This window comes from Bacillus cereus group sp. MYBKT14-1 (assembly GCF_051915185.1).
Taxonomy (GTDB): Bacteria; Bacillota; Bacilli; order Bacillales; family Bacillaceae_G; genus Bacillus_A; species Bacillus_A cereus.
In genome coordinates this window covers 1-56,528 of sequence record NZ_JBQAEF010000022.1, presented here as the reverse complement: position 1 = coordinate 56,528, position 56,528 = coordinate 1, and the positions used below count along the sequence as shown (strand labels likewise).

Sequence of the window (56,528 nt, the reverse complement as noted above, 5' to 3'; positions counted from 1 at the left end):
TGTCCCACTCCAAAACAAAACCAATAATAACTGTGCTAATCCCACCAAGAAACAACGTCGTTAAAAATAGTCGTACCCACTTGCGGCTATTCACAACACATCCCCCATTATCCTTATATTTCTAATTAAATTGTATCAATGACAATTTCAAAAAGCTAGCCATGTTCATGTATAAATTCCTTAAAGATATTTATATTAAAAAGAGAGAACTGTGCTGAAAGGAGTTCCAACTTATGAAACGGATGCTATTCATTTTCGTTTCTTCTTTTCTACTTATCGCACTTGCAGCATGCGCACAAGGAAAAGAAACGAAATCCGAACTAGATTACGATCAAACAAAGAAAATGATTGTTGATATTTTAAAAACAGATCAAGGTAAGAAAGCTATTCAAGATGTATTAACTGATGAAAAAATGAAACAAGCACTCATACTAGATGAAACAGTAGTAAAGAAAACGATTGAAGATGCCATGGTATCCGATAAAGGGCAACAATTCTGGGAAAAGCTCTTTAAAGATCCTGAGTTCTCATCAAAATTTGCTAAAAGTATGGGGAAAGAACAAACTCAATTAATGAAAACCTTATTAAAAGACCCTGAATACCAAGCAGGCGTTATAGAAATTATGAAAAATCCTGAAGTAGAAAAAATGATGTTACAAACAATGAAGAGTAAAGAATACCGTCAATATCTACAACAAGTACTAACAGAAACTGCTGAAAGTCCACTCTTCCAAGCCAAGATGATTGATATCATTAGTAAAGGTGTGCAAAAAGCTGAAAAAGGCGGATCTGGTAAGAAAGAAGCAGGCGGTGACGGTGGTTCTCAAGGCGAGAAGAAGGAAGAACAGTAAAAAATAATAACTATAATAACGAGTGGACAATTTATATATTGTTCACTCGTTATTACTTTATCTTGCTATTAACAGACAAAATGGACCCCTCTAATTAAGCGAAAGGTTTACTAGCAACAAAAGCCTTATTGTTGTCAGTAACAGGTGAACCCCACTGATTAAAGTTTCACTTTATTTTTGTGTAACAGCTGTTTTATCAATTACTGTTTCAGCTATTTTACTATAAATAATGCCAGTTGTATGTGTATCTTCATATACTGAAGGAGCAAAGTCTTCTTTATTCCAATCGGGTTGTTGCAGTGGAATACGACCAAGAACATTCGTTTGTAATTCGGTAGCTAACTTATCTCCCCCGCCTTTTCCAAATACATATTCTTTCTCACCAGTTACCTTACTTTCAAAATATGCCATATTCTCAACAACACCAAGAATACTATGTTCAGTGCGCAATGCCATCGCTCCAGCACGCGCTGCTACAAACGCAGCTGTTGGATGAGGCGTCGTTACAATAATCTCTTTGCAAGATGGCAACATTGAGTGCACATCTAACGCAACATCACCTGTGCCTGGTGGCAAATCTAGTACTAAATAATCTAAATCGCCCCATTCTACTTCTGTGAAGAAGTGGTTTAACATTTTCCCAAGCATAGGTCCTCTCCAAATAACTGGTGCATTATCCTCTACAAAGAAGCCCATTGAGATTACCTTTACACCTAAACGTTCCACCGGAATTATCTTGTCACCTCTTACGATAGGACGTTTTTCTATCCCCATCATGTCTGGCACACTAAAACCGTAAATGTCCGCATCAATAATACCAACTTTTTTTCCTAAACGAGCTAAAGCAACTGCAAGGTTAACGGAAACAGTTGATTTTCCCACGCCACCTTTTCCACTCGCTACTGCTAAGAATGTTGTTTTTGAATTAGGTGACAATAAAGATTCACTTTGCTCTTCTTCTTGTTCCGGTGCAAACTGAGCTAATTCCTCTTCTGTAAATTCTGCAAAACGAAGTCCAACTGTTGCTGCCCCAAGTTCTTTTACTAACTTTACAATTCCAGACTGCAACTGCATTTGTTCCGCTGTACCGGTTTTTACGATTGCAATTTTAACACTCACATGTTCCTTCTCTGGCTTGACTGTTACTTCTTTAATTGCACTTGTTTCTTTTAATGTTTTATGTAAAAACGGATCTACAATCCCTTCTAACGCTTCAACCACTTGCTCTTTCGTTACCATAATTAGCCCAGCCCCCTGTATGAAAAATAACGTAATGTTAATTGAATTTATCTCTGCGTATTCTTGAAATAAATGCGTTTACATTTCCAGTATAACATATTTTCCGAAAACTTCGTTAACGAGAGAAGCTCAAAAAAATCCTCCTTATTCTGGAGGATTTCCTTTTTCCGTGAAATAACGTAATATACCACGGTATATTGCAGCTGCTACCTTTTGCTGATATTTCTCCGAATTTAACATATACCTTTCGTTCACATTTGATAAAAAGCCGGCTTCAATTAAAGCACCTGGTGTTTTAGAATACTTTAATAAATACACATGCGAAATTGTCTTAGCAGAACGATTCGTGTTCTCTAAACTTGTTCTCAATTCAGCCTGTATAAATTTTGCAGCACGTTCATTTTCAATCGAAGAGCGGTAATAGAACGTTTGTGCGCCTTTCGATCCACTACTAGTTAAAGCATTTAAATGAATACTTGCAAAAAAGTCTACATCAGGTTTATTGATGATTTCTACACGTTTTTTTAAATCCTCTGCTTTACGTCTACTATATGACTTTGTATCTTTGTTAGCTAAATCATAATCTCCCTCACGCGTTAAAATAACTAGTGCACCTTGTTCTTGTAAATAGTCTTGTACCTTTTTTGTAATTTCAAGCGTAATATCCTTTTCTATAATATCCTTTCCACCAACAGCCCCTCCATCTGGTCCACCATGCCCAGCATCTAATACAATTACTTTCCCTGATAAGGGTAAATTCCAAGCTCGCCACGATTTTGTAATTTGAAATTCTTGCTTGACTAAAAAAAACAATACAACCGCAGCGAGTGCAAAAGAGATAATTCGAATTCTCTTCATACCTTTCCTCCTCCAGCTAGTCCCTCTAATTACTTATATGGGACAAGAGGAAAGTTTATGCTTGTCTTAATGAAGCTTTAATCGATATCTTCTTTCACCTTTTTCATACCCTTCTTGCCACCACAATCCTATAAACTGCTGACAAGATTCAAAAAGTAACTCCTCATCTTTCAACTTTATTTCTCGCATAGTCATACTCGTTAAAAATTGAAATAGCGTTTCAGTTAATTGTTGTTCTTCTTCTAAAGCTCTATATTTCACATCAAAAAACGATTCACCATAATAACCAAATTTACTGTATCTCGCTCCTAATAAATAAGATTCTATCCCTAATTCAATACAGTAATCTTCATACTGACGATGAAGCTCTTGCATTTGAAAGGCATCACGAATATTTGAACGCAATGTTTTTAATGATAATTCCCGCAACATCTTCCGCTCGTATTTTAACTGCTTTTCTTTTTGTTTTTCTTGTAAGCTGACAATGACATTCATAGTACATATAAACCTCCCTAATACGTATTAGTCTAAACTTCTAAAGAAGAAGCATACGCGCGGCGGTAGCACTAAAATATTCCAAGCTATAAAAATTGCAAAAGAAGAATGAAACATAAAAAAACCCCAACCAAAATGGTTGGGGTTTGTAGTTCGCAAAAATTAACGTTTTGAGAACTGAGGTGCACGACGTGCGCCTTTAAGACCGTATTTTTTACGCTCTTTCATACGTGCGTCACGAGTTAATAGACCTGCACGTTTTAATGTTAGACGGTATTCTGGATCAGCTTTTAATAAAGCGCGAGAAATACCGTGACGAATAGCACCAGCTTGACCAGTGTATCCACCACCATTTACGTTTACAAGTACATCGTAGTTACCTAAAGTTTCTGTTGCAACTAGAGGTTGTTTCACTACTTCACGTAATGCAGCAAATGGGATATAGTTTTCAAAATCACGACCGTTAATGATAACGCGTCCTTCGCCTGGAACTAGGCGTACGCGCGCTACTGAACTCTTACGACGTCCAGTGCCATAGTATTGAACCTGTGCCAAAGTAAGCCCTCCTTTAATTAATTATCCGCGAAGTTCGTAAACTTCTGGTTTTTGTGCTTGGTGTGGATGCTCTGCTCCAGCATACACGTTAAGTTTCTTAGAAACTTGACGGCCTAAGCGTCCTTTTGGAAGCATGCCTTTAATTGCAAGCTCTAACATTTGTACAGGGTAGTTTGTACGCATTTCAAGAGCTGTTCTTTGCTTAAGTCCACCTGGGTGGTTAGTGTGACGGTAGTAAATTTTATCGTTTAATTTATTACCTGTTAAATGAATTTTCTCAGCGTTAATAATAATTACATGATCACCCGTGTCAACGTGTGGTGTAAATGTAGGTTTGTTTTTACCACGTAAAATGGATGCTACTTCACTAGCAAGGCGACCTAAAGTTTGACCTTCAGCATCAACCACATACCATTTACGCTCAACTTCGTTAGCTTTTGCCATAAAAGTCGTACGCATGTGTTTCCCTCCTCGTTATCTTTTCCATAGAAAAAATCTATTGTTTATCTTAAACACGATTTCCTTCCGGGGCTAATCGTGGTTTTAGAAACAATACCATATGTTATGATATACTTTTGAGTTTCTAATGTCAAGCAAATGTTACACCAGGATTAGTTGTTATAGTTTACCTCCCATAAGTAAAGCCCATGACCTGGAGCCATCTTTCCAGCAAACTGACGATTTTGTTTCGCTAAAATCTCTGGAATGCTATCAGGATCAAGCTTTCCTTGCCCTACGCTAAGTAACGTACCAACAATAATTCTGACCATATTATATAAAAATCCATTACCTACAAAACGAAAAATTATTTCATCATCTTGTTCAATTAACTCGATTTCATAAATTGTTCGCACTTTATCTTTTTTGTCAGTTTTTGCCGAACAAAAAGAAGTAAAATCATGCGTTCCAATAAAATAAGGAATTGCTTTTCTTATAGAGTTGATTTCGAGCGGGTATGGATATTGATATACGTAATTTCTACGGAATACATCCGCAGTCTTTGATAATAATACACGATAACGATATTCTTTTTTCTCAACACCGTAACGTGCATGAAATTCTTCTGTTTTTTTCTCTACTTGCCTAATAACAATATCATCTGGCAACATTGTATTTAAAGCATTACTCCATTGCCACTCTTCAAGAGACAAAGGAGTATCAAAGTGTATTACTTGTCCTTTTGCATGAACTGTAGAATCTGTTCTACCAGATGCCTGAACACGAACAAGTTCTCCCTTATGCAATTTCTGCAATGCTTTTTCTATCTCCTGTTGAACAGTACGATGGTTCGGCTGAATTTGATAACCACAAAAATGCATGCCATCATATGCAACCGTACATTTTATTCTATCCATTTCTCTATTCTCCATTACGATCGCACCCATGCCAAAATACAAGCTAAACAAAATAAGCTGACAATCGTTACTGTATCGCTTGTTTTCCAGCGTAGTTGCCTAAATTTAGTACGTCCTTCACCACTTTGATATCCACGAGCTTCCATCGCAATGGCTAAGTCCTCTGCACGCTTAAAAGCACTGATAAACAGAGGAACGAGCAGTGAAATAATAGCTTTCATTCTATCTTTTATCGGTCCCCCGGCAAAATCAATACCACGTGACGCTTGTGCTTTCATTATTTTACTCGTTTCATCCATTAATGTCGGGATAAAACGAAGAGAAATTGACATCATTAATGCGATTTCATGAACAGGAACCTTTATACGCTTCAACGGCTTTAATAACGTCTCCAAACCATCTGTAATTTCAATAGGTGTCGTCGTTAACGTTAATAATGTCGTCATTAAAATAATAACGAAGAATCGTACAGAAATGTATATCCCTTGCTCTAATCCTTTTTCATATATCGAAAACCAACCAAGCTGGAATAGTACATCCCCCTCTTTATTTGTAAAAATATGCAGGAAAAATGTAAAAAGAAAAATCCATAAAATTGGTTTTAAGCCCGAAAGTACATAACGAATCGGCACTTTTGCAAAAAATAAAGCAATGAGTGCATATAAAAATAAAAATCCATATGAAATCGCATTATTTGCTAAGAAAACAACAAATACATATAAAAAGACAATCAGCAGCTTCGTACGTGGATCAAGTTGATGAATAAGTGAATTCCCCGGGATATATCTCCCAATAATCAACTGCTGCATGATTCATGACCACCTTTTCGTAACACCTGCACAACTTCATGAGTAAGATCCTCTAAAGATAAGGTAGCCTTTGGAATTGAAATACCAAACTTCTCTTCAATTGCACGTTTATACTTTAATGACATAGGAAGATCCACACCAATTTTCTCTAGTTCATCAGCATGTGAAAATACTTCCTCTGCACTTCCTTGCAAAAAGACCGTTCCTTTATGCATAACTACAATCTGCTCCGCATACTGAGCAGCATCCTCCATATTATGCGTTACAAGGATGACTGTAAGACCCTTCTCCTTGTGCAGCTTATAAAACATCTCCATAAGTTCGTTCTGCCCTTTTGGATCTAGTCCTGCTGTAGGTTCATCTAATACAAGCACTTCAGGTTCCATTGCCAGTACACCCGCTATAGCAACACGTCTCATTTGTCCACCACTTAATTCGAACGGAGAACGTGTTAACAGTTCTGGTTCTAGCCCTACAAGTTCAATTGCCTTTCTAGCCTTTTTCCTTGCTTCGTCTACAGATACTCCAAAATTAGTAGGGCCGAAACAAATATCTTTCTCCACAGTCTCTTCAAACAACTGATGTTCTGGAAATTGAAAGACAACCCCTACTTTTTTACGTAGTGGCTTTAGCTTTTTTTCTTTCTTTCCTGCCGAAATCAAATGTTCACCAATTTGAACTGTACCATTTGTCGGCTGCAATAAACCATTTAAATGTTGAATCATCGTCGACTTTCCTGAACCAGTATGACCGATAATGGCATAATAGCCCCCACTTGGAAACGACACGTCTACATCATAAAGTGCGCGTCTTTCAAATGGAGTTTTATATTGATAACGATGTTCTACTTTTTGGAATGTAATCTCCAAAGTTCGTTCACCAAGCTTTCCATTGTAAGATGCGTATTTTGCAAGAGAATTTCATTTCTTTTTAATAATTCTGCTATTTTCACCGAAAACGGTACATCTAAGCCAATTTCTTGGAGCATATGAGAGGATTTGAAAATTTTTTCTGGAGTCCCTTCCTCTAATATTTCTCCCTTATTTAAAATAATGACACGATCTGACTGTGCCGCTTCTTCTAAATCGTGCGTAATTGATAACACGGTAATACCTTTTTGAGTAACAAGTTGTCTAACCGTTTCTACTACTTCACGTCTCCCTTGAGGGTCTAACATTGACGTTGCTTCATCTAATATTAAAATAGATGGTTGAAGTGCTAAAACGCCTGCTATTGCCACTCGCTGCTTTTGCCCACCAGATAAGGAATGAGGCTCATCATTAAGAAAATCTTCCATACGGACAAGTTGCAAGGCCTGTTCTAATCTTTCAATCATTTGTTCTCTTGGCATTCCGATATTCTCCAAGCCAAATACAACATCATCTTGCACTGTCGTTCCAACAAATTGATTATCTGGATTTTGAAATACCATTCCAAGTTGTTTTCGAACATCCCATACCGTTTCCTCTGATAAAACCATTGTATCATTTACTGTAATAGTCCCTGCTTCTGGCAAAAACAAACCATTCAATAATTTTGCAAGTGTAGACTTTCCTGAACCGTTTTGTCCAATAATAGATACCCATTCTCCCTCATATAAGGAAAATGAAACATCTTTTAATGCATAAGTGGCTGCCCCAGGATATTGAAATGATATATTTTCTATCCGAAGTTTCTCTTTTTTCAATAGAAGGCACCCTTTCCTTCGCCAAGTTAGCCTATTTTTATATTTAAAAAAAAGGGCCATGACCAGTTTCTTGAAAAGAACTGTCCTGCCCTTTTAATTATCATTATACTAACTCGATAATTACCATTGGTGCTGCGTCTCCGCGACGTGGACCAATTTTTGCAATACGAGTGTATCCGCCTTGGCGCTCAGCATAGCGTGGAGCTACATCAGCGAATAGTTTTTGAAGTGCATCTTGACCAGTCTCAGCGTTAGCTACTTCATTGCGAATGAAAGCTGCTGCTTGACGACGAGCATGAAGATCTCCGCGTTTACCTAAAGTGATCATTTTTTCCACTACAGAACGAAGTTCTTTTGCACGAGTTTCTGTCGTTTGGATGCGCTCGTTGATAATTAAATCAGTAGCTAAATCACGTAACATAGCTTTACGTTGCGCACTTGTACGGCCTAATTTTCTGTATGCCATTCGTAGTTCCCTCCTTTGTTGATGGGTTTAAATCCTCAGTCGTCTTTACGTAAACCTAAACCTAATTCCTCAAGTTTATGTTTAACTTCTTCTAAGGATTTACGTCCTAAGTTACGAACTTTCATCATATCTTCTTCTGTTTTGTTCGCAAGCTCTTGTACAGTATTAATTCCTGCACGTTTTAGGCAATTATAAGAACGAACAGAAAGGTCTAGTTCTTCGATAGTCATCTCAAGAACTTTCTCTTTTTGATCTTCTTCCTTCTCGACCATAATCTCAGCATTTTGTGCTTCATCAGTTAAACCAACAAAGATATTTAAATGCTCAGTTAAGATTTTGGCACCTAAAGAGATAGCTTCTTTTGGCCCGATGCTTCCATCCGTCCATACATCAAGCGTAAGCTTATCATAATTAGCCACTTGTCCGACACGTGTCTTTTCCACTTGGTAAGTCACACGTGATACTGGAGTATAAATAGAATCAATAGGAATTACTCCTATTGGTTGATCTTCGCTTTTATTTGCATCAGCTGGCGTATACCCACGGCCACGCTTTGCAGTTAAACGCACGCGGAAATGCGCATCTTTTGCTAACGTTGCAATGTGTAAATCTGGATTTAAGATTTCTACATCACTATCGTGAGTAATATCAGCAGCTGTGACAATACCTTCGCCCTGTACATCAATTTCCAACGTCTTCTCTTCTTCAGAGTAGATTTTAAGAGCTAACTTTTTCAAGTTTAAGATGATCGTCGTAACGTCTTCTACTACGCCCTCAACTGTTGAAAATTCATGTAATACGCCATCGATTTGGATAGCAGTAACAGCGGCACCAGGGAGTGAGGATAAAAGAATACGACGTAAGGAGTTACCCAAAGTAGTACCATATCCACGCTCAAGCGGTTCAATTACGAATTTACCATATTTAGCATCTTCGTTAAGTTCAACCGTTTCGATTTTCGGCTTTTCGATTTCAATCATTAACTAAACCCTCCTTCAAAACGTCGAAACCCCGGTTAAACAAAGGTATAACCCCTGTCTAACCGAAAGTCCCCCTTAGGCAGTTCCCGATTGTGCACAACAAGCGATGTTTCTGTACGAAATTTCTCGATAATGCATCATATCCATTATAGACAAAAGGGAAAATTCTATACAGAAAAATTACACACGACGACGTTTTGGTGGACGACATCCATTATGAGGAACTGGAGTAACATCTCTAATTGCTGTTACTTCTAGACCTGCAGCTTGAAGAGCACGAATTGCAGCTTCACGACCAGCACCAGGACCTTTAACAGTAACCTCTAAAGTTTTTAAACCGTGTTCCATTGCAGCTTTAGCAGCAGTTTCAGCAGCCATTTGCGCAGCGAATGGAGTAGATTTACGAGATCCACGGAAACCAAGTGCACCAGCACTAGACCAAGAAAGTGCGTTACCGTGAGTATCTGTAAGTGTTACGATTGTGTTGTTGAAAGTAGAACGAATATGAGCTATACCAGCTTCAATATTCTTTTTCACACGTTTTTTACGAGTGTTTGTTTTACGTGCCATTGTTAGTTCAACCTCCTTTACTTATTATTTCTTTTTATTTGCTACTGTACGACGTGGACCTTTACGTGTACGAGCATTGTTTTTAGAGTTTTGACCACGAACTGGTAAACCACGACGGTGACGAAGACCACGGTAAGAACCGATCTCCATTAGACGTTTGATGTTAAGAGATACTTCACGACGAAGGTCTCCCTCAACTTTAATACGATCGATGATATCACGGATACGTCCTAATTCGTCTTCCGTTAAATCACGAACTCGTGTTTCTTCAGAAATACCTGCTTCAGCAAGAATTTTTTCAGCAGTTGTGCGACCAATGCCGAATACGTAAGTTAAAGAAATAACAACGCGTTTGTCTCGAGGAATATCTACACCTGCGATACGTGCCATTACGAATGCACCTCCTTCTGATTAACCTTGTTTTTGTTTATGTTTAGGGTTTTCACAAATAACCATTACTTTTCCACGTCTACGAATAACTTTACATTTTTCGCAGATTGGTTTAACTGACGGTCTTACTTTCATGTCTCGAACCTCCTTAAAGATTACGGAGTGCTATATTATTTAAAACGGTACGTAATACGACCACGATTTAAATCGTACGGAGATAATTCTACCGTAACTTTGTCTCCTGGTAAAATACGAATGAAGTTCATACGGATTTTACCAGAAACGTGAGCCAATACGACATGCCCATTCTCTAATTCTACTTTGAACATAGCATTTGGCAACGTTTCAAGAACGGTACCTTCGACTTCAATTACATCATCTTTAGCCATTCAATAGTTCTCCCTTCTTCAAATCAGTAACATTTTACACTGCTCTGAAATCCCGGAGAGCCAGCTACTTATAAAGTGGTAAGGATTTCGTATCCTGCTTCTGTAAGAGCAATCGTGTGCTCAAAATGGGCACACCATTTACCATCTACCGTTACCACTGTCCAGTCATCAGATAGTGTTTTTACATATCGTCTTCCTTGATTCACCATCGGCTCAACACAGATGACCATTCCCGGCTTTAATCTAGGGCCTCTATTTGGTGGACCATAGTGCGGGATTTGTGGGTCCTCATGTAAGTCTTGCCCGATTCCGTGACCAACATACTCCCTAACGATCGAGAATCCATTCTCTTCAGCATGGGTTTGAACCGCATGTGAGATATTTGATAATCTCTCGCCTGGTTTTACTTGTTCTAGACCAAGATACAACGATTTTTCTGTGACATCAAGTAGCTTTTGAACAGATTCAGAAATGTTTCCAACTGGATACGTCCATGCAGAATCTCCATGGTACCCATTGTATTTCGCACCAATATCGATACTGATGATATCGCCCTCTTTGAGCTTGCGCTTCCCTGGAATTCCGTGTACAAGCTCTTCATTTACAGAAGCACATATGCTCCCCGGAAATCCGTTGTATCCTTTAAAAGATGGCGTAGCACCATATTTTTGAATCGTCTTTTCCGCTATTTGATCGAGCTCTTTCGTTGTAATTCCTGGAGTAATGTGCTGTTTCAACTCTTGATGAGTCAAAGCAACGATCCTGCCAGCTTCTCGCATGATTTCTATCTCGCGAGGAGTTTTGCAGATTATCATTACGCTAAGCCTCCGATGAGAACATCGATATCAGCAAATACTTTATTGATATCTTGCTCACCATTAATGCTTTGTAAGTAACCAAGCTCTTCGTAGAAATCAAGCAAAGGTTTTGTTTGCTTAATATTTACATCTAAACGATTTGCTACAGTTTCTTCATTGTCATCAGAGCGTTGATATAATTCGCCACCACATTTATCGCACACATCAGCTTTTGCTGGTGGATTGAATTCTAAGTGGTAAGTCGCACCGCACTCTTTACAAATGCGACGGCCTGTAAGGCGTTTTAATAACAACCCTGAATCCACATTAATGTTTAAAACATAGTCGATTTTTTTGCCAAGATCTTTCATAATTTCTTCAAGAGCTGATGCTTGTGCAACAGTTCGTGGGAAACCGTCTAGTAAGAAACCTCTTACGCAGTCGTCTTGACTTAAACGTTCACGAACGATTCCGATTGTAACTTCATCTGGAACAAGTGCACCTTTATCAATAAAAGATTTTGCTTGTAGACCCATTTCAGTTTCAGCCTTCATAGCTGCACGGAACATGTCTCCTGTTGAAATGTGAGGGATGTTATACTTGGCAACAATCTGTTCGGCTTGTGTACCTTTACCAGCACCAGGAAGCCCCATTAAAATTAAGTTCATCCTTGTTCCCCCTCAGAGTACATGAGCATGTAGGGAAGACAATTCTTCCCACTTACTCACTGCTTGATAAACCCTTTGTAATGGCGTTTTACCAGTTGGCTTTCTAGCTGCTTCATTGTTTCTAAAGCAACGCCGACAACGATTAACATACTCGTTCCACCGATCTGTGCAGATGGAGGAAGATTTCCCAATTTCGTAAAGATAACTGGTAAGATTGCAATCGCTGCTAGGAAAATTGATCCTACAAAGGTCAAACGATACAAGATTTTTGTTAGATATTGTTCCGTATTCTTACCCGGACGAATACCTGGAACATATCCACCTTGCTTGTTTAGATTCTCTGACATTTGCTCTGGATTAACCTGAACAAATGCATAGAAATATGTGAAGGCTACAATGAGCGCAACATATATGATCATTCCCACTGGGTGAGAATAGTTAAAGTTTGCAATAATCCACTGCGATACATCATGTTTCGGGAAGAACTGTGCAATAGTCGGAGGCGTAATTAAGAATGAAACAGCAAAAATTACTGGAATAACACCAGCACTATTTACCTTAAGCGGTAAATGTGTGTTTTGTGCTCCAGCATAACCACCATTTCCTCCTGTTACACGCTTCGCATATTGAATTGGGATCTTTCTAACAGCCTGTTGAATGAAAATAACACCCACAATAACTGCTAGCACAGCTAGTAAAATCAATGCAACTTTAACGATACTCATGAACAATTGATCTCCGATATTTTGAAACTGTTGCTGATACACTTGAGATATAACACTTGGGATCGCTGCGGCAATACCGCCAAAGATAAGGATGGAAATACCATTACCTACACCTTTAGCTGTAATCTGTTCACCTAACCACATTAAAAATGCAGTACCAGCAGTCAGTACCGTAGCAATGTATAAATAAGTGCTCCAACCTGGATTCAAAATTAATTGTCCACCTACCATACCGTTAAAACCGATTGACATACCAAACCCCTGAATAAACGCAAGAACAATTGTAAAGTAACGCGTGAATTGCGTTAATTTACGACGGCCCATTTCACCTTGCTTCGACCATTCCGAAAATTTAGGAACAACATCCATCTGCAATAATTGCACGATGATGGATGCTGTAATATACGGCATGATTCCCATCGCAAAGATGGAGAAGTTTTTCAAGGCTCCACCGCCAAATGTATTTAGAATACCTAAAGCATTTAATTGATCTTGTGCCTTCAGTACGTCTCCATTTGTAAATGGCACGGGGATAAACGTGCCAATCCTGAATACGATTAACATCGCTAAAGTGAATAATATTTTACGTCTTATCTCAGCAACGCGCATAAAGTTGGAGATTGTACGAAACATTAGATCACCTCAACTGATCCGCCAGCTGCTTCAATTGCTTCTTTAGCACTTGAAGAGAACTTGTGCGCTTTAACAGTTAGTTTTTTCTCTACTGCTCCGCTTGCAAGAACTTTAACACCGTCGTTTAACTTGCTGATAACGCCAGTTTCCAGCAATAATTCAGGTGTTACTTCTGTACCATCTTCAAAACGATTTAACGTTGATAAGTTTACAATAGCAAACTCTTTACGGTTAATGTTTGTGAAGCCGCGTTTTGGTAAACGACGGAATAATGGAGTTTGACCACCTTCGAAGCCAAGACGAACACCGCCGCCAGAACGTGCGTTTTGTCCTTTATGACCTTTACCAGCAGTTTTACCGTTACCAGAACCGATACCACGACCGACACGGTTACGTACTTTACGAGAACCTTCTGCAGGTTTTAATTCATGAAGTTTCATTCCCAGGCACCTCCTTATATTAATGAGTTATCCTTAAGCTTCTTTTACAGTTACAAGGTGAGAAACTTTGTTGATCATACCAAGAATAGCAGGAGTTTCTTCCTTAACTACAGTTGAATTCAACTTTTTAAGACCTAAAGCTTCTACCGTCGCACGTTGATCTTGTGGACGACCAATTACACTACGAGTGAGGGTAATTTCTAACTTTTTCGCCATTTGTTTTCCCTCCTTAACCTAGTAGCTCTTCTACAGATTTACCGCGTAATTTTGCAACATCTTCAGCGCGCTTAAGTTCGCTTAATCCGTTCACAGTAGCGCGAATCATGTTGATTGGTGTGTTAGAACCAAGAGATTTCGAAAGAATATCTTGTACACCAGCTAATTCAAGGACCGCACGAACAGGTCCACCAGCAATAACACCAGTACCCTCAGCAGCAGGTTTTAAGAATACTTCACCAGCGCCAAAATGACCGTTGATTGTGTGTGGAATTGTTGTACCAACTAATGGTACAGCGATTAAGTTTTTCTTAGCGTCTTCGATAGCTTTACGGATTGCGTCTGGTACCTCTTGTGCTTTACCAGTACCGAATCCAACATGACCGTTTTTATCGCCAACTACAACTAGTGCAGCAAAGCGGAAACGACGACCACCCTTAACAACTTTCGCGACACGATTTATCGTAACTACACGTTCTTCAAGTTCTAATTTACTTGGGTCAATGCGATGCATCAATTTTCCCTCCTTTGACCATTAAAATTGTAATCCAGCCTCACGAGCAGCTTCAGCTAGAGCTTTAACACGGCCATGGTATAAGTAACCACCGCGATCAAATACTACTTCTTTAACGCCTTTCTCTACAGCACGCTTAGCAACTGATTCTCCAACTTTCGTAGCAGCTTCAATATTGCTAGTACCGTTAAGAGCAAGGTCTTTATCAAGAGTAGATGCACTTACTAACGTTACACCATTCACATCATCAATAACTTGAGCGTAAATATGTTGGTTAGAACGGAACACGTTTAAACGTGGACGCTCTGCAGTACCAGTAAGTTTAGCACGTACACGTGCATGTCTTTTCTTACGAGTCGCATTTTTATCAGCTTTAGTGATCATTCTTGTCACTCCTTTCTCTCACCTAACGGGTTTACTTAGCAGTTTTACCTTCTTTACGACGAACAACTTCGCCTTCGTAACGAATACCTTTACCTTTGTAAGGCTCAGGAGCACGTACAGCACGGATGTTAGCAGCGAATTCGCCAACACGTTGCTTGTCGATACCTTTAATTACGATCTTAGTTGGTGCAGGTACTTCAACTTCAAGACCTGCTTCCGGAGTCATTTCTACTGGATGAGAATAACCTACGCTTAATACAAGTTTATCACCTTGTTTTTGAGCACGGTAACCAACACCGACTAATTCAAGTCCGCGTGCGAAACCTTCAGTTACACCTTCAACCATGTTTCCGATTAAAGCACGAGTTGTACCGTGTAATGCACGGTGTTCCTTCTGTTCAGATGGACGCTCAACTGTTAATGTATTCTCTTCAATTTTGATAAGCATATCAGCATTGAAAGTACGAGTTAATTCACCTTTAGGGCCTTTTACTGTTACAGTATTGTCTTCTGCAACTGTAATAGTAACACCTGCAGGGATTTCAAGAATCTTTTTACCAATACGAGACATGTGGTCACACCTCCGTTCGTTTTAAATATATATTACCAAACGTATGCTACTACTTCTCCACCAGTTTGTAATTGACGAGCGTCTTTGTCTGTCATTACTCCCTTAGATGTAGAAACAAGAGCGATACCTAATCCGTTAAGTACACGTGGTACTTCGTCAGCTTTAGCGTAAACGCGTAAGCCAGGTTTACTGATACGTTTTAATCCAGTGATTACACGTTCATTGTTTGCACCATATTTCAGGAAAATACGAAGGATACCTTGTTTGTTATCCTCGATGTATTCTACATCACGAATGAAACCTTCACGTTTTAAAAGTTCAGCGATCTCTTTTTTGATTTTAGAAGCAGGAACCTCTAATTTCTCATGACGTACCATGTTCGCATTACGGATGCGAGTAAGCATGTCTGCAATTGGATCTGTCATCACCATGTGTTTTACCTCCTTCCCATTTGTGGGTTTTACCAACTAGCTTTTTTAACACCAGGAATTTGACCTTTATATGCAAGTTCACGGAAACAAATACGGCAAAGTTTAAATTTGCGGTATACAGAATGCGGACGACCGCAGCGTTCGCAACGTGTATACTCTTGTACTTTAAACTTAGGAGTACGCTTTTGTTTCGCTATCATAGATTTTTTAGCCACGTTTTCGCCTCCTCTACTTAGCGTTGGCTTCCATTATTTTTGGAATGGCATACCGAATTGTGTTAAAAGTTCACGAGCTTCTTCATCAGTTTTCGCTGTAGTAACGATTACGATGTCCATACCGCGGACTTTGCTTACTTTATCATAATCAATCTCAGGGAAAATAAGTTGCTCTTTAACACCTAATGTATAGTTTCCACGACCATCGAATGATTTCTTAGAAACACCACGGAAATCACGTACACGTGGTAAAGAAACTGATACTAATTTGTCGAAGAACTCATACATTTGCTCGCCGCGTAAAGTTACTTTCGCACCGATTGGCATACCTTCACGAAGACGGAAACCAGCGATTGATTTTTTAGCACGAGTTACAACAGGTTTTTGACCTGTGATTTGTGTTAATTCTTCTACTGCGTTGTCTAACGCTTTTGAGTTAGATACCGCGTCACCAACACCAGTGTTGATTACGATCTTTTCGATTTTTGGTACCTGCATTACAGATTTATAGTTAAACTTGCTCACTAGAGCAGGAGTAATTTCCTTTTGGAACTTCTCTTTAAGGCGATTCAATGAAGTGACCTCCTTTCTTAAGAAAATTATTTATCTAATAATTCACCAGATTTTTTTGCAATACGAACTTTTTTACCATCTTCTACTTTGAAGCCTACGCGAGTAGGTTCACCTGTTTTCGGATCTAAAATCATAACGTTAGAAACGTGAATAGGTGCTTCTTTAGTAATAATTCCACCTTGTGGATTTAATTGAGATGGCTTAGAGTGCTTCTTAACGATATTGACACCCTCAACGATAACACGGTTTTGCTTTGGGAAAGCCACAAGGATAACGCCTTGTTTTCCTTTGTCTTTACCAGTGATTACCTGTACTTTATCACCTTTTTTTACATGCATCTTAATTCTGCACCTCCTTAGCAAGGCAATACCTTAAATTATAGAACTTCTGGAGCTAAAGAAACGATCTTCATGAAGTTGCTATCACGTAATTCACGAGCTACTGGTCCGAAGATACGAGTACCACGTGGGCTCTTATCGTCTTTAATGATAACCGCTGCGTTTTCATCAAATTTGATGTAAGAACCGTCCGGACGACGAGCTCCGCTCTTCGTACGTACTACTACTGCTTTAACAACGTCACCTTTTTTAACAACGCCACCTGGTGTTGCTTGTTTTACCGTAGCAACGATAATGTCACCAATGTTAGCATATTTACGACCAGAGCCGCCTAATACTTTAATTGTTAAAAGTTCACGTGCACCAGAGTTGTCAGCAACTTTCAAACGAGATTCTTGTTGGATCATGTTATGAAACCTCCCTTCGGACTAAAAATTCCGATTCGTCTATTTAGATAATAACCGCTTCTTCAACGATTTCAACTAAACGGAAACGCTTAGTAGCAGAAAGCGGGCGAGTTTCCATGATTTTAACGATATCGCCAAGTTTCGCTTGGTTTTGCTCATCATGGGCTTTGTACTTCTTAGAATACTTAACACGTTTTCCGTACAAGGAATGAGTTTTGTAAGTTTCAACTAAAACTGTAATCGTTTTGTCCATTTTGTCAGACACTACACGACCAGTATAAACTTTGCGTTGGTTACGTTCGCTCACTATGCAAACCTCCCCTCAATTTATCGATTAATTCCGATCTCTCTTTCACGAACTACAGTTTTCATACGAGCAATTGCTTTACGCACTTCACGAATGCGAGTTGGATTCTCTAATTGTCCTGTAGCAAGTTGGAAGCGAAGATTAAACAACTCTTCCTTTAAAGCTTTAACTTTTGTTTCGATTTCGGCAGTGGTTAATTCACGAATATCATTAGTTTTCATTAGATTCACCACCATTTTCTTCACGTTTTACGAATTTACATTTCACAGGTAACTTGTGAGCTGCAAGACGTAATGCTTCGCGTGCTACCTCTTCAGATACACCCGCGATTTCGAACATAATTTTCCCAGGTTTTACTACTGCTACCCAGCCTTCTGGTGCCCCTTTACCGGAACCCATACGTACTTCTAGAGGTTTTGCAGTGTAAGGTTTAGAAGGGAAAATTTTAATCCATACTTTACCGCCACGTTTCATGTAACGAGTCATTGCACGACGAGCAGCTTCGATTTGACGGTTTGTAATCCATGAAGCAGCTTGTGCTTGTAAACCGAATTCACCGAAAGCAATTTCAGTTCCACCTTTAGCACGACCACGCATTTTACCACGATGCTCTCTACGATATTTTACGCGTTTTGGCATTAACATATTATTTTCCTCCTTCCTCAGAAGCTTTCTTTTTTGTAGGAAGGACTTCTCCACGGTAGATCCATACTTTTACGCCTAATTTACCGTATGTTGTATCAGCTTCAACTGCTGCATAGTCAATATCAGCGCGAAGTGTATGAAGTGGAACAGTTCCTTCACTGTAAGATTCTGCACGAGCGATATCAGCTCCGCCAAGACGACCAGAAACCTGTGTTTTAATACCTTTAGCACCTGCACGCATAGCACGTTGAATAACTTGCTTTTGTGCACGACGGAATGATACACGGTTTTCTAATTGACGAGCGATGTTTTCGCCTACTAATTTAGCGTTAAGATCAGCTCTCTTAACTTCTAAAATGTTGATGTGTACACGCTTGCCTGTTAATTGGTTAAGAGCTTTACGAAGTGCTTCAACTTCAGTACCACCTTTACCAATTACCATACCAGGTTTTGCAGTGTGAATTGTAACATTTACACGATTTGCTGCACGTTCGATTTCTACTTTAGCAACAGCAGAATCTTTTAAGCGTACATTAATGTACTCACGGATTTTGATGTCTTCATGTAATAATGTAGCGTAATCTTTCTCAGCGAACCAACGAGATTCCCAGTCACGGATAACGCCGACACGAAGACCAATTGGATTAACCTTTTGACCCATCGATTATCCCTCCTTCTTTTCTGATACCACAACTGTGATGTGGCTTGTGCGTTTGTTAATTTGGCTTGCACGACCCATTGCACGTGGACGGAAACGTTTTAACGTTGGACCTTCGTCAACGAAAACTTTTTCTACAACTAGGTTGTTAATGTCCATCTCATAATTGTGCTCTGCATTTGCGATTGCAGATTTTAAAACTTTTTCTACAACTGGAGAAGCAGTTTTTGGTGTGTGGTTAAGGATAGCAATCGCTTCACCCACTTGCTTACCTCGGATTAAGTCTACTACTAAACGAACTTTACGAGGAGCAATACGAACTGTTCTCGCTACTGCTTTAGCTTGCATTGAAGTGCCTCCTCTCATTATCTTCTAGTTTTCTTATCGTCAGCAAGGTGACCTTTGTACGTACGAGTTGGTGCGAATTCACCTAACTTATGGCCAACCATATCCTCAGTGATGTACACAGGTACGTGTTTACGACCATCATATACAGCGATTGTGTGTCCGATGAACTGAGGGAAGATTGTTGAACGGCGAGACCAAGTTTTAACAACTTGTTTTTGCTCAGATGCAACTAATTTTTCCATTTTGCTCATTAAGTGATCATCGACAAATGGTCCTTTTTTTAAGCTACGAGCCATTTTGGTGCCTCCCTTCGTGATTGGCGTACGGTTCTAGAAATGAACCGTACTACAATCCCATTATTTTTTACGACGACGAACGATAAATTTGTCAGACGCTTTGTTTTTCTTACGAGTCTTGAATCCAAGAGTTGGTTTACCCCATGGAGACATTGGAGACTTACGTCCGATTGGAGAACGTCCTTCACCACCACCGTGTGGGTGATCAACAGGGTTCATTACAGAACCACGAACTGTTGGGCGTTTACCTAACCAGCGAGAGCGACCTGCTTTACCGATTTTGATAAGTTCGTGTTGTTCGTTACCTACTTGACCGATTGAAGCGCGACAAGCAGATAATACAAGACGTACTTCACCAGAAGTTAAACGTACAAGTACGTATTTACCTTCTTTACCAAGTACTTGAGCAGATGTACCAGCAGAACGAACTAATTGTCCGCCACGACCAGGCTTAAGCTCGATGTTATGAACAACAGTACCTACTGGAATGTTGATTAATGGTAATGCGTTACCGATTTTAATGTCAGCTTCTGGGCCAGACATAACTTCCATACCTACTTCTAAAGATTTAGGAGCAAGAATGTAACGTTTTTCACCGTCAACGTAGTTAATTAATGCGATATTCGCAGAGCGGTTTGGATCGTATTCGATCGTAGCAACGCGTCCTGGAATTCCATCTTTGTTACGCTTAAAGTCGATGATACGGTATTGACGCTTATGTCCGCCACCTTGATGACGTACAGTGATTTTACCTTGGTTATTACGACCAGCCTTCTTGCTTAAAGGAGCAAGTAATGACTTTTCGGGTCTATCAGTCGTGATTTCAGCGAAATCATTCGTAGTCATATTACGACGACCGTTAGTAGTTGGATTATACTTTTTGATTCCCATCTCAATTTCCCTCCTTCTTTAGTAAGAATTAAACGCCTTGGAAGATTTCGATTTCTTTGCTGTCAGCAGTTAGCTTAACGATTGCTTTACGACGACGGCTAGTAAAACCAGCGTGACGACCAACGCGTTTTGCTTTCGGCTTGTAGTTCATGATGTTCACTTTTTCTACTTTAACACCAAAGATCGCTTCAAGAGCATCTTTAACTTCTGTTTTATTAGATTTAACGTCCACATCGAACGTGTATTTTTTTTCAGCCATCATTTCCATAGAACGTTCAGTGATAACTGGGCGCTTAATGATATCACGAGGATCTCTCATTATGCAAGCACCTCCTCTACTTTTTCCACTGCCGCTTTTGTCATGATTAGCTTATCATGATGAAGCACGTCTAAAACGTTTACGCCATCAGCAGTGATTACTGTTACTCCAGGGATATTGCGAGCAGATAACTCTACAGATTCGTTTGCATCAGCAGTTACGATAAGAGCTTTCTTCTCAACAGTTAATCCTTTAAGTACTGCTAGCATGTCTTTTGTTTTTGGTGCATTTAACACTAGGTCTTCAAGAACTACAATGTTGTTCTCAACTACTTTAGTAGCTAATGCAGATTTGATTGCTAAACGACGAACTTTCTTAGGAAGTTTGTACGCATAGCTTCTTGGTGTAGGTCCGAATACCGTACCACCACCACGCCATTGAGGAGAGCGGATAGACCCTTGACGAGCACGTCCAGTTCCTTTTTGACGCCATGGTTTACGACCACCACCGCGAACTTCAGAGCGAGTTTTTACTTTGTGTGTACCTTGACGTAAAGATGCACGTTGCATCATTACAGCTTCGAAAAGTACAGCTTCATTTGGTTCGATACCGAAAATAGCTTCAGCTAATTCGATTTCACCAACCTGTGAACCAGTTTGGTTATATACAGTAACTTTTGGCATTGGAATTCCTCCTTCCTATTGTGAATTATTTGCTAACCTTCACAGCGCCTTGAACAACTACAAGAGATTTCTTAGCACCTGGAACGTTACCTTTTACTAGTAATAAGTTGCGCTCAGTGTCAACTTGAACGATTTCTAAGTTTTGGATAGTAACTTGGTCTCCACCCATACGTCCAGCAAGTTTTTTGCCTTTGAATACACGGTTCGGAGCAACTGGGCCCATTGAACCTGGACGACGGTGATAGCGAGAACCATGAGACATAGGTCCGCGAGATTGTCCGTGGCGTTTGATAACACCTTGGAAACCTTTACCTTTAGAAATTCCTGTTACATCAACGATTTCACCTGTAGCGAATACGTCAACTTTTACCTCTTGACCAACCTCTAATCCGTCCACGTCTGCATCGCGGATTTCGCGAATGAAGCGCTTAGGAGTTGTAGATGCTTTAGCAGTGTGGCCTTGTTCAGGTTTGTTAGTTAACTTTTCACGTTTATCTTCAAATCCTAACTGGATTGCATTGTAGCCATCAGTTTCAGTTGTTTTCTTTTGAAGAACAACGTTTGGATTAGCAGCGATAACTGTTACTGGGATTAACTCACCGTTCTCAGCAAATACTTGAGTCATACCGATCTTTCTTCCTAAGATTCCTTTGGTCATGAGTTACACCTCCTACATTTTTAAGTTATATAAATTATAGTTTGATTTCGATATCTACACCAGATGGTAAGTCTAAACGCATTAATGAATCTACTGTTTGTGGAGTAGGACTCACGATGTCGATTAGACGTTTGTGCGTGCGCATTTCGAATTGCTCACGAGAATCTTTGTACTTATGAACAGCACGAAGAATTGTGTAAACAGTTTTTTCAGTTGGTAATGGGATCGGACCAGAAACTGTTGCCCCAGAACGCTTAGCTGTTTCTACAATTTTCTCAGCTGACTGATCAAGAATACGGTGATCGTAAGCTTTTAAACGGATACGAATTTTTTCTTTTGCCATTATTTTCCCTCCTTCGTTCGCCTATTTCTAAAATAGACCTTCTCCATGGAAATTTCCCCACACCATGCCATGGCAAAGCGGCCGGGTGTGTCAGCAACCTTCCACTTCATCGCAGTCAAAGACCAACATTGTCTATTATACAATGTTATTCGTCTAGATGCAAGCATCTTTTTGTTTGCATCTGCTTTTCTCTACTTTTGCTATTATACATGGCACTTTAAAGAATTTCAAGTTTTCATCTAACAGAATTCATTTTACAGTTTCTGGATTATCTTTTGTCGTTTTTATAATACTATAGAAGAAACTCGTCAAAACAAAAAACACCCTCTGCTTCCTTATATAAACGCAAACAAAAAACCTAAGGGAAAATCCCTTAGGTTTTTTTATATCAGTTAAGATTACTCAACGATAGTAGCAACTACACCGTAACCTACTGTACGTCCACCTTCACGAATAGAGAATTTAGTTCCCTCTTCGATAGCGATTGGAGCGATAAGTTCGATAGTCATTTCGATGTTGTCACCAGGCATTACCATTTCAGTACCTTCTGGTAATTGGATGATACCAGTTACGTCAGTTGTACGGAAGTAGAACTGAGGACGGTAGTTAGCGAAGAATGGAGTGTGACGTCCACCTTCTTCTTTAGATAATACGAAAACTTCAGCTTTGAATTTAGCGTGAGCTTTTACAGAACCGCTTTTTGCAAGTACTTGTCCACGTTGGATGTCTTCACGAGCAACCCCACGAAGTAAAGCACCGATGTTGTCTCCAGCTTGAGCTTGGTCAAGAAGTTTACGGAACATCTCTACACCAGTTACAGTTGTAGAAGCATTTTCTTCAGCAAGACCGATGATTTCTACTACGTCACCAACTTTAACGATACCGCGCTCAACACGACCAGTAGCAACTGTACCACGACCTGTGATAGAGAATACGTCCTCTACAGGCATTAAGAATGGTTTGTCAGTTTCACGTTCTGGAGTTGGGATGTAAGCATCAACTTCAGCCATTAATTCAATGATTTTTGCTTCCCAATCAGCTTCTCCTTGAAGAGCTTTAAGAGCAGAACCTTTGATTACAGGAATGTCGTCGCCTGGGAATCCGTATTCAGATAATAGGTCGCGAACTTCCATTTCTACTAATTCTAATAATTCTTCGTCATCTACCATGTCGCATTTGTTTAAGAATACAACGATGTAAGGAACACCTACTTGACGAGAAAGAAGGATGTGCTCACGTGTTTGAGGCATTGGGCCATCAGCAGCAGATACTACTAAGATACCGCCGTCCATTTGAGCAGCACCAGTGATCATGTTTTTAACATAGTCAGCGTGACCTGGGCAGTCAACGTGTGCATAGTGACGAGTTTCAGTTTCGTACTCAACGTGTGCAGTTGAGATTGTGATACCGCGCTCTCTTTCTTCTGGAGCAGCATCGATTTGATCGTATCCGCGTGCTTCAGCACCACCAGCTTTTGCAAGAACTGTAGTGATCGCAGCAGTTAATGTAGTTTTACCATGGTCAACGTGGCCGATTGTACCGATGTTAACATGGGGTTTAGAACGTTCGAATTTAGCTTTAGCCATTCTAAATTCCTCCTTAGTTTATATAGGTTATTTTATATTTAGACTAGAAAGTGAAACTTACGTCCCACTTTCTAAGCTTACATAAGTAGTTATACTTGAACAATCGATAAAAATCAATTATTCACCTTTATTTTTTTTGATAATTTCTTCAGAAACAGACTTTGGTACTTCTTCATAGTGGTCAAACACCATAGAGAATGTTCCGCGTCCTTGAGTGTTAGAACGTAATGACGTTGCATAACCGAACATTTCAGAAAGTGGAACCATAGCGCGAACAACTTGTGCGTTACCGCGAGCTTCCATACCTTCTACACGTCCACGACGAGATGTTACGTCACCCATAATGTCACCCATGTACTCTTCAGGAATTACAACTTCAACTTTCATCATTGGCTCAAGAATTACTGGGTTACATTTAGAAACCGCAGCTTTAAGTGCCATAGATGCAGCGATTTTGAACGCCATCTCAGATGAATCGACATCATGGTAAGATCCGTCAACTAATGCAGCTTTAATGTCAACTAGTGGATAACCAGCTAGTACACCATTTTTAAGTGCATCTTCAAGACCTGCTCCAACAGCTGGGATGTATTCACGAGGAACTACACCACCGACGATCTTGTTTTCGAATTCGAATCCTTTACCTTCTTCGTTAGGTTCAAACTCAATCCAAACGTGACCGAATTGTCCACGACCACCAGATTGACGAGCGAACTTACCTTCAACTTTCGCAGCAGCGCGGAAAGTCTCACGGTATGCTACCTGAGGAGCACCAACGTTTGCTTCCACTTTGAATTCACGGCGCATACGGTCAACGATGATATCAAGGTGAAGTTCACCCATACCAGCGATGATAGTTTGGCCAGTTTCTTGGTCAGTGTGAGCACGGAATGTTGGATCTTCTTCAGAAAGCTTAGATAATGCTGTACCCATTTTATCTTGGTCAGCTTTAGATTTTGGTTCGATAGCTACAGAGATAACTGGCTCTGGGAATTCCATAGACTCAAGGATAACAAGGCTCTTCTCGTCACAAAGAGTATCACCAGTAGTAGTATCTTTTAAACCTACAGCAGCAGCGATATCACCAGCGTAAACTGTTGAAATCTCTTCACGGCTGTTAGCGTGCATTTGTAGGATACGACCTACACGCTCACGCTTACCTTTAGTTGAGTTTTTCACGTATGATCCAGAGTTTAACACACCAGAGTACACACGGAAGAACGTTAACTTACCAACATAAGGGTCAGTCATGATTTTGAATGCTAAAGCTGCGAATGGTTCTTCATCGCTAGACTTACGTTCTACTTCTTCATCTGTATCCGGTAGAGTACCTTTAATAGCAGGTACATCTAGTGGAGATGGAAGGTAGTCGATAACTGCGTCTAACAGAATTTGAACACCTTTGTTTTTGAATGCAGAACCACAGATTACTGGGAAGAATTCTACAGAAGTTGTAGCCTTACGGATACCAGCTTTAAGCTCTTCTACAGTGATTTCTTCACCTTCTAGGTACTTCATCATCATTTCTTCATCAAGCTCAGCTACCGCTTCAATAAGTTTTCCACGGTATTCTTCAGCTAATTCTTTGTGCTCTTCAGGAATTTCAACACGTTGAATGTCTGTTCCTAAATCGTTACCGTACATGTAAGCACACTCTTCAACAAGGTCAATGATACCATTGAACTCATCTTCAGCACCGATTGGTAACTGAATTGGATGTGCGTTTGCTTGTAAACGATCGTGGATTGTTCCTACAGAGTATAAGAAATCTGCACCGATCTTATCCATTTTGTTAACGAATACGATACGAGGTACGCCGTAAGTAGTAGCCTGACGCCAAACAGTTTCTGTTTGTGGTTCTACACCAGATTGCGCATCAAGTACTGCTACAGCGCCATCAAGTACGCGTAAAGAACGTTCTACTTCTACTGTGAAATCTACGTGTCCTGGAGTATCAATGATGTTTACACGATGACCTTTCCATTGTGCTGTAGTTGCAGCAGAAGTAATTGTGATACCACGCTCTTGCTCTTGCTCCATCCAGTCCATCTGAGATGCACCTTCGTGAGTTTCACCGATTTTATGAATACGTCCTGTGTAGTACAGAATACGCTCAGTTGCTGTTGTTTTACCAGCATCGATGTGAGCCATGATACCAATATTACGAGTGTTTTCTAAAGAGAACTCTCTTGCCATTTGGTGTCTTGCTCCTTCCATATATGGATTGGATTTTTTTATTTTAAGTAGCAAAAAAGCCACTTTATATTGTTACACATGTCAGTATGTCCAGTACTCTCATTATGTAAAACGAGCGCCCGATGAAAGGGAGAGGCATTCTCCCTCTCCACACTTCCATAAGCGACAAATAAAGCGGTTTATGCTTACATTTATTTTACGTTGAATCCTACCAACGGTAATGAGCAAATGCTTTGTTAGCTTCTGCCATTTTATGAGTGTCTTCACGTTTCTTAACAGATGCACCAGCGTTGTTAGCTGCATCTAAGATTTCGTTAGCAAGACGCTCTTCCATAGTTTTTTCACCACGAAGACGAGCGTAGTTTACTAACCAACGAAGACCTAAAGTTGTACGGCGTTCTGGACGAACCTCAACTGGAACTTGGTAGTTAGCACCACCAACACGACGAGCGCGTACTTCAAGAACAGGCATGATGTTCTTAAGAGCTTGCTCGAATACTTCCATTGGCTCTTTACCAGTACGTTCGTTTACGATATCGAACGCATTATAAAGAATTGTTTGAGATTTACCTTTTTTACCGTCAACCATCATTTTGTTGATAAGGCGTGTTACTAGCTTCGAATTGTACATTGGATCTGGTAACACGTCACGTTTCGCAACAGGTCCTTTACGAGGCATATTGAGTTCCTCCTTTCATTTTAAAGTTATTATTTTTTAGCAGGTTTTGGTCTCTTAGTACCATATTTAGAACGTCCTTGCATACGTTTGTCAACACCAGCTGTGTCAAGCGCACCACGAACGATGTGGTAACGTACCCCCGGTAAATCCTTTACACGACCACCGCGAATTAATACTACGCTATGCTCTTGTAGGTTATGACCGATACCTGGGATGTAAGCTGTAACCTCGATACCGTTTGTTAAACGTACACGAGCGTATTTACGTAACGCTGAGTTAGGTTTCTTTGGAGTCATTGTACCAACACGAGTACATACACCACGTTTTTGAGGTGCAGAGATATCAGTTGATTTTTTCTTTAAAGAGTTAAAACCTTTGTTTAACGCAGGTGATTTAGATTTCCATACTTTATCAGTACGACCATTTCTCACTAATTGGTTAATAGTAGGCATTTGATTATCCTCCCTTCGCATGTTTGTATGACCACATATCCAGGTGGTTCATTATTAGTTGAAAACAAAGTTTTTGCAAGGAAGAGCAAATGCTCTCTCCTCACAAAAACAGTTTTAACTTATTATTCCTATTGCTGAAGCTCCCACTTGAATCCCCGAAGCTTTACCAAGCTTACGAACTGATTCAACTTTTGTTATGGGCACGTTATATTGCATTGCAACACGAATGATAGCATGGGTTAACCGCATGTCAGCATCCTCTGCGATGACAACTTCTTTAACTGTACCATTTTTGATTGCCTCCAATGTGCGTTTATGACCAACGACTACATTTTCAGCAGTTGATACTTTTTGATAAGACATATAAATATCCTCCAAAGCATCGTTCAGGAGCAACCTTGATTATAGTAACATTTTGACTCATACAATGTCAACTAAGATTAATTGTTTTTATACAAAATTTATGCCGGAAAATTTTACTGTTCCACATAAACCTCATCGTTTTCTACATTCATGTCATCTTGTGTTGTTTTTACAAGATCCACTTTGCGATAACGATTCATACCTGTTCCAGCAGGAACAAGTTTACCGATAATAACATTTTCTTTTAATCCTAGAAGTTCATCGCGTTTACCCTTAATTGCTGCATCAGTTAAGACACGAGTTGTTTCTTGGAACGATGCTGCAGATAAGAATGAATCTGTTTCAAGTGAAGCTTTTGTAATACCAAGTAGAACAGGTCTAGCTGTTGCTGGTTGCTTACCTTGCAGTAAGACCTTAGCATTCGCATCAGTGAACTGATGGATATCTAGTAATGTTCCTGGTAATACATCTGTTTCACCTGCATCACTTACACGAACTTTACGTAACATTTGACGTACCATTACTTCTACGTGTTTGTCACCAATTTCTACCCCTTGCATACGGTATACTTTTTGAACTTCACGTAATAAGTATTCTTGAACCGCCGTAATGTCCGTTACTTTTAGTAATTCTTTCGGATCAATAGAACCTTCTGTTAACTCTTTACCGTGGCTAATTGGCTGTCCTGGAGTTACTTTCAGACGAGCACCGTAAGGAATAGCATACGTACGAGCTTCAACTTCACCCTGTACAACTACTTCTTGGCGATCTTTAACGTCGTTGATCGCTGCGATAACACCGTCGATTTCACTGATAACTGCCTGACCTTTCGGATTACGAGCTTCGAAGATCTCTTGGATACGAGGTAAACCTTGAGTAATATCATCTCCGGCAACCCCACCTGTATGGAATGTACGCATCGTTAACTGTGTACCTGGCTCACCGATAGATTGAGCTGCGATAATACCTACCGCTTCTCCTACTTCTACGTCTGTTCCAGTTGCTAAGTTACGACCGTAACACTTCTTACATACACCGTGGCGAGTGTTACACGTAAACGCTGAACGAATGTTTACAGTTTCAACACCCGAATTTTCAACGATATGAGCGATATCTTCAGTAATTAATTGATTTTCAGCAACTAATACTTCACCTGTTTCAGGATGTTTTACAGTTTTTCTTGCAAAACGTCCAACAAGACGATCATATAATGACTCGATAACTTCATTACCCTCTTTAATCGCACCAATTAATAAACCGCGATCTGTTCCACAATCATCTTCACGAACGATTACATCTTGTGCAACGTCAACAAGACGACGTGTTAAGTAACCAGAATCGGCAGTTTTAAGTGCTGTATCGGCAAGACCTTTACGCGCACCATGCGTAGAGATGAAGTACTCAAGTACTGTTAAACCTTCACGGAAACTCGATTTGATTGGAAGTTCGATGATACGACCAGATGGATTGGCCATAAGACCACGCATACCAGCAAGCTGAGTAAAGTTAGATGCGTTACCACGGGCACCTGAGTCACTCATCATGAAGATTGGGTTGCGTTTATTCAAGGATTTCATCAGTTTTCCTTGGATAACATCTTTTGCATTACTCCAAATAGAGATAACGCGATCGTAACGTTCTTCTTCCGTGATTAAACCGCGACGGAATTGTTTAATTACATTATCTACTTTTGCTTGTGCTTCGTGGAGAATTTCATCTTTTTCGCCTAATACAAGAATGTCAGATACCCCAACTGTAATACCAGCTTTTGTAGAGTACTTGAATCCTAAGTTTTTCATACGGTCAAGCATGCGAGACGTTTCTGTAATTTGGAAACGTTTGAACACTTCCGCAATGATGTTACCAAGGATCTTCTTGCTAAATGGCGCCACTTCTTCGCGACTAGCAATAATTTCTTTAATGTTCGCACCTTTTTCAACGAAATATTTCGCTGGTGTTTCTTTTTCAAGGTTTGAATTTGTTGGTTCATTAATATAAGGGAACGACTCTGGTAAGATTTCGTTAAATATTAATTTACCAACTGTTGTTAATAGAAGCATACTCTTTTGCTCTTCAGTAAATGTTGCGTTGTTTACTGCACTTGCAGCTACTGCAACACGTGTATGAAGATGAACATATCCATTTTGATATGCAAGCAATGCTTCATTTGCATCTTTGAAGACCATACCTTCACCGATTGCACCTTCACGCTCAAGTGTTAAGTAATAGTTACCTAATACCATATCCTGAGATGGAGTAACAACTGGTTTACCGTCTTTCGGGTTCAAGATGTTTTGTGCCGCTAACATAAGAAGACGAGCTTCAGCTTGAGCTTCTGATGATAAAGGTACGTGAACGGCCATTTGGTCACCGTCAAAGTCCGCGTTGTATGCAGTACATACAAGTGGGTGAAGACGGATTGCGCGACCTTCTACTAATGTAGGTTCAAACGCCTGGATACCAAGACGGTGAAGTGTTGGTGCGCGGTTTAGAAGTACTGGATGTTCTTTAATCACAGATTCTAAAACGTCCCAAACTTCAGGTTGTACACGCTCGATTTTACGTTTCGCACTCTTAATGTTATGTGCTAATCCTTTTTCAACTAACTCTTTCATTACGAAAGGTTTGAACAGTTCAAGCGCCATTTCTTTTGGTAATCCACATTGATACATCTTTAAGTTCGGTCCTACAACGATTACAGAACGACCAGAGTAGTCAACACGTTTACCTAATAAGTTTTGACGGAAACGTCCTTGTTTACCTTTAAGCATGTGAGATAGTGATTTTAATGGACGGTTACCTGGCCCAGTAACTGGACGGCCACGACGACCATTATCGATTAATGCGTCTACAGCTTCTTGTAACATACGTTTTTCGTTTTGAACGATGATGCTTGGTGCACCTAAGTCCAATAGACGTTTTAAACGGTTGTTACGGTTAATTACACGACGGTATAAGTCGTTTAAGTCAGAAGTAGCAAAACGTCCACCGTCTAACTGTACCATTGGGCGTAGTTCTGGTGGGATTACTGGTAGAACATCTAAGATCATCCAAGACGGTTCATTTCCAGAGTTACGGAATGCTTCTAATACTTCTAGACGTTTAATAGCACGAGTACGGCGTTGTCCTTGTGCTGTTTTTAATTCTTCTTTTAAGAAGTCTACTTCTTTATCTAAATCGATGTCTTGTAGTAGCTTTTTAATTGCTTCTGCACCCATAGCAGCTTGGAATGTGCTACCATATCGATCACGATATGCACGGTATTCTTTTTCAGAAAGTAATTGCTTCTTATCAAGTGGTGTATCTCCACTTTCTGTTACAACATAAGAAGCGAAATAAATTACTTCTTCAAGCGCGCGAGGGGACATGTCTAAGACAAGTCCCATGCGGCTCGGGATACCTTTGAAATACCAAATATGAGATACAGGAGCAGCTAATTCGATATGACCCATACGTTCACGACGTACTTTTGCACGCGTTACTTCAACGCCACATCGATCACAAACTACACCTTTATAACGTACACGTTTGTATTTTCCGCAATGACATTCCCAGTCCTTTTGTGGTCCGAAAATACGCTCACAGAACAAGCCATCTTTTTCAGGCTTTAACGTACGATAGTTAATAGTTTCTGGTTTCTTAACTTCACCGTATGACCAAGAACGAATCTTGTCAGGTGAAGCAAGTCCAATCTTCATATATTCAAAGTTATTTACATCTATCAAGGGGCCTACCTCCCTTTTAGTCTACAGGTTATCCCAATTATTCCTTAGTTGTCTCAACTTCGACATTCAATTTATCTGCTGATTGATGATCATCGTCATCTTCTGTATCACGCATTTCAATTTCTGTATCGTCGCTAGACATCATTTTAACGTCCATACCTAAACTTTGCAGCTCTTTAATCAATACTTTGAATGATTCAGGAACGCCTGGTTCTGGAACATTTTCGCCTTTAACAATTGCTTCATAAGTCTTAACACGTCCAACAACATCATCAGACTTCACTGTTAAGATTTCTTGAAGAGTATAAGCAGCACCGTAAGCTTCAAGTGCCCAAACCTCCATCTCACCGAAACGCTGTCCACCGAACTGAGCTTTACCTCCAAGAGGTTGCTGCGTTACAAGTGAGTATGGTCCAGTAGAACGAGCATGAAGTTTATCGTCAACCATGTGCGCAAGTTTGATCATATACATGACACCAACAGATACGCGGTTATCGAATGGTTCACCAGTACGTCCGTCATACAGGATTGTTTTCGCGTCATTTGCCATACCAGCTTCTTCAATTGTGCCCCAAACATCTTCCTCACGAGCACCATCGAATACTGGTGTTGCAATGTGAATGCCAAGGTATCTTGCTGCCATACCAAGATGAAGCTCTAATACCTGACCGATATTCATACGAGATGGTACCCCTAATGGGTTTAACATGATATCGATTGGCGTACCGTCTGGTAGGTAAGGCATATCTTCTTCTGGTAAAATACGAGAAATAACACCTTTGTTACCGTGACGTCCGGCCATCTTGTCACCTTCAGAAATTTTACGTTTTTGAACGATATATGCACGTACAAGTTGATTCACGCCTGGTGGCAATTCATCGCCATCTTCACGGTTGAATACTTTTACGTCTAAGATAATACCGCCACCACCGTGTGGTACACGTAGTGATGTATCACGTACTTCACGCGCTTTTTCTCCAAAGATAGCATGTAATAGACGTTCTTCAGCTGTTAATTCTGTTACACCTTTAGGTGTTACTTTACCAACAAGTAAATCTCCATCTTTTACTTCAGCACCAACGCGAATGATACCGCGCTCGTCAAGGTTACGTAATGCGTCTTCCCCAACGTTTGGAATGTCACGTGTAATTTCTTCTGGTCCAAGCTTCGTATCACGAGCTTCTGATTCATATTCTTCAATATGAATAGAAGTGTACACATCATCTTTTACAAGGCGCTCACTCATGATGATCGCATCCTCGTAGTTATAACCGTCCCAAGTCATGAAGCCAACAAGCACGTTACGTCCAAGTGCTAGTTCACCTAATTCCATAGAAGGACCATCCGCAAGGATTTCACCTTTTACAACTTCATTTCCAACACTTACGATTGGACGTTGGTTGTAACAAGTTCCTTGGTTAGAACGAATGAATTTTTGCATTTTGTAGCGATCTAAGTCGCCTTTTACTGTTTGACCGTCAACTTCTACATAGCGACGTACCCAAACTTCACGTGCTTCTACGCGCTCAACAATACCAGGATGTTTACAGATTACTGCAGCACCTGAGTCTTTTGCTGATACGTACTCCATACCTGTACCTACAATCGGAGATTCCGGATTCATTAACGGAACCGCCTGACGTTGCATGTTCGCTCCCATAAGTGCGCGGTTAGAGTCATCGTTTTCTAAGAACGGAATACAAGCTGTCGCTGCCGACACTACTTGTTTTGGAGATACATCCATGTAGTCGATGCGTTCTCTATTTGTGACAATGTTTTCACCACGGAAACGAGCTACGATATCTTCACTTAGGAATTCACCTTCGTCAGATAATTTCATATTCGCTTGGGCTACAACATAGTTATCTTCTTCATCTGCCGTTAAGTAATCAACATGCCCTGTTACAAGACCAGTTTCTGGGTCAACACGACGGTATGGTGTTTCAATGAAACCAAACTCATTTACTTTCGCGAACGAAGATAATGAGTTAATCAAACCGATGTTTGGTCCCTCTGGTGTTTCAATCGGACACATACGACCGTAGTGAGAGTAATGAACGTCACGCACTTCAAAGCCTGCGCGCTCACGCGTTAAACCACCAGGTCCTAATGCAGATAGTCTTCGTTTGTGAGTTAACTCTGCTAATGGGTTTGTTTGGTCCATAAACTGAGATAACTGAGAACTTCCGAAGAACTCTTTAATAGATGCAATAACAGGACGAATATTAATTAGTGCCTGCGGTGTAATTGCATTTGTATCTTGGATCGACATTCTCTCACGAACAACACGTTCCATACGAGAAAGACCGATACGGAATTGATTTTGTAACAGTTCTCCAACAGAACGCAGACGACGGTTTCCTAAATGGTCAATATCATCTGTATCCCCTACTTTGTATAGTAGGTTGAAGAAGTGACTGATAGAAGCAAGGATATCACCTGGTGTGATGTGTTTCACATCACGAGTAATGTTTGCATTACCAATTACATTAATTACGCGTTCGCCTTCCGACTCAGGAGCATAAATCTTAATAGATTGCAGCTCAACATCGCCTTCTACCACTCCACCCATTGGTTTCGCTGTTTTGAATCCAATGTTTTTCTCTAAGTAAGGTAAAATGCGATCAAGTGTACGACGATCTAAGATTGTTCCTTCTGCCGCTAAAATTTCACCAGTTTCTGGATCCACTAATGTTTCAGCTAAACGTTGATTAAACAATCTGTTTTTAATGTGTAACTTCTTGTTGATCTTATAGCGACCTACATTTGCTAAATCGTAGCGCTTTGGATCAAAGAAACGAGACACAAGTAAGCTCTTAGCGTTTTCTACTGTTGGTGGTTCACCAGGACGTAGACGCTCATAAATTTCAAGCAATGCTTTTTCTGTGCTATCTGTGTTGTCTTTTTCTAATGTGTTGCTTAAGTATTCGTTATCACCTAAAAGCTCGGTGATTTCTTGATCAGAGCCAAACCCTAATGCGCGTAACAAAACAGTTACAGGAAGTTTACGCGTACGGTCAATACGCACATATACAACATCCTTAGCATCTGTCTCATACTCTAACCAAGCTCCGCGGTTTGGAATTACAGTAGCAGTAAAACCACGTTTTCCGTTTTTATCCACTTTGCCACTATAGTATACGCTTGGAGAGCGAACTAACTGGGAAACGATAACACGTTCTGCACCGTTAATTACGAATGTTCCAGTCTCTGTCATGAGTGGGAAATCTCCCATGAACACATCTTGTTCTTTTACTTCACCAGTTTCCTTGTTGATTAGACGCACTTTTACACGAAGTGGTGCTGCATACGTCACATCACGCTCTTTGCATTCGTCTACAGAGTATTTAGGTTCACCTAAGCTGTAGTCGATAAATTCAAGCGATAGATTTCCCGTAAAGTCTTCAATCGGAGAAATGTCTTGGAACATTTCTCGCAAACCCTCATCAAGAAACCACTGATAAGAAGAGGTTTGAATTTCGATAAGATTTGGTAACTCTAATACTTCACTAATACGGGCATAACTTCTTCGTTGGCGGTGGCGTCCGTATTGAACTAGTTGACCTGTCAACTGCTTCACCCCTCAAATCATGAGTATTATAAATGCACAAAAAAATTTGTGCAAAATCACAAATAAATACAACTACTGCTATTAGCGTAGTCTCTTTCTCTTAAAGATAAATACGTTGAGTCTTTCTACCTGCTCAAAAAAGAAAAATGGCTTCTATAAGAAAACCATCATTCTGTTTCATAATCTGCTGATTTTACTATCTTTTCCAAGAGAAACAAAAATATACATCTTTCTCAACGCAGAAAATCATATATTGGCATTGTATAATGTTAACATAGCCAAAAATAACCGTCAACGTTTTTTTGATTTTATGATATAATATCCTTTTTTCTTTTCTACAACCTCAACTTCAGAAAATACTTCTTCTAGTTTTTTTAGCGCAGACGGTGCACCTTGTTTCTTTTGAATAACAATCCAAAGTTCTCCACCTGGAACTAAATACTCCACAGCTTTTTCTAAAATCTCATGTACGATATCTTTACCCGCACGAATTGGAGGGTTAGATAGAATAGCAGCATACTTACCATCTACATTTTCATAGACGCTACTTTGAAAAATACGTATATTCTCGATTTTGTTATTAGCGGCGTTTTCTTTCGCAAGCCCAAGTGCCCTCTCATTCACATCCACCATGTGAACTTCACGACCTTGAAACTCTTTCGCTAACGACAAACCAATAGGACCGTATCCGCAACCTACGTCTAATATATTACCTTTAATATCTGGCATTTGAAACGCTTCAATTAAAAGACGGGAACCAAAGTCCACTTCGTTTTTCGAGAACACCCCATGGTCAGATAAGAAAGTAAATCGAGATCCACGAAGGGTAAACTCCCATCGCTTACGATCACTTTTACTAGAAGGGTCGTTAGAAAAATAATGGTCTGCCATATGGCCACCTCTTTTCTTTACAGTTAAAAAAAAAGCTCGCATGAGAGCGAGCTTTTTTTAAAGCATCAAAAGTTAATTACTTAACTTCTACAGCAGCGCCAACTTCTTCAAGTTTAGCTTTGATTTCTTCAGCTTCTTCTTTAGCAGCAGCTTCTTTGATTACTTTTGGAGTGTTGTCAACTAATTCTTTAGCTTCTTTTAAGCCAAGACCAGTGATTTCACGAACAACTTTGATAACTTTGATTTTTTGTGCACCAGCGCTAGTTAGTTCCACATCAAATTCAGTTTTCTCAGCAGCAGCTTCTCCAGCGCCACCAGCAACAGCTACAGGAGCAGCAGCAGTTACGCCGAATTCTTCCTCGATAGCTTTTACTAAGTCGTTAAGTTCTAATACAGTCATAGATTTAACTGCTTCAATGATTTGTTCTTTAGTCATTGTAAATATCCTCCCTTAAATAGGTTTGTATTGTTTTATCGATAATACGTAATTATCTTTTAAAAAATTAAGCGCCTTGCTCTTCCTTTTGGTCTGCAACTGCTTTAGTAGCAAGTGCAAGGTTACGGATTGGAGCTTGAAGAACGCTAAGAAGCATAGAAAGTAAGCCTTCACGTGATGGAAGAGTAGCGATTGCTTTAACCTCATCAAGTGTTACAAGTTTACCTTCGATTACGCCCGCTTTAATTTCTAAAGCTTCATGATCTTTAGCGAAGTCGTTTAATACTTTCGCAGGAGCAACTACATCCTCGTTACTGAACGCGATTGCGTTTGGTCCTGTTAAGAATTCATTTAACTCAGCCATTTCAGCAGATTCTGCAGCACGACGAGTTAGAGAGTTTTTGTAAACTTTGAACTCAACGCCAGCTTCACGTAATTGCTTACGTAATTCTGTTGCTTCAGAAACTGTTAAACCACGGTAGTCAACAACGATTGTAGATTTACTAGCGCGAAGTTTGTCCGCGATTTCAGTTACAACTTGTTGTTTAGTTTCGATTACTTTGCTCATGTTATTACACCTCCTGTAGATTATATAGAAGATGTACCGAAAGTGCACTAAAAACCTCCATGCCCAACTTGTAGACATGGAGGCATATAGTCACAGAAAAAAGATTCCGCTTCGTATATTAACACCTAGGTAGGAAATTAAGTCTATTGACACCTACTGTCTACGGTACACTAATTAAATTCACAACATAAATGATTATATTAAAACTTCTTTATGAAGTCAACTTCCAAAATTTACGCTAATGTAGAAACGTCTACACGTACGCCAGGTCCCATTGTAGAAGCAACTGTTACGTTCTTCATGTAAGTACCTTTTGCAGCAGCTGGCTTAACTTTTTGTAAAGTGTCAGCAATTGTTTTGAAGTTTTCTACTAATTTAGCATCTTCGAAAGATACTTTACCGATTGGAACGTGGATGTTACCAGCTTTATCAACGCGGTATTCAACTTTACCAGCTTTGATTTCGTTAACAGCTTTAGTTACATCGAAAGTAACTGTTCCAGTTTTAGGGTTTGGCATTAAACCTTTAGGTCCTAATACGCGACCAAGTTTACCAACTTCACCCATCATGTCAGGAGTTGCTACTACTACATCGAAATCGAACCAACCTTGTTGGATTTTACCGATGTAATCAGTATCGCCTACGAAGTCAGCTCCAGCAGCTTCAGCTTCTTTAGCTTTTTCACCTTTAGCAAATACTAATACACGTTGTACTTTACCAGTACCGTGTGGAAGAACAACTGCACCACGGATTTGTTGGTCAGCTTTCTTAGGGTCAACACCTAAACGGAATGCAGCTTCTACAGTTGCATCAAATTTAGCTGTGTTTGTTTTCTTTACTAATTCTACTGCTTCTGTCGCAGAGTAAGCAGCTGCACGATCAACAAGCTTTGCAGCTTCTACGTACTTTTTACCTCTTTTAGCCATTTTTATTTCCTCCTCGAATGTGGTTTTAGCGGAATAACCTCCCACGTTTACGCCTGTTTTCAGGTATAACCTGAGGATGAGCGCCATCCATTTATTTAAAAACGATAATCATTTACGATAATAAAGGTTGCGAATTGGAATTCCAGACCCGCAACCTTTTTTAAAAACAAATCGAATTAGTCTTCGATAACGATGCCCATACTGCGTGCAGTACCTTCAACCATACGCATTGCAGCTTCTACGCTAGCAGCGTTTAGGTCAGGCATTTTAGTTTCAGCGATTTCGCGTACTTTATCACGCTTAACAGTTGCCACTTTATTACGGTTTGGTTCACCAGAACCAGACTCAATACCAGCTACTTTCTTAAGAAGAACAGCAGCAGGAGGAGTTTTAGTAATGAAAGTGAATGAACGGTCCTCAAATACCGTAATTTCAACAGGGATGATAAGACCAGCTTGATCTGCTGTACGAGCGTTAAACTCTTTACAGAAGCCCATGATGTTAACACCTGCTTGTCCTAATGCTGGACCAACTGGTGGAGCTGGGTTAGCTTTACCTGCAGGAATTTGAAGCTTTACCATTTTAATTACCTTTTTAGCCACGAGACACACCTCCTTAAGTCCGTGATGTGGTCAATTGGACAGTGATTTGCCCTCCCACGTCATATTTTATCTGTAAGGATAAAATCTTTCAAAAAACGTCTCCGATAACGAAGACGTACTGACTTAAAAGATATTATCACTTTTTACAATTCATTTCAAGTTTCATTTTATAATTTTTCAATTTGATGGAAGTCAAGTTCAACTGGAGTCTCGCGACCAAACATGTCCACAAGCACGCTAACCTTTTTCTTCTCCACATCAATTTCTTCAATAGCACCTGTATAATCTGCGAATGGTCCCTCATTTACACGTACTGTCTCATGAAGTTCAAAGTCGAAATCAACCACTTCGTTATCCATTCCCATATGTTTCATAATGGTAACAACTTCCTCTTCTAATAGAGGTGATGGTTTAGATCCAGAACCAGAAGAACCAACGAACCCAGTTACACCCGGCGTGTTACGTACAACATACCAAGAGTCATCAGTCATGATTAATTCTACTAATACATAACCTGGGAACACTTTTCTTTTCATTAATTTTTCTTTTCCGTTTTTCATTTCTACTTCTACTTCTTCCGGGACAACAACACGGAAAATTTTATCTTGCATACCCATTGATTCTACACGTTTCTCTAGGTTTGCTTTTACTTTATTTTCATATCCAGAATAAGTATGGACAACATACCAACTTTTTTCCATTCATTTAGGACGAGCGTCCTTCCCTCCCTGACGTACATTTTTTTGCGCAAATGAAAAAACCCGTTCACCGGGCTTTTACACAGTTCTTATAAATAACATTATATCATGGATAAGTGCTTCTTATTCAAGAATTAACCAAGAATTAACCGAATTAAAGAAGAAATGCCCATATCAACTACTGCGAAGAAAATCGCAAAGAACACAACTGTAGCAACAACAGTCGCTGTTGAGCGGAGTAATTCATCTTTTTTAGGCCAACTTACTTTTTTCATTTCGCGACCTACATCGCCGAAAAAGTTCGTTAAACGCATCTGCGGGACCTCCAGTGTATTATTTCAATTATTTATTTTGTTTCCTTGTGAACTGTATGCTGATTGCATGTTTTACAAAACTTTTTTATTTCAAGTCGCTCTATTGAGCTCGTATCTTTCATAGTAGAGTAGTTTCGATTTTTACACTCTTCACATGAGAGTACAACTTTTTTCCTCATTAGTTACACCAACCTTGTAACATTATGTCCCTAAAAATGTATCATACAATAAAAGACAATGTCAATGACATGCATTTTGTACTCTCTACAAAAGAAAACAGGTGATTTATTTTACACCTGTAGCACTTGTTACTTCTTATGAATTTAAAGTTGTACTTTCTCTCATTTCCATATATCGTTCCAATTTCCTCTTTACTCTTTGTAAAGCGTTATCAATAGATTTCACATGCCTGTTTAACTGTTCTGAAATCTCTTGATAAGAACGACCATCTAAATATAAAGAAAGCACTTTCCTTTCTAAATCGCTTAATAATTCAGATATTTTTGATTCTATGTCTGTATATTCTTCCTGGCTAATGATCATCTCTTCAGGATCAGTCACCTTCGCTTCAGAAATAACATCCAATAACGTTCGATCAGATTCCTCATCGTAAATCGGCTTATCTAAAGACACATACGAATTTAAAGGAATATGTTTTTGTCTTGTTGCCGTTTTAATAGCGGTAATAATTTGTCGAGTGATACATAGTTCAGCAAATGCTTTGAATGAAGACAGCTTGTCCTCTTTATAATCACGAATTGCTTTAAACAACCCTATCATACCTTCTTGAACAATGTCTTCTCGATCGGCACCCACTAAAAAGTAAGATCTTGATTTCGCACGAACAAAGTTCTTATACTTGTGAATTAAATATTCTAGAGCGTCAGTATTACCTTTTCGAACTAACTCAACGATTGCCTCATCCTCTAAATCACGAAATGTAACGTCGCCTATACTTACGAAGCCTGCTTCCACCTTGATCCCTCCGACCGCTATTTATTTAGCAATATTATACAGTAAAAAGATAAAGAGCGTCAATGCTTCAACGCTCTCCTCTTCTTAATTTTTCTAATTTTTCTGTAATATCTTTACTAAATATCTTTCGCATGGCGGGCTGCTGTTCTTTCGTGTCTTTTGTGCGCCTTCTTACTTGTTGTTCCATCGCTTGTACTTCCAACTCTAATTCACGCGCAGATTTTCGAAGGGCACCTTGCCCAAATATAACCCATTGTTCTGTATAATCAGAAGTCGCAACATATATTTGTGTATTTATATTTCTAAGCTCTATCGCAAGTTGCTCTATCTTTTCGTCTGCAGTTTGATTCTTTCGTGTGAATATGACTTCTACACGAGATTGTTTCATCTTTTTTTCAATACCATGGACTGTATAGGCATCAAAGACTATCATCACTTTTGTACCTGTATAACCTTGATAATCCGCCATCTTATCAATAAGCGCATCTCTTGATGATTGTAAATCTACATCCCGCAGTTTCTTCAAATCTCCCCAAGCTCCGATAATGTTGTAACCGTCAACGATTAAAATATCGTTCATTTTTTATTTACCAATTTCGTGACGTTTACGATATACCTCATACATTAACAAACTTGCGGCTACTGAAGCATTTAAGGATGTAACTTTACCAACCATCGGTAAAGTGATTAAGAAATCACACTTTTCACCAATAATACGACTCATACCTTTTCCTTCACTACCAATTACTAACCCAATCGGCATTGTACCATCTAAATTACGGTAATCCGTTTTCCCTTTGGCATCTGTACCAGCAATCCAAAGTCCACGCTCTTTTAATTCATCAATTGTACGAGATAAGTTTGTTACGCGCGCAACAGGAATGTATTCAATCGCTCCTGTTGATGCTTTCGCAACTGATGCTGTAAGTCCCACAGCTCTTCTCTTCGGAATAATAATTCCATGAGCTCCTGTTGCATCAGCAGTACGCATAATAGAACCTAGGTTATGCGGATCTTCAATCTCATCTAAAATCAAGAAGAATGGATCTTCATTACGTTTTTCTGCCACTTTGAATAAATCTTCTAACTCTGCATACTGATATGCAGCTACTTGAGCAATTACACCTTGATGATTACCCTCAACTAATTGATCTAACTTTTTCTTTGGTGCATGTTGTAAAATAATCTTATTTTCTTTTGCTAACGCTAGTACAATTTGTACTTGTCCTTTGGCAGCACCTTCTGCGATCCAAATTTTATTAATATCTCTCCCTGATCTTAACGCTTCAATTACAGGGTTACGTCCGATAATATATTCACTAGTCATGATGATGTGCCCCCTTCCTTTTCTTCTAAAACTGCAATTGCCTTATATACAATTTCGTCTAATCTTTCACGATTATTTAATAAATGATGATAACCAATTAGCGCTTCAAAGGCTGTACTATGTCGATATGTTTGTACATCCGTATTTTTCGGAACTGTACCTGAATTTGCATTACGCCCTCTTCTTAATACCGCCTCTTCTTCCTCTGTCAAAAATGCCGTCTCTAATAAATGATAAACAACTTTCGCCTGTGCTTTTGCTGAAACAAAGCTCGTCCCTAAGCGGTGTAATTGATTAGGGCGAACTTTTCCTTTTTGAAGGAGGTGATAGCGGATATATTGTTCATATACCGCATCACCCATATACGCTAACGCCAAGCTGTTTAATTGCTTTGCATCGATCATCCTTATCCTCTTTTCCATCTTGTACCTTGAGCAGTATCTTCTAAAATAATATTACGTTCTTTTAAATCGTCACGAATTTGATCAGACAATGCAAAATCACGATTTTTACGAGCTTCAATGCGCTTTTGGATAAGCTCTTCAATTTCTTCATCCAGTAATTCTTCTTTTGATAATTCTAATCCCAAAATATCAAATAACGTTTCCAGTTGTTTTACGTATGCTTCAATCACAACTTTAGATGTATGCTCTTCAAGTAAATATTGATTTGCATGATTTGCTACGTTGTATAATTCGGTAATTGCATTTGCAGTGTTAAAGTCATCATTCATTGCCTCTTCAAATGCAGTCTGGAATTTCTCTATTTCAGCTAACCATTTCTCATTATGATCCGTTAAATCCGTACTACTCTCCATACGATGCTTTAAGTTTCCATAAGCTGTTTTAATTCTTTCCAGTCCATTATTCGTACTTTGTAATAACTCTTCACTAAAGTTAATCGGGTGACGATAGTGTACTGATAACATAAAGAATCTAATTAACTGCGGGTCGTATTGCTTAATAATATCGTGAACTAAAATAAAGTTACCAAGCGATTTAGACATCTTCTCATTGTTAATATTAATATATCCATTATGCATCCAGTAACGTGCAAACGTTTTTCCAGTCAATGCCTCTGACTGCGCAATTTCATTTTCATGATGTGGGAAAGCCAAGTCTTGACCACCAGCATGAATGTCAATTGTATCCCCTAAGTACTTACGCGCCATTGCTGAGCATTCAATATGCCATCCTGGACGTCCTTGCCCCCAAGGGCTTTCCCAGAAGATTTCTCCTTCTTTCGCAGCTTTCCATAAAGCAAAATCAAGAGGGTCTTGTTTCTTTTCCCCTACCTCAATACGAGCACCGTGACGTAAATCTGCGATTGGTTGATGTGATAATTTACCGTAACCTTCGAATTCCTTCGTCTTAAAGTACACATCACCCTCTGATTCATATGCATACCCTTTATTCACAAGTTCTTGAATAAATTCAATAATGATATCCATATTTTCTGTTACACGAGGATGGACTGTTGCGTGTTTGCAACCTAGTGCTGTTACATCTTCAAAGTACGCTTCAACAAAACGATCAGCAATTGTCGGTACATCTTCACCTAATTCATTTGCCGCTTTAATTAATTTATCATCTACATCCGTAAAGTTAGATACATATTGCACATCGTATCCTTTGTATTCTAAATAACGACGCACTGTATCGAATACCATAGGAGGCCTTGCATTCCCAATATGAATGTAGTTATAAACTGTAGGTCCGCATACATACATCTTTACCTTATTTTCTTCTAATGGAACAAACTCTTCTTTTTGACGTGTTAACGTATTATAAATGTGAATAGTCATTTTTATCCTTCCTTTCTACCTTTAATTCCAATTGTTTCTTCAATTTATCAAGTTCTACTTCCATAGCCTTTAATTTATCAAAAATCGGATCCGGAAGGTCAGAGTGATTTAATTCTTGACCAATCTTTACTCCATTTTGAATAACGACACGGCCAGGTATACCTACAACTGTAGAATGTGCAGGAACTTCTTTTAATACGACAGACCCTGCTCCGATTTTAGAATTCTCTCCCACAGTAATAGAACCAAGAACTTTAGCACCCGTCGCAATTAATACATTATCCTGAATTGTTGGATGCCTCTTTCCTTTTTCTTTTCCTGTACCACCTAATGTAACCCCTTGATAAATCGTTACATTATCACCAATTTCACAAGTTTCTCCGATTACAACTCCCATTCCATGATCTATGAAAAAACGTCGACCAATTGTTGCTCCTGGATGGATCTCAATGCCAGTAAAAAAGCGGCTCACTTGTGAAACAAAACGTGCAAGAAAGAAAAAATTTCTTTTATAAAAAGCATGTGCAATTCGATGGGCCCAAACTGCATGTAATCCAGAGTAAGTTAAAATGACTTCGAAATAACCTCTTGCCGCTGGATCCTGTTCAAAAACGACTTCAATATCTTCCCGAAGCCTCTTAAACATCGGTGTTCCCTCCCCTTTATGGGCTGCTTTTTTGTCGAGCGAACTAACTCCCCTAACTCATCACTTCTCCCCTAATTCTTTATATAAGGAGATAAATTCTATATTCATACCTATTTACACGGTATAAAAAAAAGGCGTCTCTGTCATATTGACAGAGACGCCTTTTAAGCGCGGTTCCACTCTGTTTAGGCTTAAAAAAGCCTCAAACTCATCCATGATAACGGTGTAAACCGCTTCTGCTTACTTTGCGGCCTAAGACATCCCACGAAGCAATTCGCTGTTCAGCAGAAGACTCGAAGGGGCATTTCAAAAATCCGCTTATAAACCACTCCCAGCCTAAAGGTGGTTCTCTCTGTAAAAAGCCTGATTTTCTACTTCTCCTTCTCGTCGCTTTTCCTTATTAGGTTTTAGGTATACTTATTATATTTCTAAACCTAGAAAATGTTAACCAATTACTTTTTGAAGACGATTTAAAACTTTTTCTTTTCCAAGAAGTGCAATAGCATTCGGAAGCTCTGGACCATGCGTTTGTCCTGTAGTTGCAACACGGATTGGCATAAATAAATTTTTACCTTTATGTCCTGTTTCCTTTTGAACTGCTTTAATCGCTGCCTTAATTGCTGCTGGCTCCATTGCTTCTAGAGCTTCTATTTGACCAGCAAATGCACGAAGTACTTCAGGTACTTGTTCACCATTTAATACTTCTTGTCCTTCTTCTTCATAATCAACATGATCTTTAAAGAACATTTCAGAAAGCTCTACAATTTCAGCTCCAAAACTCATTTGTTCATGGTATAAAGCAATTACATCACGAATCCAAGCTTGGTCTTGTTCGCTTAAAGTTTCTCCCACACGTCCAGCTTTCACTAAATGCGGTAAGCTTAACTCTACAACCGTATCTAAATCTTGCTTTTTCATATACTGGTTGTTCATCCATTTTAGTTTTTGAGAATCAAATAATGCAGGTGATTTTGATAAACGAGCTGCATCGAACATTTTGATAAACTCATCTTTAGAGAAGATTTCTTCTTCTCCTACCGGAGACCAACCTAGTAGTGCAATAAAGTTAAAGATTGCTTCTGGAAGATACCCAAGCTCTTTATATTGCTCAATAAATTGAATAATAGATTCATCACGCTTACTTAACTTTTTACGACTTTCATTAACAATTAGAGTCATATGACCGAATTGTGGAATATCCCAGCCGAAAGCTTCATAAATCATCATTTGTTTCGGTGTATTTGAAATATGATCATCACCACGAAGTACATGTGTAATTTCCATTAGATGATCATCTACTGCTACTGCAAAGTTATAAGTTGGAATTCCATCCTTTTTCACAATAACAAAATCACCGAAATCATTTGAATGGAACGCAACTTCATCTTTTACAATATCTTTGAATGTGTAGTCACGATCAGCTGGTACACGGAAACGAATACTTGGAATACGTCCCTCAGCTTCAAATTCTTTCACTTGTTCTTCAGTTAATTCACGGTGGTTACCTGCGTAACGAGGTGTTTCACCGCGAGCGATTTGTCCTTCACGCTCTGCTTCTAGCTCTTCTTCTGTCATATAACATTTATAAGCTAGACCACGCTCTAATAAATCTTCATATAATTTTTTATAAATATCTAAACGCTCTGTTTGGCGATATGGTCCAAATTCACCACCAACATCAACACCTTCATCCCAGTCCATACCGAGCCATTTCAAGTATTTTAATTGGCTTTCTTCTCCACCAGCCACGTTACGTTTTACATCAGTATCTTCAATACGAATAATAAATTTGCCATCTAAATGACGAGCAAATAAATAATTAAATAATGCCGTACGCGCATTTCCGATATGTAAGTGTCCTGTTGGACTTGGCGCGTAGCGCACTCTCACTTGCTTTTCCATAATTGGTACACCTTCCATTCTTAATGTCAACACATTCTATAATTGTACACCAAAAAAATGTGATTATCCATCTTACGAATTAAAAACCATTATTTTTTCTGTAATAAAACAACCGCTTGAGAAGCAATCCCTTCTTCTCTACCTGTAAATCCTAATTTTTCTGTTGTTGTTGCCTTTACATTAATGTTATCGATAGACGTTTCTAACAGTTCACTAATGCGCTTACGCATACTCTCAATATGTGGTGCCATTTTTGGTTTTTGAGCAATAATTGTACAATCTAAATTTCCTAACTCGTAACCTTGTTCACGCACAAATTCCCAAACTTTTTGTAACAATACAGCTGAATCTGCATCTTTAAAAGCTGGGTCTGTATCAGGAAAATGCTTTCCGATATCTCCTGCTGCAATCGCACCTAAACATGCATCAGCAATCGTATGTAACAATACATCTGCATCTGAATGGCCGATTAATCCTTTCTCGTGTGGAATTGTAATTCCACCGATAATCAACGGGCGCCCTTCCGCAAATTCATGTACATCAAAACCTTGTCCAATTCGAAACATCCTTACTTCCTCCTTAAGCTAAACTACTGAGCTTTATGACTCTATATTATATCGCTATCCTTATAAAGAAAAGCCCGGCTGTTGCCGAGCTTTTCTTTATTAACACGTCATCAATGTTATTTCTTTTGAACACGTAGGAAACTTTCAGCAATTAATAGATCTTCCGGAGTCGTCACTTTAATATTATAGTAACTCCCCTCTACTACACCTACTTGCTTCCCAACACGTTCTACGAGACTTGCATCATCTGTGCCAAGAAAACAACTTTGCTTTGCGCTTCTATGAGCTTCTAGCAAAAGAGAAACAGAGAATCCTTGTGGTGTTTGTACAGCGTTAAGTTGAGATCGCTCTACCGTTTCTACAACAACACCCTGCTCTACTTTCTTAACAGTATCTTTTACTGGCACTGCACAAATGGAAGCTCCATATTTTTCTGCTGCAGTTAATACATCGCGAATCACTTTATTCGTTACGAACGGGCGCGCCCCGTCATGCACAAGAACATATTCGACACCACTCGCATACTGAAGTGCGTTATAGACGCTATCTTGTCTTTCGGCTCCACCCTGAATGAATTGTACGTGCTTTTCAATCTGGTACTTCTGCATTAACTCTTCAAAATACGGGCGTTCTTCTTCGTTAATTGCCATAATAATACTTTTGCACGCTTTATCTTTTTCAAAAGCACGCAATGTGTGCACAATAATTGGTACTTCATCTATAAGTAAAAATAACTTATTTTTACCAGCACCCATTCGTTTTCCTTGGCCCGCTGCCGGAATAATTAATGTATACATATTAATAATCCTCTACTTATAATGCTTTTTCTAGCAATTTACGTTTTGCGAAAATCATACGACCAGCCGATGTTTGTAATACGCTAGTAACAAGTACGTCAAGTTGTGAACCCACATACTCTCTACCATCTTCTACTACAATCATCGTACCATCATCTAAGTATGCAACACCTTGATTTTGTTCTTTACCATCTTTCACAACATAAACACTTAATTCTTCACCAGGGAGTACGACTGGTTTAATCGCATTAGCTAAATCATTAATGTTTAACACCGTAACCCCTTGTAATTCAGAAACTTTGTTTAAATTGAAATCGTTTGTTACTACAGTTCCACCAGTGATTTTTGCCAACTTTACAAGCTTGCTATCTACTTCTTGGATATCATCGAAATCGCCTTCATAAATTTCTACCGGAATTGGCATCTCCTTTTGAATACGATTTAAAATGTCTAGCCCTCTGCGGCCACGATTACGCTTTAAAGCATCTGAAGAATCGGCAATATGCTGAAGCTCTTCTAATACGAATTGCGGAATGACAATTGTTCCTTCTAAAAACTTTGTTTGGCAAATATCTGCAATACGTCCGTCAATAATTACACTCGTATCGAGAATTTTCCAATGAGTCGTAGATTTTTCTGCTTCGACCTCTACCTCTTCATTCTCACTATTGTTTTTCTTCTTACCTCCGCGTTGGGGTAATGTAAATAATCCTAGCAATTCATTCCTCTTTTTAAATCCTACTTGGAATCCTAAATATCCAAGTAAAAGGGTGAAGAACACTTGCAACACCGTACTAATAACTGGAATTGTAAATTCACGAATTGGTATCAAAATTAAATATGCAACAATAAGACCAGAGATTAATCCTAATGTACCAAATAAAACATCTGCTACAGGCGCCTTTACAAGAGCCTCTTCAATATGCTTAATAAGTTGAACAATATAATCTACAAGCCAAAATGTTGTTAAAAATAAAATAATTGCACCAATAATTGCACGAACATACGATCCTTCCAACAAAGGAACCGCACCGATATCTAATACATTAATAATTTTTGGGATTAAGTAAATCCCTAACGCTCCCCCGATCACTAAAAAGAAGAGCTGTACAATCCGTTTTAACATCCAACCACCTCCTACTCATTATTAACCATTGTTTCGCTAATCAAAACGCCGAATGCAAAAGCGGACGTGTTTTTTTGTAAATAGTTTTATTTACCAATATATCATATCATATACCAAAAATGTTCTAGTGTCGTTATATTATAGAATCAATGTAATATTCTTAATTGTGTCTACTCATATAGAGATGCTCTTGAATTCTTTTTAGACCTTCTCGTATTTTCTTCGCTCTCACTTCTCCAATTCCTTCCACATCATCCAATTCATTAATAGTTGCTCGGCAAACACCTTGCAATGTTTTAAATCGATTAATTAAATTCTCGATAATAAGTGGCGGAACACGAGAAATCTTGCTTGTGATTCGGTACCCTCTAGGTGTCACACTTTCTTCTAAACTTGTTTGTCCTGGATAGCCAAGCAATTTAACTAAATCACTATCCTCTAAAAGTTGTGTATTTGCAAGATCTTGTAACTTTTTCAAGATTTGATGATGGTCTTGTGTTTTCTCCTGGTGATAATCTTTAATTAACAATGCTGCCTCTGCCTCTAAATCAGCTAGTAATTCTGTAAGCTGTAAACGAATTAACCTACCTTCTGTTCCTAACTCATGAATATAGCTCAATATTTCATTTTTAATACGCAGCACCATTTCAACACTATGTAAAACGTGAACCACCTCGGACATTGTAACGACCTCTTCAAATTCTAGAATACCCAAATTCGTAATGCCGTCATTCCATACAGCCTTATATTTTTCTAGCGTTTGAATTGCTTGATTTGCCTTCGTTAAAATGACACCTATATCTTTTAATGTATAACGTAAGTTCCCTTGATATAGCGTAATTACATTACGTCTTTGTGAAATGGCCACAACAAGGCTGCCCGTCTGCTTTGCTACACGCTCTGCTGTTCGGTGACGCATACCTGTTTCAATAGAATCAATAGATGAATCTGGAACTAACTGTGCGTTTGCAATTAAAATTTTACTTCCAGTTTCATTTAAAATAAGTGCTCCATCCATTTTTGCTAATTCATATAAACTAGCAGGAGAGAATGCGCAATTAATATGAAAACCACCATCAACAATGCTTTTAATCTGCTCATTATACCCAAGAACAATTAGTCCCCCCGTTTGTGCGCGAAGTACATTATCTATCCCTTCGCGCAGTGGTGTTCCTGGGGCCACGAGCTGTAAAATGTTAATCATACTTTTGACACGTTGCTTATTTTCTTCCATAGCCTAGCCTCCTAATGTCAAACGAAGCGCTTCTCCCAAATTAGAAACACCTACAACCTCAATCCCCTCTGGAATTGTCCATCCCCCTAAATTTTTTCTAGGAATGATAGCACGTTGAAATCCTAATTTAGCTGCTTCTTGTACACGTTGTTCAATTCTTGATACTCTTCTTATTTCTCCAGTTAATCCAACTTCTCCTATTACCGCATCAGTTGGTGCCGTAGATTTATCTCTAAAACTTGAAGCTATACTTAAGGCGACAGCTAAATCAATTGCCGGTTCGTCTAATTTCAAACCACCAGCTACTTTTAAATACGCATCTTGATTTTGTAATAGTAAACCTGTTCTTTTCTCTAGTACCGCCATAATAAGCGAGACACGATTATGATCAATTCCTGTCGCCATTCTTCGAGGATTTCCAAAACTAGTAGGGGAAATTAATGCCTGTATTTCTACTAAAACTGGTCTTGTTCCTTCCATTGAGGCAACTACTGTTGAACCTGCAACTCCAACTGGTCTTTCCTCAAGGAAAATTTCAGAAGGATTTAAGACTTCTGCAAGGCCAAGTTCTTTCATTTCAAAGATACCCATTTCATTCGTAGAACCAAAACGATTCTTTACAGCTCGTAAAATACGATATGTATGGTGTCGATCTCCTTCAAAGTAAAGAACTGCATCGACCATATGTTCTAGCATACGCGGTCCCGCAATTGCACCTTCTTTTGTCACATGTCCTACGATGAAAATTGGGATTCCCTTTGTTTTTGCAAGTTTCATTAATTCTGCTGTACATTCACGTACTTGCGCCACACTACCAGGAGCTGATGTTACCTCAGGTAAATGTATCGTTTGAATAGAATCAATAACAACAAAAGCAGGATTCATCTCTTCAATATGTGCTGCAATACGCTGTAAATCTGTCTCTGATACAACAAATAGATTACTACCATTTACATGTAAACGATCTGCACGAAGTTTAATCTGCTTTGCTGACTCCTCACCTGATATATACAATACATCATATGAAGCATCTGCTAATTGCGAGGAAATCTGTAATAATAACGTTGATTTTCCAATCCCAGGGTCCCCACCAATAAGTACTAAAGATCCATCTACAATTCCGCCACCTAGTACACGGTTAAACTCTTGAAATTTTGTTTCAATACGTGCCTCAGACTTTGTTTCTACTTCTGTAAGACGTCTTGGTTTTGTTACTTCTGTTTGAATTGCATTTGCATAATTTAGGCGTCTGGATGATACAACGGGTTCCATCTCTTCAACAAGCGAATTCCATTGACCACACCCTGGACATTTACCCATATATTTTGGTGATTGATAACCACACTCTTGACATGTGAATTTTGTTTTCTTTTTAGCCATATCTTTTTATATTTCACTTCGCTTTCATCTATAAACATTTGACCTTCTCGTACAAGAAAGAGGGCTATCTCGTAGCCCTCTTAGTTTGTCTATACTTATTTTACCTTTTCAGCACTATGAATGACAAATGTTTCCCCTTCTACATCAAAGATAACTTTTTGACCTTTCTCAATAGCACCTTTTAAAAGTTCTTCCGATAGTCTATCTTCTACATGCTTCTGAATTGCTCTACGTAGTGGACGAGCACCATATTCACGATCAAACCCTTTATCAGCAATAGCTGCAATCGCTCCTTCTGTTAAGTGCAATTCAATTTCTTGTTCTTTTAAGCGATTCACTAACTGATTTACCATAAGAGTCACAATTTCTTGAATATGTTTTTTCTCAAGCATATGGAATACGATAATTTCATCAATACGGTTTAAGAATTCTGGACGAAATGCCTTTTTCAGCTCATCCATTACTTTACCTTTCATATCCGAATAATCACGGCTTTCATCTTGTACGTTAAATCCAAGATGTTTGTTACGTTTTAACGCCTCAGCACCAACGTTAGACGTCATAATAACAATCGTATTACGGAAATCAACTGTACGTCCTTTAGAATCAGTTAAACGACCATCTTCCAATACCTGTAGTAGAATATTAAATACATCAGGATGTGCCTTCTCTACTTCATCTAATAGGACAACTGAATAAGGCTTACGACGAACCTTCTCTGTTAATTGTCCGCCTTCTTCATACCCAACATATCCTGGAGGAGAACCAACTAAGCGAGAAGTTGAATGTTTCTCCATATACTCAGACATATCAATGCGAATCATTGCATCCTCATCACCGAACATAGATTCTGCCAATGCTCTTGCTAATTCTGTTTTACCTACACCTGTTGGCCCTAAGAAAATAAATGAACCAATTGGACGTTTCGGATCTTTCAATCCTGCTCTTGCACGACGAACAGCTTTCGCTACAGCCACTACAGCTTCATCCTGACCGATGACACGATCATGAAGAATGGATTCTAAGTTTAATAATTTATCAGTCTCTGTTTGTGCAAGTTTAGAAACAGGGATACGTGTCCATGTAGAAACGACATTTGCAATATCTTCTACCGTAACCTCTGAATTTTCTTTTCCTTGTTGTTCTTTCCACTGACGTTTTGTATCTTCCAATTTCTCACGTAAGCGTTGTTCCATATCACGTAAGGAAGCAGCCTTTTCAAACTCTTGACTTTGTACAGCCGCATCTTTTTCTTTTCGAATTTCCTCAAGCTTCACTTCAAGCTCTTTTAAGTTTGGTGGTGTTGTATAAGAACGCAAGCGAACTTTTGAAGCAGCTTCATCAATTAAATCAATTGCTTTATCTGGTAAGAAACGATCCGTAATATAACGATCTGAAAGTTTTACAGCTGCATCAATTGCATCATCTGTAATAGACACACGGTGATGCGCCTCATAACGATCGCGTAATCCTTTCAAGATTTGAGTTGATTCTTCTAGACTCGGCTCATCAACATGAATTGGCTGGAAACGTCTCTCTAAAGCTGCATCCTTTTCAATATATTTACGATACTCATCTAAAGTTGTCGCACCAATACATTGTAATTCTCCGCGTGCTAAAGATGGTTTTAAAATATTCGATGCATCGATTGCACCTTCTGCTCCACCTGCACCGATTAATGTATGAAGTTCATCAATAAATAGAATAATATTCCCTGCTTGACGTATTTCATCCATTACTTTCTTTAAACGATCTTCAAACTCACCACGATATTTCGTCCCAGCTACCACTGTTCCCATATCTAGTGTCATAACACGCTTATCTCTTAACGTTTCAGGAACTTCATTATTTACGATTTGCTGTGCTAACCCTTCAGCAATTGCTGTTTTACCTACACCAGGCTCTCCAATTAACACTGGATTGTTTTTTGTTCTACGGCTTAACACTTCAATTACACGTTGAATTTCTTTACTACGTCCAATAACAGGATCCAAACGATTCTCACGTGCAACAACTGTTAAGTCGCGCGCTAAACTGTCTAGTGTCGGTGTATTTGCATTTGTCGATGAACCACCTTGGTGACCTGAACTTGCTTCGTTACTTCCAAGAAGTTGTAACACTTGTTGTCTTGCTTTGTTGAGGCTTACACCTAAATTATTTAATACACGTGCCGCTACACCTTCACCTTCACGGATTAAGCCAAGTAAAATATGTTCTGTTCCAACATAAGAATGTCCTAGCTTACGCGCTTCATCCATAGACAATTCAATAACTTTTTTAGCACGAGGTGTATAATGTACAGTTTGAGAAGCTTCTGTTCCACGTCCAATTAACGCTTCTACCTCTTTTTGCACTTTCTCCGGGCTCAATCCAAGAGCAATTAACGCTTTTGCTGCAATTCCTTCACCTTCGCGTACAAGCCCAAGTAAAATATGTTCTGTTCCAATGTTATTATGCCCAATGCGAATTGCTTCCTCTTGAGATAAAGCTAATACTTTCTGTGCTCTTTCTGTAAATCTTCCAAACATCATAGAAATCGCCTCCTACTTGCGCTTAGTTTTTTTCAATACGTAATCGCTCACGGATTAAGGTTGCTCTTCGATAATCTCTTTCTTCTGGTCCTAAAGGTCCTCCTGCATATTGTTGTAAAATACCAGGTTGCGTAAGAACCATTAGCTCAGTCAAAATATTTCTCGATATACCTTTTATATATCCTAGATCAATACCGAGTCGTACATCCGATAAGCAAGTTGCCGCTTCTGCAGATTGAATTAAACGACTGTTTGCTAGTATACCGTAAGAACGATAAACCTTATCTTCAAGCTCAATGCTCGAATTTTGTACAATTAATTCTCTGGCCAATTTTTCTTGTTGTATAATTTGCTGCATGACACTCTTTAAATCTGCAATAATATCTTCTTCGGATTTCCCTAACGTCATTTGATTTGATACTTGAAATATATTACCTAACGCTTCGCTACCTTCACCGTATATTCCTCTTACTACTAAACCTAATTTTTGAATTACTTGTATAATACGGCTAATTCTTTTTGTTAAAACCAGCCCTGGTAAATGAATCATTACAGAAGCTCTTAATCCTGTACCAACGTTAGTAGGACAACTCGTAATATATCCAAGTGATTCATCAAAAGCATATTCAACCTCTTTCTCAATCCAATTATCTATTTGATTGGCGCTTTGAAGCGCCTTTGATAACTGTAGTCCTGGAAATAGGCACTGAATCCTAATGTGGTCTTCCTCATTAAGCATCACACTAATGTGTTCGCTTTCTGATAACAGACATGCTCCATATTCGGTCCCTGCTAGATTTGGACTAATTAAATGCTTTTCGACTAAAACTCGCCTTTGAAGAGGAGTTAGTTCATTCATTTTTAATAGTCCAAACTTCCCAAAGGGCTCTACCGCTTTATTTATAAATTTCTTTTTAAATAATTCTTGAACCTTTTGAGCTTCCTCTTCGTTTTGCATAGTAGAAAATTGATATTGCTTAAAATTACGAGCCAAACGAATTCGACTACTTAAAACAATATCAGAATCAGGGCCATCCCCCTTCATCCATGGACTAATCGCTTCATTCATAATTTTGTCCAGTGACATAGAACTACTCCCCCTCTCTATGCTCACTAAGCTGAGTTTCAAGCCCTCGAATCTCATCTCTTACCTCAGCAGCTTTCTCAAACTCCTCATTCTGTACATATTGTTTCAGAATAAGTTTTAGTTCATCTAATTCTTTCTTTAAGTGGATATTTCCTTCCATTCGTTCCGGAATTTTTCCACAATGTTCTGTATGTCCACCATGAAGTCGCTTTAACAATGGGTTTAAGTGTCCTTTAAATGTATCGTAACAAGAAGCACAACCAAAGCGTCCCACTTTTGTAAAATGTTCATATGTCATCTTACAATCTGGACATCTTACTGTATTTGTATTTGAAAACCCGTTTTTTCCTTCTCCAAACATTGTTGATTCACCGTGTAATAAACCAGCAAATACATCATGAAATGAAAAGTTAGACTGTGATGATTGAAAGAAAGACGTATAGCCACTTTGCTCCGCACATTGCTCACAAAGATGAACTTCCGCCTTCTTCTCGTTGATTACTTTTGTATAATGTAAAGTTGCTGGTCTTATATTACAGTTTTGACAAGTCATCAATATCCCCACCTTTACAACAGGAACGATCTACCTCATGATACTTTTCATACATTACTAGATTGTCCTCTTTCCTTAATCCACTCAGATAAAAGTACATGCTCTTTTTCAAAACTTCTACAATATTTAACTGCCCTATCTTAATTATCATTCTTTTACAAAAGCTGTATTTATTTATATTTCAGTGTTCTTAACATTGCGCATAATATTCGAGCCCTAAGTTCATCTCGAGAAGGAATATCCATTGATAATACAGAACGATCTAGTACACTTAACATTAATTTTGCTTCACGGCCTGTTATGATTCCCTCTTCTAATAAACGTATAATCATACTCTCTGCATTCCCTTGTGCAACGCTATGATCAATCATATGAAGCATTTGATCAATAATGTCTATATCATCATGCAGTTTGACTTTTATAATGCGAATGTAACCTCCTCCACCACGTTTACTTTCTACTACAAATCCTCTTTCTAATGTAAAACGGGTATTGATTACATAATTGATTTGAGATGGTACGCACTCGAATCGATCCGCAATCTCATTTCTTTTGATTTCAATCACATTATTATTACTTAAGTCAATAACTTGCTTTAGATATTGCTCAATGATATCAGATATATTTCTCATTTATCCGCCACCTTTATTGACTTTGACTATCTTTGACTTTAATTATATACGTATTAATAAAATTTGCAACTCTTTTGCTTATTCACTATCCTAGCCACATTCCCCTGCATTTAATCAAAATAGTAATTATTTAAGCATATTTTTTTAATTACTATGGATTATAAAAGAAAACACGAAAAAACACGAGTCATTTGACTCGTGTTTAGTTGCTTGGCGACGTCCTACTCTCACAGGGACAAGGTCCCAACTACCATCGGCGCTAGAGAGCTTAACTTCCGTGTTCGGTATGGGAACGGGTGTGACCTCTCTGCCATCAT

72 protein-coding genes, 1 rRNA gene and 2 other annotated features (1 of these 75 running past the window's edge) are annotated in these 56,528 nt (G+C 39.0%); of the genes, 1 reads left to right on the top strand and 72 read right to left on the bottom strand.

Translation table 11 applies throughout. The features are described 5' to 3' along the window. On the bottom strand, positions 1–94 hold the 5' portion of the coding sequence (gene kbaA, locus ACTFO4_RS27875; protein ID WP_001088527.1) for a KinB signaling pathway activation protein KbaA. 518 nt of this gene lie to the left of the window's left edge; the window shows 94 of its 612 coding nt (coding positions 1–94); it begins with the start codon at positions 92–94; its stop codon lies off the left edge, out of view. A 139-nt stretch (positions 95–233) separates the two neighbouring features. Here kbaA and gerD point away from each other — a divergent pair, with 139 nt between their 5' ends. Next, positions 234–851 carry a spore germination lipoprotein GerD gene (gene gerD, locus ACTFO4_RS27870; RefSeq protein WP_000827295.1) on the top strand — a complete coding sequence of 206 codons (618 nt, stop codon included), beginning with the start codon at positions 234–236 and terminating at the stop codon, positions 849–851. Between the two features lie 171 nt (positions 852–1,022). Here the strand turns inward: gerD and ACTFO4_RS27865 are convergent, their stop codons facing one another. The 71 genes from ACTFO4_RS27865 to rrf form a co-directional block, all read right to left on the bottom strand. Then, entirely contained in the window at positions 1,023–2,090 is a 1,068-nt protein-coding gene (locus tag ACTFO4_RS27865; protein ID WP_000256628.1) for an Mrp/NBP35 family ATP-binding protein, read from the bottom strand. Positions 2,091–2,234: 144 nt separating this feature from the next. Next, the gene (cwlD, locus tag ACTFO4_RS27860; RefSeq protein ID WP_000822439.1) at positions 2,235–2,948 is read right to left on the bottom strand and encodes an N-acetylmuramoyl-L-alanine amidase CwlD; all 714 of its coding nucleotides are present in this window, start codon (positions 2,946–2,948) and stop codon (positions 2,235–2,237) included. 66 nt (positions 2,949–3,014) lie between these two features. Further along, on the bottom strand, positions 3,015–3,443 hold the full coding sequence (locus ACTFO4_RS27855; RefSeq protein ID WP_001101005.1) for a DUF2521 family protein: 429 nt from the start codon (positions 3,441–3,443) through the stop codon (positions 3,015–3,017). Between the two features lie 162 nt (positions 3,444–3,605). Then, positions 3,606–3,998 carry a 30S ribosomal protein S9 gene (rpsI, locus tag ACTFO4_RS27850; RefSeq protein WP_000079986.1) on the bottom strand — a complete coding sequence of 131 codons (393 nt, stop codon included), beginning with the start codon at positions 3,996–3,998 and terminating at the stop codon, positions 3,606–3,608. Between the two features lie 21 nt (positions 3,999–4,019). Continuing rightward, the gene (gene rplM, locus ACTFO4_RS27845; protein ID WP_001260793.1) at positions 4,020–4,457 is read right to left on the bottom strand and encodes a 50S ribosomal protein L13; all 438 of its coding nucleotides are present in this window, start codon (positions 4,455–4,457) and stop codon (positions 4,020–4,022) included. A gap of 152 nt (positions 4,458–4,609) precedes the next feature. Beyond that, positions 4,610–5,353 carry a tRNA pseudouridine(38-40) synthase TruA gene (truA, locus tag ACTFO4_RS27840; protein WP_002164804.1) on the bottom strand — a complete coding sequence of 248 codons (744 nt, stop codon included), beginning with the start codon at positions 5,351–5,353 and terminating at the stop codon, positions 4,610–4,612. A gap of 14 nt (positions 5,354–5,367) precedes the next feature. Continuing rightward, the gene (locus tag ACTFO4_RS27835; RefSeq protein ID WP_001186526.1) at positions 5,368–6,162 is read right to left on the bottom strand and encodes an energy-coupling factor transporter transmembrane component T family protein; all 795 of its coding nucleotides are present in this window, start codon (positions 6,160–6,162) and stop codon (positions 5,368–5,370) included. After that, on the bottom strand, positions 6,150–7,031 hold the full coding sequence (locus ACTFO4_RS27830; protein WP_061456708.1) for an energy-coupling factor ABC transporter ATP-binding protein: 882 nt from the start codon (positions 7,029–7,031) through the stop codon (positions 6,150–6,152). Before ACTFO4_RS27830 ends, ACTFO4_RS27835 begins: the two co-directional genes overlap by 13 nt. Next, positions 7,007–7,849 (bottom strand): energy-coupling factor ABC transporter ATP-binding protein, encoded by an 843-nt coding sequence (locus ACTFO4_RS27825; RefSeq protein WP_059303359.1) that lies wholly within the window; start codon positions 7,847–7,849, stop codon positions 7,007–7,009. Before ACTFO4_RS27825 ends, ACTFO4_RS27830 begins: the two co-directional genes overlap by 25 nt. 103 nt (positions 7,850–7,952) lie before the next feature. Further along, complete coding sequence (rplQ, locus tag ACTFO4_RS27820; protein ID WP_000331490.1) at positions 7,953–8,315, bottom strand: 50S ribosomal protein L17; 363 nt, start codon at positions 8,313–8,315, stop codon at positions 7,953–7,955. A 35-nt stretch (positions 8,316–8,350) separates the two neighbouring features. After that, positions 8,351–9,295 (bottom strand): DNA-directed RNA polymerase subunit alpha, encoded by a 945-nt coding sequence (locus ACTFO4_RS27815; protein WP_000569643.1) that lies wholly within the window; start codon positions 9,293–9,295, stop codon positions 8,351–8,353. A 180-nt stretch (positions 9,296–9,475) separates the two neighbouring features. Further along, positions 9,476–9,865, bottom strand: a complete 390-nt coding sequence (gene rpsK, locus ACTFO4_RS27810; RefSeq protein WP_000101798.1) for a 30S ribosomal protein S11 — start codon at positions 9,863–9,865, stop codon at positions 9,476–9,478. A 24-nt stretch (positions 9,866–9,889) separates the two neighbouring features. Continuing rightward, a complete protein-coding gene (gene rpsM / locus ACTFO4_RS27805) occupies positions 9,890–10,255 on the bottom strand; it encodes a 30S ribosomal protein S13 (RefSeq protein WP_000090788.1) in 366 nt (121 codons plus the stop codon). Positions 10,256–10,276: 21 nt separating this feature from the next. Next, positions 10,277–10,390 carry a 50S ribosomal protein L36 gene (rpmJ, locus tag ACTFO4_RS27800; protein ID WP_000868344.1) on the bottom strand — a complete coding sequence of 38 codons (114 nt, stop codon included), beginning with the start codon at positions 10,388–10,390 and terminating at the stop codon, positions 10,277–10,279. Positions 10,391–10,425: 35 nt separating this feature from the next. Beyond that, positions 10,426–10,644 (bottom strand): translation initiation factor IF-1, encoded by a 219-nt coding sequence (gene infA / locus ACTFO4_RS27795; RefSeq protein WP_001029884.1) that lies wholly within the window; start codon positions 10,642–10,644, stop codon positions 10,426–10,428. A gap of 68 nt (positions 10,645–10,712) precedes the next feature. Continuing rightward, on the bottom strand, positions 10,713–11,459 hold the full coding sequence (gene map, locus ACTFO4_RS27790) for a type I methionyl aminopeptidase (protein WP_000582539.1): 747 nt from the start codon (positions 11,457–11,459) through the stop codon (positions 10,713–10,715). Further along, the gene (locus ACTFO4_RS27785) at positions 11,459–12,109 is read right to left on the bottom strand and encodes an adenylate kinase (protein ID WP_001048989.1); all 651 of its coding nucleotides are present in this window, start codon (positions 12,107–12,109) and stop codon (positions 11,459–11,461) included. The genes map and ACTFO4_RS27785 overlap by 1 nt, the downstream gene beginning before the upstream one ends. Positions 12,110–12,165: 56 nt before the next feature. Beyond that, positions 12,166–13,467 carry a preprotein translocase subunit SecY gene (secY, locus tag ACTFO4_RS27780; RefSeq protein WP_000490117.1) on the bottom strand — a complete coding sequence of 434 codons (1,302 nt, stop codon included), beginning with the start codon at positions 13,465–13,467 and terminating at the stop codon, positions 12,166–12,168. Further along, the gene (gene rplO / locus ACTFO4_RS27775) at positions 13,467–13,907 is read right to left on the bottom strand and encodes a 50S ribosomal protein L15 (RefSeq protein ID WP_000766081.1); all 441 of its coding nucleotides are present in this window, start codon (positions 13,905–13,907) and stop codon (positions 13,467–13,469) included. The genes secY and rplO overlap by 1 nt, the downstream gene beginning before the upstream one ends. A gap of 33 nt (positions 13,908–13,940) precedes the next feature. After that, on the bottom strand, positions 13,941–14,123 hold the full coding sequence (gene rpmD / locus ACTFO4_RS27770; protein ID WP_001085234.1) for a 50S ribosomal protein L30: 183 nt from the start codon (positions 14,121–14,123) through the stop codon (positions 13,941–13,943). Between the two features lie 13 nt (positions 14,124–14,136). After that, complete coding sequence (rpsE, locus tag ACTFO4_RS27765) at positions 14,137–14,637, bottom strand: 30S ribosomal protein S5 (RefSeq protein WP_000554646.1); 501 nt, start codon at positions 14,635–14,637, stop codon at positions 14,137–14,139. A gap of 21 nt (positions 14,638–14,658) precedes the next feature. Next, positions 14,659–15,021, bottom strand: coding sequence for a 50S ribosomal protein L18 (gene rplR, locus ACTFO4_RS27760; RefSeq protein ID WP_000628816.1), 363 nt, complete (start codon positions 15,019–15,021; stop codon positions 14,659–14,661). 31 nt (positions 15,022–15,052) lie between these two features. Continuing rightward, the gene (rplF, locus tag ACTFO4_RS27755) at positions 15,053–15,592 is read right to left on the bottom strand and encodes a 50S ribosomal protein L6 (protein WP_000086558.1); all 540 of its coding nucleotides are present in this window, start codon (positions 15,590–15,592) and stop codon (positions 15,053–15,055) included. A 32-nt stretch (positions 15,593–15,624) separates the two neighbouring features. Next, positions 15,625–16,023, bottom strand: a complete 399-nt coding sequence (rpsH, locus tag ACTFO4_RS27750; RefSeq protein WP_000245511.1) for a 30S ribosomal protein S8 — start codon at positions 16,021–16,023, stop codon at positions 15,625–15,627. A 29-nt stretch (positions 16,024–16,052) separates the two neighbouring features. Continuing rightward, positions 16,053–16,238, bottom strand: coding sequence for a 30S ribosomal protein S14 (rpsN, locus tag ACTFO4_RS27745; RefSeq protein WP_001085700.1), 186 nt, complete (start codon positions 16,236–16,238; stop codon positions 16,053–16,055). Between the two features lie 33 nt (positions 16,239–16,271). After that, entirely contained in the window at positions 16,272–16,811 is a 540-nt protein-coding gene (gene rplE, locus ACTFO4_RS27740) for a 50S ribosomal protein L5 (RefSeq protein ID WP_001080831.1), read from the bottom strand. Positions 16,812–16,837: 26 nt separating this feature from the next. Then, complete coding sequence (gene rplX, locus ACTFO4_RS27735; protein ID WP_000558200.1) at positions 16,838–17,149, bottom strand: 50S ribosomal protein L24; 312 nt, start codon at positions 17,147–17,149, stop codon at positions 16,838–16,840. Between the two features lie 38 nt (positions 17,150–17,187). Beyond that, positions 17,188–17,556, bottom strand: a complete 369-nt coding sequence (gene rplN / locus ACTFO4_RS27730) for a 50S ribosomal protein L14 (RefSeq protein WP_000615912.1) — start codon at positions 17,554–17,556, stop codon at positions 17,188–17,190. Positions 17,557–17,599: 43 nt separating this feature from the next. Further along, positions 17,600–17,863: a 30S ribosomal protein S17 gene (rpsQ, locus tag ACTFO4_RS27725; protein WP_000004106.1), complete on the bottom strand. Its 264-nt coding sequence runs from the start codon at positions 17,861–17,863 to the stop codon at positions 17,600–17,602. A gap of 20 nt (positions 17,864–17,883) precedes the next feature. After that, positions 17,884–18,084: a 50S ribosomal protein L29 gene (gene rpmC / locus ACTFO4_RS27720; protein WP_000855718.1), complete on the bottom strand. Its 201-nt coding sequence runs from the start codon at positions 18,082–18,084 to the stop codon at positions 17,884–17,886. Then, on the bottom strand, positions 18,074–18,508 hold the full coding sequence (gene rplP / locus ACTFO4_RS27715) for a 50S ribosomal protein L16 (protein ID WP_000928969.1): 435 nt from the start codon (positions 18,506–18,508) through the stop codon (positions 18,074–18,076). The genes rpmC and rplP overlap by 11 nt, the downstream gene beginning before the upstream one ends. Before the next feature lies 1 nt (position 18,509). Beyond that, positions 18,510–19,169, bottom strand: coding sequence for a 30S ribosomal protein S3 (gene rpsC, locus ACTFO4_RS27710; RefSeq protein WP_000529956.1), 660 nt, complete (start codon positions 19,167–19,169; stop codon positions 18,510–18,512). A gap of 3 nt (positions 19,170–19,172) precedes the next feature. Continuing rightward, positions 19,173–19,514: a 50S ribosomal protein L22 gene (gene rplV / locus ACTFO4_RS27705; RefSeq protein ID WP_001148024.1), complete on the bottom strand. Its 342-nt coding sequence runs from the start codon at positions 19,512–19,514 to the stop codon at positions 19,173–19,175. Positions 19,515–19,531: 17 nt separating this feature from the next. Next, a complete protein-coding gene (gene rpsS / locus ACTFO4_RS27700; RefSeq protein WP_000124454.1) occupies positions 19,532–19,810 on the bottom strand; it encodes a 30S ribosomal protein S19 in 279 nt (92 codons plus the stop codon). A gap of 60 nt (positions 19,811–19,870) precedes the next feature. Continuing rightward, positions 19,871–20,701, bottom strand: coding sequence for a 50S ribosomal protein L2 (gene rplB, locus ACTFO4_RS27695; RefSeq protein ID WP_000511583.1), 831 nt, complete (start codon positions 20,699–20,701; stop codon positions 19,871–19,873). Between the two features lie 28 nt (positions 20,702–20,729). After that, positions 20,730–21,020, bottom strand: a complete 291-nt coding sequence (gene rplW / locus ACTFO4_RS27690; protein WP_001205558.1) for a 50S ribosomal protein L23 — start codon at positions 21,018–21,020, stop codon at positions 20,730–20,732. Then, positions 21,020–21,643 (bottom strand): 50S ribosomal protein L4, encoded by a 624-nt coding sequence (gene rplD / locus ACTFO4_RS27685; RefSeq protein WP_001127258.1) that lies wholly within the window; start codon positions 21,641–21,643, stop codon positions 21,020–21,022. Before rplD ends, rplW begins: the two co-directional genes overlap by 1 nt. A gap of 25 nt (positions 21,644–21,668) precedes the next feature. After that, a complete protein-coding gene (rplC, locus tag ACTFO4_RS27680; protein ID WP_000160207.1) occupies positions 21,669–22,301 on the bottom strand; it encodes a 50S ribosomal protein L3 in 633 nt (210 codons plus the stop codon). A gap of 34 nt (positions 22,302–22,335) precedes the next feature. Then, positions 22,336–22,644 (bottom strand): 30S ribosomal protein S10, encoded by a 309-nt coding sequence (gene rpsJ / locus ACTFO4_RS27675; protein ID WP_001040596.1) that lies wholly within the window; start codon positions 22,642–22,644, stop codon positions 22,336–22,338. A gap of 398 nt (positions 22,645–23,042) precedes the next feature. Beyond that, positions 23,043–24,230, bottom strand: a complete 1,188-nt coding sequence (gene tuf, locus ACTFO4_RS27670) for an elongation factor Tu (RefSeq protein ID WP_001029614.1) — start codon at positions 24,228–24,230, stop codon at positions 23,043–23,045. A gap of 117 nt (positions 24,231–24,347) precedes the next feature. After that, positions 24,348–26,426 carry an elongation factor G gene (fusA, locus tag ACTFO4_RS27665; RefSeq protein WP_000090369.1) on the bottom strand — a complete coding sequence of 693 codons (2,079 nt, stop codon included), beginning with the start codon at positions 26,424–26,426 and terminating at the stop codon, positions 24,348–24,350. Positions 26,427–26,634: 208 nt separating this feature from the next. Beyond that, positions 26,635–27,105, bottom strand: coding sequence for a 30S ribosomal protein S7 (gene rpsG / locus ACTFO4_RS27660; RefSeq protein ID WP_001137491.1), 471 nt, complete (start codon positions 27,103–27,105; stop codon positions 26,635–26,637). A gap of 29 nt (positions 27,106–27,134) precedes the next feature. Next, complete coding sequence (gene rpsL, locus ACTFO4_RS27655) at positions 27,135–27,557, bottom strand: 30S ribosomal protein S12 (protein WP_001142341.1); 423 nt, start codon at positions 27,555–27,557, stop codon at positions 27,135–27,137. A 114-nt stretch (positions 27,558–27,671) separates the two neighbouring features. After that, complete coding sequence (locus ACTFO4_RS27650; protein ID WP_000121837.1) at positions 27,672–27,920, bottom strand: 50S ribosomal protein L7ae-like protein; 249 nt, start codon at positions 27,918–27,920, stop codon at positions 27,672–27,674. Between the two features lie 113 nt (positions 27,921–28,033). Further along, positions 28,034–31,645 (bottom strand): DNA-directed RNA polymerase subunit beta', encoded by a 3,612-nt coding sequence (gene rpoC, locus ACTFO4_RS27645; RefSeq protein WP_000567939.1) that lies wholly within the window; start codon positions 31,643–31,645, stop codon positions 28,034–28,036. A gap of 37 nt (positions 31,646–31,682) precedes the next feature. Continuing rightward, a complete protein-coding gene (rpoB, locus tag ACTFO4_RS27640; RefSeq protein ID WP_440014552.1) occupies positions 31,683–35,216 on the bottom strand; it encodes a DNA-directed RNA polymerase subunit beta in 3,534 nt (1,177 codons plus the stop codon). Between the two features lie 291 nt (positions 35,217–35,507). Continuing rightward, the gene (locus tag ACTFO4_RS27635; RefSeq protein WP_332285384.1) at positions 35,508–36,107 is read right to left on the bottom strand and encodes a class I SAM-dependent methyltransferase; all 600 of its coding nucleotides are present in this window, start codon (positions 36,105–36,107) and stop codon (positions 35,508–35,510) included. Between the two features lie 76 nt (positions 36,108–36,183). Next, positions 36,184–36,543 (bottom strand): 50S ribosomal protein L7/L12, encoded by a 360-nt coding sequence (gene rplL, locus ACTFO4_RS27630; protein ID WP_000159736.1) that lies wholly within the window; start codon positions 36,541–36,543, stop codon positions 36,184–36,186. Positions 36,544–36,610: 67 nt separating this feature from the next. Then, positions 36,611–37,111: a 50S ribosomal protein L10 gene (gene rplJ / locus ACTFO4_RS27625; protein WP_000048716.1), complete on the bottom strand. Its 501-nt coding sequence runs from the start codon at positions 37,109–37,111 to the stop codon at positions 36,611–36,613. Positions 37,112–37,150: 39 nt separating this feature from the next. Beyond that, positions 37,151–37,295: a sequence feature (ribosomal protein L10 leader region), on the bottom strand. Between the two features lie 49 nt (positions 37,296–37,344). Continuing rightward, complete coding sequence (gene rplA / locus ACTFO4_RS27620) at positions 37,345–38,037, bottom strand: 50S ribosomal protein L1 (RefSeq protein ID WP_001987630.1); 693 nt, start codon at positions 38,035–38,037, stop codon at positions 37,345–37,347. A 176-nt stretch (positions 38,038–38,213) separates the two neighbouring features. Next, the gene (gene rplK / locus ACTFO4_RS27615) at positions 38,214–38,639 is read right to left on the bottom strand and encodes a 50S ribosomal protein L11 (protein ID WP_001085872.1); all 426 of its coding nucleotides are present in this window, start codon (positions 38,637–38,639) and stop codon (positions 38,214–38,216) included. Between the two features lie 167 nt (positions 38,640–38,806). Beyond that, the gene (gene nusG, locus ACTFO4_RS27610) at positions 38,807–39,340 is read right to left on the bottom strand and encodes a transcription termination/antitermination protein NusG (RefSeq protein ID WP_000415794.1); all 534 of its coding nucleotides are present in this window, start codon (positions 39,338–39,340) and stop codon (positions 38,807–38,809) included. A gap of 131 nt (positions 39,341–39,471) precedes the next feature. Then, positions 39,472–39,651, bottom strand: coding sequence for a preprotein translocase subunit SecE (gene secE / locus ACTFO4_RS27605; RefSeq protein ID WP_001241323.1), 180 nt, complete (start codon positions 39,649–39,651; stop codon positions 39,472–39,474). 32 nt (positions 39,652–39,683) lie between these two features. Further along, entirely contained in the window at positions 39,684–39,830 is a 147-nt protein-coding gene (gene rpmG / locus ACTFO4_RS27600) for a 50S ribosomal protein L33 (RefSeq protein WP_014481927.1), read from the bottom strand. Between the two features lie 136 nt (positions 39,831–39,966). After that, positions 39,967–40,626 carry an RNA polymerase sporulation sigma factor SigH gene (locus ACTFO4_RS27595; protein WP_000387193.1) on the bottom strand — a complete coding sequence of 220 codons (660 nt, stop codon included), beginning with the start codon at positions 40,624–40,626 and terminating at the stop codon, positions 39,967–39,969. Positions 40,627–40,693: 67 nt separating this feature from the next. Then, positions 40,694–41,206 carry an NYN domain-containing protein gene (locus ACTFO4_RS27590; protein WP_000997886.1) on the bottom strand — a complete coding sequence of 171 codons (513 nt, stop codon included), beginning with the start codon at positions 41,204–41,206 and terminating at the stop codon, positions 40,694–40,696. 3 nt (positions 41,207–41,209) lie between these two features. Continuing rightward, entirely contained in the window at positions 41,210–41,953 is a 744-nt protein-coding gene (gene rlmB, locus ACTFO4_RS27585; RefSeq protein WP_000200237.1) for a 23S rRNA (guanosine(2251)-2'-O)-methyltransferase RlmB, read from the bottom strand. Beyond that, positions 41,950–42,357, bottom strand: coding sequence for a Mini-ribonuclease 3 (locus ACTFO4_RS27580; protein ID WP_000564261.1), 408 nt, complete (start codon positions 42,355–42,357; stop codon positions 41,950–41,952). Before ACTFO4_RS27580 ends, rlmB begins: the two co-directional genes overlap by 4 nt. 2 nt (positions 42,358–42,359) lie before the next feature. Continuing rightward, positions 42,360–43,757 carry a cysteine--tRNA ligase gene (gene cysS / locus ACTFO4_RS27575; RefSeq protein WP_000152276.1) on the bottom strand — a complete coding sequence of 466 codons (1,398 nt, stop codon included), beginning with the start codon at positions 43,755–43,757 and terminating at the stop codon, positions 42,360–42,362. After that, a complete protein-coding gene (cysE, locus tag ACTFO4_RS27570; protein WP_000476497.1) occupies positions 43,738–44,403 on the bottom strand; it encodes a serine O-acetyltransferase in 666 nt (221 codons plus the stop codon). Before cysE ends, cysS begins: the two co-directional genes overlap by 20 nt. A gap of 150 nt (positions 44,404–44,553) precedes the next feature. Continuing rightward, positions 44,554–44,800, bottom strand: a binding site (T-box leader). A 47-nt stretch (positions 44,801–44,847) separates the two neighbouring features. Beyond that, positions 44,848–46,305, bottom strand: a complete 1,458-nt coding sequence (gltX, locus tag ACTFO4_RS27565) for a glutamate--tRNA ligase (protein WP_000415143.1) — start codon at positions 46,303–46,305, stop codon at positions 44,848–44,850. Between the two features lie 89 nt (positions 46,306–46,394). Next, complete coding sequence (gene ispF, locus ACTFO4_RS27560) at positions 46,395–46,871, bottom strand: 2-C-methyl-D-erythritol 2,4-cyclodiphosphate synthase (protein WP_000488386.1); 477 nt, start codon at positions 46,869–46,871, stop codon at positions 46,395–46,397. 116 nt (positions 46,872–46,987) lie between these two features. Next, positions 46,988–47,668, bottom strand: a complete 681-nt coding sequence (ispD, locus tag ACTFO4_RS27555) for a 2-C-methyl-D-erythritol 4-phosphate cytidylyltransferase (protein WP_000288284.1) — start codon at positions 47,666–47,668, stop codon at positions 46,988–46,990. Between the two features lie 16 nt (positions 47,669–47,684). Then, the gene (locus ACTFO4_RS27550; protein ID WP_000919677.1) at positions 47,685–48,794 is read right to left on the bottom strand and encodes a PIN/TRAM domain-containing protein; all 1,110 of its coding nucleotides are present in this window, start codon (positions 48,792–48,794) and stop codon (positions 47,685–47,687) included. 160 nt (positions 48,795–48,954) lie between these two features. Next, the gene (gene disA, locus ACTFO4_RS27545) at positions 48,955–50,028 is read right to left on the bottom strand and encodes a DNA integrity scanning diadenylate cyclase DisA (RefSeq protein WP_000392163.1); all 1,074 of its coding nucleotides are present in this window, start codon (positions 50,026–50,028) and stop codon (positions 48,955–48,957) included. Positions 50,029–50,031: 3 nt separating this feature from the next. Next, positions 50,032–51,408, bottom strand: a complete 1,377-nt coding sequence (gene radA, locus ACTFO4_RS27540; protein WP_001085202.1) for a DNA repair protein RadA — start codon at positions 51,406–51,408, stop codon at positions 50,032–50,034. A 95-nt stretch (positions 51,409–51,503) separates the two neighbouring features. Further along, positions 51,504–53,939: an ATP-dependent protease ATP-binding subunit ClpC gene (clpC, locus tag ACTFO4_RS27535; RefSeq protein WP_000971183.1), complete on the bottom strand. Its 2,436-nt coding sequence runs from the start codon at positions 53,937–53,939 to the stop codon at positions 51,504–51,506. Positions 53,940–53,961: 22 nt separating this feature from the next. Further along, positions 53,962–55,026 carry a protein arginine kinase gene (locus ACTFO4_RS27530; protein ID WP_000050842.1) on the bottom strand — a complete coding sequence of 355 codons (1,065 nt, stop codon included), beginning with the start codon at positions 55,024–55,026 and terminating at the stop codon, positions 53,962–53,964. 4 nt (positions 55,027–55,030) lie between these two features. Further along, complete coding sequence (locus tag ACTFO4_RS27525; RefSeq protein ID WP_000128399.1) at positions 55,031–55,579, bottom strand: UvrB/UvrC motif-containing protein; 549 nt, start codon at positions 55,577–55,579, stop codon at positions 55,031–55,033. Positions 55,580–55,749: 170 nt separating this feature from the next. Further along, positions 55,750–56,211, bottom strand: coding sequence for a transcriptional regulator CtsR (gene ctsR, locus ACTFO4_RS27520; RefSeq protein WP_001244565.1), 462 nt, complete (start codon positions 56,209–56,211; stop codon positions 55,750–55,752). A 208-nt stretch (positions 56,212–56,419) separates the two neighbouring features. Further along, positions 56,420–56,528 (bottom strand): 5S ribosomal RNA (gene rrf / locus ACTFO4_RS27515); the annotation flags it as partial.

Bases quoted from the DNA above. Each gene is read 5' to 3' on its own strand.
- gerD (WP_000827295.1), top strand. From the start codon at position 234: ATGAAACGGATGCTATTCATTTTCGTTTCTTCTTTTCTACTTATCGCA.
- ACTFO4_RS27865 (WP_000256628.1), bottom strand. From the start codon at position 2,090: ATGGTAACGAAAGAGCAAGTGGTTGAAGCGTTAGAAGGGATTGTAGAT.
- cwlD (WP_000822439.1), bottom strand. From the start codon at position 2,948: ATGAAGAGAATTCGAATTATCTCTTTTGCACTCGCTGCGGTTGTATTG.
- ACTFO4_RS27855 (WP_001101005.1), bottom strand. From the start codon at position 3,443: ATGAATGTCATTGTCAGCTTACAAGAAAAACAAAAAGAAAAGCAGTTA.
- rplM (WP_001260793.1), bottom strand. From the start codon at position 4,457: ATGCGTACGACTTTTATGGCAAAAGCTAACGAAGTTGAGCGTAAATGG.
- truA (WP_002164804.1), bottom strand. From the start codon at position 5,353: ATGGATAGAATAAAATGTACGGTTGCATATGATGGCATGCATTTTTGT.
- ACTFO4_RS27835 (WP_001186526.1), bottom strand. From the start codon at position 6,162: ATGCAGCAGTTGATTATTGGGAGATATATCCCGGGGAATTCACTTATT.
- rplQ (WP_000331490.1), bottom strand. From the start codon at position 8,315: ATGGCATACAGAAAATTAGGCCGTACAAGTGCGCAACGTAAAGCTATG.
- ACTFO4_RS27815 (WP_000569643.1), bottom strand. From the start codon at position 9,295: ATGATTGAAATCGAAAAGCCGAAAATCGAAACGGTTGAACTTAACGAA.
- rpsK (WP_000101798.1), bottom strand. From the start codon at position 9,865: ATGGCACGTAAAACAAACACTCGTAAAAAACGTGTGAAAAAGAATATT.
- rpsM (WP_000090788.1), bottom strand. From the start codon at position 10,255: ATGGCACGTATCGCAGGTGTAGATATTCCTCGAGACAAACGCGTTGTT.
- rpmJ (WP_000868344.1), bottom strand. From the start codon at position 10,390: ATGAAAGTAAGACCGTCAGTTAAACCAATCTGCGAAAAATGTAAAGTT.
- infA (WP_001029884.1), bottom strand. From the start codon at position 10,644: ATGGCTAAAGATGATGTAATTGAAGTCGAAGGTACCGTTCTTGAAACG.
- map (WP_000582539.1), bottom strand. From the start codon at position 11,459: ATGATAATCTGCAAAACTCCTCGCGAGATAGAAATCATGCGAGAAGCT.
- ACTFO4_RS27785 (WP_001048989.1), bottom strand. From the start codon at position 12,109: ATGAACTTAATTTTAATGGGGCTTCCTGGTGCTGGTAAAGGTACACAA.
- secY (WP_000490117.1), bottom strand. From the start codon at position 13,467: ATGTTTCGTACAATCTCCAACTTTATGCGCGTTGCTGAGATAAGACGT.
- rplO (WP_000766081.1), bottom strand. From the start codon at position 13,907: ATGAAACTTCATGAATTAAAACCTGCAGAAGGTTCTCGTAAAGTACGT.
- rpmD (WP_001085234.1), bottom strand. From the start codon at position 14,123: ATGGCGAAAAAGTTAGAAATTACCCTCACTCGTAGTGTAATTGGTCGT.
- rpsE (WP_000554646.1), bottom strand. From the start codon at position 14,637: ATGCATCGCATTGACCCAAGTAAATTAGAACTTGAAGAACGTGTAGTT.
- rplR (WP_000628816.1), bottom strand. From the start codon at position 15,021: ATGATCACTAAAGCTGATAAAAATGCGACTCGTAAGAAAAGACATGCA.
- rplF (WP_000086558.1), bottom strand. From the start codon at position 15,592: ATGTCTCGTATTGGTAAAAAGATTCTTGAAATCCCTGCAGGTGTTACT.
- rpsH (WP_000245511.1), bottom strand. From the start codon at position 16,023: ATGGTGATGACAGATCCAATTGCAGACATGCTTACTCGCATCCGTAAT.
- rplX (WP_000558200.1), bottom strand. From the start codon at position 17,149: ATGCATGTAAAAAAAGGTGATAAAGTACAGGTAATCACTGGTAAAGAC.
- rplN (WP_000615912.1), bottom strand. From the start codon at position 17,556: ATGATCCAACAAGAATCTCGTTTGAAAGTTGCTGACAACTCTGGTGCA.
- rpmC (WP_000855718.1), bottom strand. From the start codon at position 18,084: ATGAAAACTAATGATATTCGTGAATTAACCACTGCCGAAATCGAAACA.
- rplP (WP_000928969.1), bottom strand. From the start codon at position 18,508: ATGTTAATGCCAAAACGCGTAAAATATCGTAGAGAGCATCGTGGTAAA.
- rpsC (WP_000529956.1), bottom strand. From the start codon at position 19,169: ATGGGTCAAAAGGTTAATCCAATTGGTCTTCGTGTCGGCGTTATCCGT.
- rplV (WP_001148024.1), bottom strand. From the start codon at position 19,514: ATGCAAGCTAAAGCAGTAGCGAGAACAGTTCGTATTGCTCCTCGTAAA.
- rpsS (WP_000124454.1), bottom strand. From the start codon at position 19,810: ATGGCTCGTAGCTTAAAAAAAGGACCATTTGTCGATGATCACTTAATG.
- rplB (WP_000511583.1), bottom strand. From the start codon at position 20,701: ATGGGAATCAAAAAGTATAATCCAACTACTAACGGTCGTCGTAATATG.
- rplW (WP_001205558.1), bottom strand. From the start codon at position 21,020: ATGAGAGATCCTCGTGATATCATTAAGCGCCCAGTTATCACTGAACGT.
- rplD (WP_001127258.1), bottom strand. From the start codon at position 21,643: ATGCCAAAAGTTACTGTATATAACCAAACTGGTTCACAGGTTGGTGAA.
- rplC (WP_000160207.1), bottom strand. From the start codon at position 22,301: ATGACCAAAGGAATCTTAGGAAGAAAGATCGGTATGACTCAAGTATTT.
- rpsJ (WP_001040596.1), bottom strand. From the start codon at position 22,644: ATGGCAAAAGAAAAAATTCGTATCCGTTTAAAAGCTTACGATCACCGT.
- tuf (WP_001029614.1), bottom strand. From the start codon at position 24,230: ATGGCTAAAGCTAAATTCGAACGTTCTAAACCCCATGTTAACATCGGT.
- fusA (WP_000090369.1), bottom strand. From the start codon at position 26,426: ATGGCAAGAGAGTTCTCTTTAGAAAACACTCGTAATATTGGTATCATG.
- rpsG (WP_001137491.1), bottom strand. From the start codon at position 27,105: ATGCCTCGTAAAGGACCTGTTGCGAAACGTGACGTGTTACCAGATCCA.
- rpsL (WP_001142341.1), bottom strand. From the start codon at position 27,557: ATGCCTACTATTAACCAATTAGTGAGAAATGGTCGTACTGATAAAGTA.
- ACTFO4_RS27650 (WP_000121837.1), bottom strand. From the start codon at position 27,920: ATGTCTTATCAAAAAGTATCAACTGCTGAAAATGTAGTCGTTGGTCAT.
- ACTFO4_RS27635 (WP_332285384.1), bottom strand. From the start codon at position 36,107: ATGGCAGACCATTATTTTTCTAACGACCCTTCTAGTAAAAGTGATCGT.
- rplL (WP_000159736.1), bottom strand. From the start codon at position 36,543: ATGACTAAAGAACAAATCATTGAAGCAGTTAAATCTATGACTGTATTA.
- rplJ (WP_000048716.1), bottom strand. From the start codon at position 37,111: ATGAGCAAAGTAATCGAAACTAAACAACAAGTTGTAACTGAAATCGCG.
- rplA (WP_001987630.1), bottom strand. From the start codon at position 38,037: ATGGCTAAAAGAGGTAAAAAGTACGTAGAAGCTGCAAAGCTTGTTGAT.
- nusG (WP_000415794.1), bottom strand. From the start codon at position 39,340: ATGGAAAAAAGTTGGTATGTTGTCCATACTTATTCTGGATATGAAAAT.
- secE (WP_001241323.1), bottom strand. From the start codon at position 39,651: ATGCGTTTAACGAACTTTTTCGGCGATGTAGGTCGCGAAATGAAAAAA.
- rpmG (WP_014481927.1), bottom strand. From the start codon at position 39,830: ATGAGGAAAAAAGTTGTACTCTCATGTGAAGAGTGTAAAAATCGAAAC.
- ACTFO4_RS27590 (WP_000997886.1), bottom strand. From the start codon at position 41,206: ATGAACGATATTTTAATCGTTGACGGTTACAACATTATCGGAGCTTGG.
- rlmB (WP_000200237.1), bottom strand. From the start codon at position 41,953: ATGACTAGTGAATATATTATCGGACGTAACCCTGTAATTGAAGCGTTA.
- ACTFO4_RS27580 (WP_000564261.1), bottom strand. From the start codon at position 42,357: ATGATCGATGCAAAGCAATTAAACAGCTTGGCGTTAGCGTATATGGGT.
- cysS (WP_000152276.1), bottom strand. From the start codon at position 43,757: ATGACTATTCACATTTATAATACGTTAACACGTCAAAAAGAAGAGTTT.
- cysE (WP_000476497.1), bottom strand. From the start codon at position 44,403: ATGTTTAAGAGGCTTCGGGAAGATATTGAAGTCGTTTTTGAACAGGAT.
- gltX (WP_000415143.1), bottom strand. From the start codon at position 46,305: ATGGAAAAGCAAGTGAGAGTGCGCTACGCGCCAAGTCCAACAGGACAC.
- ispF (WP_000488386.1), bottom strand. From the start codon at position 46,871: ATGTTTCGAATTGGACAAGGTTTTGATGTACATGAATTTGCGGAAGGG.
- ispD (WP_000288284.1), bottom strand. From the start codon at position 47,668: ATGTATACATTAATTATTCCGGCAGCGGGCCAAGGAAAACGAATGGGT.
- ACTFO4_RS27550 (WP_000919677.1), bottom strand. From the start codon at position 48,794: ATGTTAAAACGGATTGTACAGCTCTTCTTTTTAGTGATCGGGGGAGCG.
- disA (WP_000392163.1), bottom strand. From the start codon at position 50,028: ATGGAAGAAAATAAGCAACGTGTCAAAAGTATGATTAACATTTTACAG.
- radA (WP_001085202.1), bottom strand. From the start codon at position 51,408: ATGGCTAAAAAGAAAACAAAATTCACATGTCAAGAGTGTGGTTATCAA.
- clpC (WP_000971183.1), bottom strand. From the start codon at position 53,939: ATGATGTTTGGAAGATTTACAGAAAGAGCACAGAAAGTATTAGCTTTA.
- ACTFO4_RS27530 (WP_000050842.1), bottom strand. From the start codon at position 55,026: ATGTCACTGGACAAAATTATGAATGAAGCGATTAGTCCATGGATGAAG.
- ACTFO4_RS27525 (WP_000128399.1), bottom strand. From the start codon at position 55,579: ATGACTTGTCAAAACTGTAATATAAGACCAGCAACTTTACATTATACA.
- ctsR (WP_001244565.1), bottom strand. From the start codon at position 56,211: ATGAGAAATATATCTGATATCATTGAGCAATATCTAAAGCAAGTTATT.